This is a genomic window from Rhizobium oryzihabitans (genome assembly GCF_010669145.1).
In the GTDB taxonomy this organism is placed as follows: Bacteria; Pseudomonadota; Alphaproteobacteria; order Rhizobiales; family Rhizobiaceae; genus Agrobacterium; species Agrobacterium oryzihabitans.
In genome coordinates this window covers 3,081,544-3,138,972 of the sequence record NZ_CP048632.1, presented here as the reverse complement: position 1 = coordinate 3,138,972, position 57,429 = coordinate 3,081,544, and the positions used below count along the sequence as shown (strand labels likewise).

The window sequence follows — 57,429 nt, the reverse complement described above, 5'->3', positions numbered from 1 at the left end:
CAGCTGTCCGGCATCCCCTCCGAGGTGGTGAACTCGGTGGTTTCCGTCCTCTGCCGCATGTCCTTCGAGCTCGCAGTATTGGCGCGCGGTTCACTGCATATGCTGGTGGTTTGCGAAGAAGCGCACCGTTATGTTCCGGCGGATCCCGAACGTGGCTTTTTCCCCACCCGTCAATCAATCGCCCAGATCGCCAAGGAAGGCCGTAAATACGGCATCTCCCTCGGCGTCATCAGCCAGCGGCCGAGCGAACTGGACCAGACTATCCTGTCTCAGTGCTCGACCGTTTTCGCCATGCGGCTGTCGAACGAGATCGACCAGAAGATCATTCTGTCCGCCGTACCGAATGCATCGACCTCAACCACCAGCTTTTTGTCGTCCATCGGCAATGGCGAGGCCATCGCCTTTGGCGAAGCGGTGGGTGTGCCAATGCGCATGCGCTTCGACCGCGTCCCCACGGCCAAATTGCCGAAGGCAAGCGGCGCGGTCAGCCACACGCCCCATGAAACGCCCGATACGGTCGACCTGAACAGCATCGTCACCCGCATGCGCGCCACGGCCAAACCGGTCATCACCGGTTTTCAGCAAAGTGTCGAGGCAGCCTTTTCCGATCCGCTGGAGCCCATCGCCGGCCTCAAAGAAACAGACGACATGGATCGCTGGAAACGCGAATTGGGGACGGCTGCAACGGAAGGCTACGAGCCTTATCGTCCCGACATGCTGCCCGGACGTGCACCATCAGCGCCGCAGAATCCGCCGACAGAGGCCGACACCGCCTCCGACGCCGTTAACGACCTGCGCAGGGCCGGTTTCCAGATGCAGACGCAGAATGGGCCGCCTCCCGGCGATACACGCCCGTCGCTGAGGGAAAGCCTGCTGAAGAAGCCGCTCGGCAGCCTCTACCGCAAGGACTGACACCGGCGTTCATGGCTTAAGCCGCGCCCAGTCTTCCCCATCTGATTACGGAACCAGGTCATCTGCCGCTTGGCATATTGGCGGGTGGCAGCCGCCGATTTTTCGATCACCTCCGCCTCACTCATGCGGCCGGCCAGCATATCGGCAATCTGAGAAACGCCGATCGCCTTCATCGCGGTCGCATCGGGCGCAAGATTGAGGGCGAGAAGAGCTTTCACCTCCTCCACCGCGCCGCTCTCCATCATGGTTTCAAACCGCCGGTTGATGCGATCATGCAGCACCGGCCTGTCCGGTAAAACCACGATTTTTTGCGCCCGATCGGGATCGATGATCATCGGACCGCTCGCCTTCTGGAAATACCGGATCGACTTTCCGGTCGCCTCGATGACCTCCAGCGCCCGGACGATCCGCTGGCCGTCCCCCGGCTGAAGCCCTTCAGCCATAGCTGGATCAAGCCGCGACAATTCCGCGTGGAGAACCGCCGGCCCCTCTTCAATCAGACGGGACCGCAGCCTCTCGCGTATACCGTCCGGAATGGCGGGCATGTCGGACAGGCCACCCGTCAGCGCCTTGAAATAAAGCCCCGTGCCACCGACGATGACCGGAAAGCGTCCTTGCTTGCGCAAATCGGGAAGCAGGGCCGAAATCTCACGCAGCCATTCGCCTGTCGAATAGAGGCTGCTTGCCGGTACATGGCCGTAAAGCAGATGCGGCACGCCCTCCATCTCGTCTTCGGATGGCCGGGCTGTCAGCACCCGCAGCGTGTCGTAAACCTGCATGCTATCGGCATTGATGACGACACCGCCCCGCTCCCGCGCCAAACGAAGCGCAAGCGCGGACTTGCCGCTTGCCGTCGGTCCGGTTATCAGGATCGCATCAAAATTCTCATCAAGGTTTTTCATCATGGCTTTCGTTGCCACGCTTATCGCCAATCCGTCAAATCCTGTTCTGACACCGGCCCTCGGCGAAGCCGCCGCAAAGGCCGTCAACGCATCGAGCCTCTACTGGCTGGCTGATGGCATTGCCTGCGATATTGCCCTGCCCTCCGGCACGGATGCGGAAGCGGCCCGCAACGCCATTGCAGGCGCGCTTGCCGGCCAGCCGATCGATATCGTGGTTCAAGAACAGGACAAGCGACGCAAGAAGCTTCTGATCGCCGATATGGATTCGACCATGATCGGCCAGGAATGCATCGACGAGTTGGCTGCAGAAGTGGGACTGAAAGACAAGGTCTCCACCATCACCGCCCGCGCCATGAATGGCGAGATCGCTTTTGAGCCGGCGCTCAGGGAGCGCGTGGCGCTGCTGAAAGGCCTGCCGGTCTCCGTGATCGACGACGTCATCGAAAAGCGTATCACGCTCACCCCCGGCGGCAAGGAACTGATCGCCACGATGAAGGCCAAGGGCTATTATACTGCCCTCGTTTCCGGCGGTTTCACCGTCTTTACCGGCCGTGTGGCCGCCATGCTGGGTTTTGACGAGAACCGTGCCAATCTGCTCGGCGAAGCCAATGGTGAGCTCGACGGCACCGTTGCCGAACCGATCCTCGGCAAACAGGCCAAGGTGGATGCGCTGAACGATATCGCCACAAAACTCGGCATCTCGCCGGATGAGGCAATGGCGGTCGGCGATGGCGCCAACGATCTGGGCATGTTGCATCTGGCCGGCGCGGGTGTCGCCCTGCACGCCAAGCCCGCCGTTGCGGCAGAGGCGCAGATGCGCATCGACCATGGCGATCTCACCGCGCTTCTTTACATTCAGGGTTACCGCAAGACGGATTTTGTCATTCCATGATCATCCGCGAGACACAAAGGCTCATTCTGCGCGAGTGGAAGGAGAGCGACCGCAATTTGTTCCGCGAAATCAATGCCGACGAAAAGGTCATGGAATTCTTCCCCTTCCGCCGCAGCCATGCGGAAGCGGACGCGGTTCTCGAAACCATCAATGGCATGATCCGCGGCAGCGGCTACGGCTTTTATGCCATGGAGCTGCGCGAGACCGGCGAAGTCATGGGCTTCTGTGGTATCTCCCCCGTCATGAACCTCGATCCGCCCTTCCCGGTCGGCACCATGGAAATCGGCTGGCGGCTCGCCACGCGTTTCTGGGGCACGGTTATGTGACGGAAGCCGCGCAATCGCTGCTCGTCATGGCTTTCGATGAAAAGGAAACGCCGGAAATCGTTTCCTTCGCCGTCCGTGACAACCATCGTTCAACGCGGGTGATGGAGCGCATCGGCCTGAAGCGTGACCCTTCGCGCGACTTCGATCATCCGCGCGTGCCGGAAGATACCCATCCGCATCTGCGCCCTCACGTCACCTATGCGCTGACGCTGGAGGAATGGCGGGCACGACAGGCGCAGTAACGCCCTCGCCCGCCAGTTCGGCAATTATTTCACCGCCGCATTGCCGCCATCGGCAAACAGGGCCGATCCGGCAACGAAGCTCGACATCGGGCTGGAGAGGAAAAGGGCGGCCTGCGCCAGCTCCTCCGGCTCCGCAATGCGTTTCATCGCATGCAGCCCCGCCGCCCATTCCTTCTGGGCCGCATCTCCCGCCATCGGCGTATCGACGCCGCCCGGAAGCAGCGCATTGGCGCGAATGCCCTTGACGGCGTAATCGGCAGTAATACCTTTCACCAGCCCCATCAGCGCCGCTTTCGATGTGCCATAGGCTGCCATTCCGGGTATGCCGGCGCTGGTGCCGACGAAGCTGGAGATGAAGACGACCGAGCCGCCTCCCCGCTTCAACATCGCAGGGATCTGGCTGCGCACGCCGAGAAATGCGGAAGTAAGATTGGCGGCGATCACATGATCCCATTCCTCGACCGAAATCTCCGCAAGCGGCTTCATCGCCCCAACCGCACCGGCATTGTTGACGGCGATATCGAGACCGCCAAAGATGGTCATGGCCACCTCCGTCAGGCGGGCATGGGTTTCCTCAATGCCAACGTCACCCACGACGGTGTGAACGCGACCGCCGGCCTGGCGAATGGCGGAAGCCACATCCTCAAGTGCCGCTGCGCCACGCGCGTTGATGATGACGGCCGCACCCTGTTCAGCAAACAGCCTTGCCGTCGCCCGGCCGATGCCGGATGACGCACCGGTGATGATTGCAACCTTGTTTTCGAGTAATTTCATATCCTTGGCCTCCGTTCGATGGAGACCAAGAATTAAAGAGCGACCGGGATCACAACCACCCGATTCCTGACGAACCGGGCGAAAGGCGCTTTATTCCAGCGGCAGCGCCACGACGCGCAGATTGCCCTGAGCATCTGCAACCATCATATGCGCATTCTTGCGGCCTTCGGATTTCAGGCCGTTGATGCGCACCAGCACATCGCCCGGAACCTCCATGAAATCCTGCCCGACCTCGACGATGATATCGCCCGGCTTCATGCCCTTCTGTTCGGCAGGCGAACCCTGATCGACGCTCGCGACAAGCACGCCTTCGACGCTTTCGGCGATACCCTTCTCCGCTCGCAGCTCGTTGCTCAGAACAACGAGGTTCATGCCGAGCACGCTCTGCGGTGCTTCGCGCACCTCGGGGGTCTGGTCCTGCGCCTGATCGTCGCTGCCGCCATCATCAGGTGTCACCACGCCGCCGTCACCGTCCTCGGCCTGCGGATCATCCGTTGATGCCTTTTCATCCGGCGTGTCGAGCAATTGGCCGAGCTTAACCTTGAGGGTCTCTTCCTTGCCGTCGCGCAGCACAACCACGTCGACTTCCTTGCCAACAGGGCTTTCCGCCACGATCCGCAGGAGATCGCGCATCTCGTGAATATCCTTGCCGTCGAATTTCAACACGACATCGCCGGCCACGATCGGGCCGTTTTCAACCGGACCGCCCTTGGCGACACCGGAAATCAACGCACCCTTTGCGCTTTCCATGCCAAGGCTTGCGGCCACGTCATCCGTGACAGGCTGCACGCGAACGCCGAGCCAGCCACGACGCGTCTCGCCGAATTCGATGAGTTGCTGCACGATATTCTGCGCGAGTTCCGTCGGAACGGCGAAACCGATACCGATCGATCCACCGCTCGGCGAAATGATCGCCGTATTGATGCCGATTACCTCACCCTTCATGTTGAAGAGCGGACCCCCGGAATTGCCCTTGTTGATCGCCGCATCCGTCTGGATGAAATTGTCATAGGGACCGGCATTGATGTTGCGGCCACGCGCCGAGATGACGCCGACCGTCAGCGATCCGCCGAGGCCGAAGGGATTGCCGATGGCCATCACCCAGTCCCCGATGCGCATGCTGCGCGAATCACCGAACTTGACGGCCTTCAGCGGCGTTTTCGGCTCCACCTTCAATACGGAAAGATCGGTCTTCGTATCGGTGCCGACAAGCGTCGCCTTGAGCTTCGACCCGTTCGGGAAAATCACCTCGATGGCATCAGCGCCCTCGATGACGTGGTTGTTGGTGACGACGTAGCCGGCCGGATCGATGACAAAGCCGGATCCCAGCGAACTGACCTTGTCGCCACCTTCCGGTTTCTGGTTGTCGAAATAATCCTTGAAGAACTCCTGGAAGGGAGACCCTTCCGGCAGCTTCGGCGGAACGGGGCCCTTGCCTTCGGTCCTGACGTTCTGCGACGTCGAAATATTCACCACCGCATCCAGAAGCGGCTCGGCGAGATCGGCCACCGATGCCGGCCCGTGGCTCTGCGCCCATGCCGCAACCGGGGCCGAAAGGCTACCCGCCACAAGCGCGATGCCCGCGACTGCGGCAATGCTGCTGCGAAAAGGCGAAAGAAGGGTCACGGCCATAAGCGTCCTCGCGTTTCAAATAGTCTTGCCCTGCATATATCGTCAAAGCATAAGGCGGAATGATGAAGTGTAAAAATACCTTTTCGTGAACAGGCGGATGACGCCCTGCCCCGACCTACAGCTTTGCCACGAAAACCGACCCAAAGGAAAGGGCCGGCCAAAACCCGTCCTAAAATTACCAACACGGCTGCTCAACCCTCTCCTCCGTCATCCTCGGGTCAGGCCCAAGGATGACGTCGTGCGCGGGGGGCCGTCAAAAAGAAAGGGGCCGGTAAAAACCGGCCCCTCCACTAGTATTTGATCCGTTATCAGTTCGCCGGTGCCGGCGCAGGCGCGGCGGGCGGCGTGGACGGAGCACCGTCGATGTTGTTGAAATAACGGAAGAAGGTCGAGTCCGGGGAGAGGACCAGCGTCGTGCCGGTTCCGCTGAGCGAGCTGGAATAGGCCGCCATCGAACGATAGAACTCGAAGAAGCTCGGATCGCGCTGGAAAGCTTCGCCGAACACCTTGTTGCGCTCCGCATCGCCCTCACCCCGAAGCACTTCGGACTGGCGACGTGCGTCGGATTCGAACTCCACCACCTGACGATCGGCGATAGCGCGGCGGCGCTGCGCTTCTTCGTTACCACGGGCGCGGATCAGTTCGGCTTCAGCCAGACGTTCCGACTTCATGCGCTCAAAGGTCTGCTGGGACACTTCCTGCGTCAGATCGGTACGGCGGATGCGGACATCCACGATGCTGATGCCGAGCGATTCCGCGTCGGGACGCAGGTCGTCACGCACTTCCTGCATCATCGATGCACGCGCATCCGAGAGCGCGGATTCAAAGCCGCGCAGACCGTAGACCCGGCGTAGCGACGCGTCGAGACGGGTGCGAAGCCGCGATTCCGCCGACATCTGGTCACCGGAGACCGTCTGCCGGAAGCGGCGTGCATCCGTGATGCGATAGACGACGAAGGCATCAACCTCGTAGAACTTGCCGCCGGACACCTGAACACGGATATTGTCGTGATCGAAGCGCAGGGCCCGGTTCTCGACATATTGGACCCGGTCGGCATCCATGAAGGCGAAGGGCAGCTTGAAATAGAGGCCCGGCGCGGTTTTCACATCCTGGATCTGACCGAAGCGCACGACGATGGCCTGCTGGCGCTCGTTGACGACGAAGATCGAGGAATAGCCGAAGAAAAGCAGAACGGCGAGACCGACGAGAACGGCCGTAAGACGGTTGCTCATATCAGTTGCCTCCCTGCTGTGCTGCGCCGGTATTGCCGCGCATGATCTCATTCAGAGGCAGATAAGGCACCACGCCCTGTTTCTCGTCGATGATGACCTTGTTGGAGCCCTTCAGGACCTGTTCCATGGTTTCCAGGAACATACGCTGACGGGTCACATCCGGCGCTGTGCGATACTGATCGTAAATGGAGATGAAGCGCTGCGCCTCACCCTGCGCCTCGTTGACGACACGCGACTTGTAAGCATTCGCCTCTTCGACGATCTGTGCGGCCTGACCACGTGCGGCACCCAGCTTCTGGTTGGCGTACTGGTTGGCTTCCTGAACGAAACGATCCTCGTCCTGCTCGGCACGCTGCACTTCATCGAACGCATCAGCCACTTCGCGCGGCGGCGCCGCATCTTCGATAGCCACGGCATTGATGGAAATGCCGGCGCCGTAACCGTCCATGGTGGACTGGATGATGGTGCGCACATCTGCCGCGATCGCCTGACGGTTATCACGGAAAATGTCCTGTGCCGGACGGCGGCCGACGACTTCGCGCATGGCGCTTTCGGATACCTGCTGCAGCGTCTCAGCCGGGCTGTCGACGTTGAAGAGGTAGGATTTCGGATCGGAAACCGTATAGAGCACCGAGAACTGCACGTTGACGATATTTTGGTCGCCGGTCAGCATCACGCCGCTCGACGAGGAAGACGAGGCGCGCGAACCGATGTTCTGCTGCTGCTCGGTCACCTTGACGATTTCAACCGTCTCGATCGGCCACAGATGGAAATGCAGGCCCGGCATCGAGATTTCGTCCTTCGGACGCCCGAAACGCAGTTCAACGCCGCGCTCGTCCGGCTGGACGGTGTAGATGGACTGGATGCCAAGGAATACCAGAACGACGAGAACGAGGATCGCAACCGCGCCGCCGTTGAAGCCGCCTGGCAGGACATTCCTGAAACGGTCCTGACTGCGCCGGATGATCTCTTCCAGATCGGGCGGGCCGCCATTGCCGCCGCCGCCACCGCCGCGAGGCCGGTTAGGCCCCTGCCCCCATGGGCCGCCACCGCCGCCCTGGTTGTTTCCTCCACCGCCGCCGCCCCAAGGGCCGCCGCCGCCATTCTGATTGCTCCAGGGCATCAATACCTCTTTATAAAAGCCTCTCCCGGTTCCGTTCGAAAGCGATTGCTCGCGTGCGGCGGGAATATCGACCCGTTATAAGAAGGAGAAGCGTCCGTTTCAACGCAGAGGTGGTAACTAAATACCCAATCAGGGTAAATAGTTCACTTTGACGCGGCTCTTCGCAAATAAGTGGTGAACAGAACGGGATAATTGTCCCTTTCCCCTGCGGGAGCGGCATTTTCCTCGACTTTTTCAAACACGGCCGGATCTATTTCCGGAAAAAAAGTGTCGCCATCGAGCTTTACCGCCACATGGGTGACGGAAAGTTGATCGGCAAACGGCATGGCCTGACGGTAAATTTCCCCGCCGCCGGCCACGAAAACCTCATCCACCCCAAGTTCCGCAGCCTTTGTCTTGGCAAGCTTCAGGGCGTCTTCCAGCGATGAAACGACATCCACACCCGCCGGTCTGTAGTCTGCATTGCGGCTGACGATGATGTGCGGCCGACCCGGCAGGGGGCGCTCGCCAACGGACAGAAACGTCTTGCGGCCCATGATGAGCGGCTTGCCCATCGTCATCGCCTTGAAGCGCTTGAGGTCGGTGGAAAGCTTCCACGGCATGTCGAGGTCGCGGCCGATAACGCCGTTTTCCGAGACCGCGACGATGAGGGTGACGCGCGGCTCGCTCATACCGCGATCGGCGCCTTGATGCTTGAATCGGCCTCGTAATTCTCAAGCGTAAAGTCTTCGAATTTAAAGGCGAAAAGGTCCTTGACGTCAGGATTGAGACGCATCGTCGGCAGGGCCTTGGGCGTGCGCGTCATCTGCAGCTTCGCCTGTTCGAAATGGTTGGCGTAGATATGCGCATCGCCGAGCGTATGGACGAAATCGCCCGGCTTCAGGCCCGTGACCTGCGCCACCATCAGCGTCAGAAGCGCATAGGATGCGATGTTGAAGGGAACGCCGAGGAAGATATCGGCCGAGCGCTGGTAGAGCTGGCAGGACAGCTTTCCGTCAGAAACGTAGAACTGGAACAGGCAATGGCAGGGCGGCAGCGCCATCTCATCCACCAGCGCCGGGTTCCACGCCGAAACGATGTGACGGCGGGAATTGGGATTGGTTTTAAGGGCCTCGATCAAAAGCGCGATCTGGTCGATATGGCGGCCGTCAGGTGCCGGCCAGGAGCGCCATTGCGCGCCATAGACGGGCCGAGATCGCCGTTCTCGTCGGCCCACTCGTCCCAGATGGAAACGCCGTTTTCCTTGAGATAGGCGATATTGGTGTCACCCTTCAGGAACCACAGCAGTTCATGGATGATCGAGCGCAGATGCAGTTTCTTGGTGGTCAGAACCGGAAAACCTTCGGAAAGGTCAAAACGCATCTGGTAACCGAAGACCGAGCGCGTGCCGGTGCCGGTGCGGTCTCCACGGTCGGAGCCGGTTTCCATCACATGCCGAAGAAGATCGAGATATTGTTTCATGCGTTCTGCCGCCGATTCCCTGATATCAGTGGAATATAATAGCACAGGGCGGCAGAACCAATCACCTATTCAGGGCTATCCCCGGCTCAAATCAGAGCGACTGGAGTTTGCCCAGTTCCTTGGCGACAAGGTAATAGAAAGTGACGCGCGACTTGGAGCGATCAGCAGCCATGGCCTTGGCGGTGGCATCAATCGCCTTGTCGGCGCTGTCATCGGTCACGCCGAGCTTCTTGCCGCACCAGCTCGCCTTCACACGCGCAAGCTCTTCCGGATCGGAAGCGGACACCAGCGATGAATCCCGGTTGCGCAAGGCAATGCCGAGATGCTTGACGATCTTGCCGACAATGGCTTCGTCGGCTGCTGCATCGTATTTCTTCACATCTGCGAGATAGTCAGTCATGTCCACTCCTTCGTGTGTCCCCGGCCCGGTGTTGTTTCTGGTGACCGGTTGCACGGAGAATGTGTCAGCAATCCCTCGTCGTCAAGAATAGTCTAAATTGCCGGGCGCAAACACGAAACCTTTTCATGGAATTGTCATCGCCCCCCTTTTCTCGGCCACGGGAAACGCCTATATGAGCCTTGCCGGGGCAACCCGGCTATGGCGATAAACGGTCGGTGTAATAAACCTATTGGACCCGGGGGCGGTACCCGGCGCCTCCACCAAAAACCGGCGGCTTTCTTGAACAAGGCCGGCTTTTGATGGGGGCGAAATAGGATCGACAAGGGCGTAAAGATCGAACTTTTGCTCGGCATGATACCGCCGTTATCGGGTCACAAGTGTAGTTGCAAACGACAACAACGCTAAGGAATACGCTCTCGCTGCCTAATGGCGGTGCGGGAATTCCGCTCTAAGTCCTCACGGTTAGCCCCGTGAGGCGGGGTTCGGAGGTACCTGGCAACAGAAACCTCCACCTTCTCCATTTTGCCTGAATTGGTTATATGATAGCTGACTTGCGATCGGCATCGGCTTTTCCGTTGCTGCCGTTCAGGACATTGCGTATACTTGGGCAACGCGTAGCCGTCAGGACCGAATAGATACTGGCTCAAGGATTACGCAAAGATTCAAAGTGTTACAGCGTCCTTGGCGCGCATGACGCGCCGCGCTTTAAAAGACGTTCGAATAAGGGAAAGACAGGACCGCATGGGGCAGGATCATATCCGTTACGACATTCTCGCACAGGATGCCCTTCGCGGCGTTATTCGTAAAGTTTTGGGTGAAGTGGCCGCAACCGGCCGCCTGCCCGGCGACCACCATTTCTTCATCACCTTCCTGACCGGCGCGCCCGGGGTGCGGATTTCCCAGCACCTCAAGGCAAAATATGCCGAGCAGATGACCATCGTCATCCAGCACCAGTTCTGGGACCTGAAGGTGACCGAAACCGGCTTCGAAATCGGCCTGTCCTTCTCGGACACCCCGGAAAAGCTGGTCATTCCCTATAACGCCATTCGCGGTTTCTACGATCCTTCGGTCAATTTCGAACTTGAGTTCGATGTGCCCCTGGCCGACGAGGAAGAGATGGAAGACGCCGAAATCACCGCCTACCCCGTTTCCAACGAGGCAAAACCGGCTTCCACCGCCGAAGCCCCAAGGCCGGTGAGGAAAAGAAGGAAGGCTCCGTCGTTTCACTGGATGCTTTCCGCAAGAAGCAATAACAGCTTCCTGTCTGACCGCGCGAAACTCAAGGAGACATATCCGCATGGCCGCCGATATCGTCAATCTGCGTCAGTTTCGAAAGCAGAAAGCCCGCAGCGAAAAAGAAAAACAGGCGGAGCAAAACCGCCTGTCCTTCGGCCGGACAAAGGCGGAAAAAAATCTGACATCGGCCCTTAACGAGAAAGCCGAAAAGGCACTCGATCAGAGGCGGCTCGAAAAAGACGACGACAGGACTGACAGGGACTGATCATCCGGCTTTGAAGGCCCGGAAAATCCTCCCGGGAAATCATCACAGAATAGCGAAACAGAGGCTTACCGGCGAAATATGATTGAGATTTCCAGCCGGGGAGCGATCTGATGATCCGCAAGCATTCCGCGACATTGCACGGCCACCGCACCAGCATTTCGCTCGAGGATGCCTTCTGGGACGAGCTGAAAATCATCGCCGAAAAGCGCAAGATCAGCTTCGCCGCCCTGCTTGCCGAAATAGACGACAACCGGCCAGCCGACAGCAATCTGTCCTCATCCTTGCGGGTCTATGTGCTGAACTGGCTCAAGACCCGCTGAACATTTTCGGTAGCGTGAGCGATTGAAACCCGAGCCCGGTTTCCGCGCCGGGTGACTACTAATATTCCCGCCGAAAACTCGTAACGCGGTGAAAGCATTCATTAAACATTAGCTGATTAATCTGCGCTCCAAGGCATCCCCGTATTGCGTAGCCTTGCTTTAAATTTCTGTTTCAGACCTTTCAAATCCACACTTCCGCCACGAGGCGCCCCATGGCTTCCGCCGTTTCGGGAACGAGCATCGCTGTTTCCGTCCTCTCCTCCTCAACCTCGTCTTCAACCGTTTCCGAATTAAAAGCGCAGATTGCCGAAAAGCAGTCGGAGCTTTCCCAGGCCACCGAAGCGAAAGCCCAGGAAGAGCTGAAGAGCGCAATCGCATCTATGAAGGCTGAGCTCGAAGCGCTCGAAAACAGCGCCGACAGATCGGCCTCCCCAGGCGAAAGCGCGGACAAGCCCATCCTGTCCGGAGAAAGCAGCAGGATCGGCACCAAAAATTTCGACGCCAATACGCCTTTCGGCGAGCGCGAAAGCTGGATTTGACGGGCTATCGGATAATTTTGGCAAAGCAGTTGAAGCGTCACGTATCCGGACCGCTCCAAAATTCATCCTGAGACAAAGTCTCTAACCTCTCGCCAAACGCCTTGTCATCCTCGGGTCAGGCCCGAGGATGACGAGGTGTTTGGGGAAGGGTTTCATAACTTCTGCAACCGGCAGAACGATTGCTGCCCATCGCGAAAAACTTACGGATTAGCCGGCGCGTTTTCCGGCGAAAGTTCCCTGATGGCGTTCTCCGTCGGCGGCACAATCAAAACAGGTGCGGACTGTCGCTCGGGAGCGGGCTGTTGCTGTTGCTGTTGCTGTTGCTGTTGCTGTTGCTGTTGCTGCTGCAACCGCTCCTGCTGTTCCTTTTCCTGTCGAAGCCGCTCCTCGGCCGCGGCCTTCAGCCGCGCCTCCTCTTCCGCCTTGGCCCTGGCTTCCGCCTCCACCCGCTCCTTCTCCGCCTGACGTTCGGCCGCCTCGAAACGGTAGAGAGCCACCTCGCGGCGCAGGCGCTGTTTTTCAAGAACGCTTGCCTGCATGGCTTCGACGCGGCGGCGTTCCTTTTCGAAAGCCCGAAGCGACAGATAGTTGCTGAGTGCCGAAACATCGGTCGTCAAAGCCGGTGCGGCAAGCGGGCCGTTGTAGTTGAGGCGTACCGACGGTTCGGCCCCGGCGACCGTCTCCGTGCCGGGATTGAAGAGAAGATCAAGGTCGCCATTCACGGTCGAAGCGGCAATATCGACCGTCGCATCGGCAGTCAGCGTCACCGGATCGATCCCGGCGCGCAAATTCTGGAAGTGAAGCGCGCCGCCATTCAGCGAGAAAGGCAGGGCCACATCGCCGAGCGCAACTTCACCCTGCCAGAGGCTCTGGTCGACCAGCGGCCGCACCTTGGGCGCGTCGATCGGTTGCTGCAGACCATCCGCCCCTTGCAGGATCGGCGGAAAGGCGCCGGGATTGAGACCCTTGAGAACCAGTCCACTGGCACGGATTTCACCCGAGCCACCTGCCGATTTCAGGATCTCGGCAACACTTTTGCCAGTCGATTCAGCGGTCAGGTCAATCGCCACCCGGCCGGTCGCGACCGGGCCATTGGCGTTCGCCCATAATATCGGCTCCGGATTGGCGTCGGCCACCGCGATCTTGGTGCGAAAGATGCCCGCCCCCTGCCCCGTGGACATGGCGAGCCGCCCGCTCAGCTTGCCGCCCATGAAGGTGCCGGCAACTTCGTCAAGCGCCAGACTGCCCTCATCATGCGTGACCTTGGCCGAAAGGCCGGTGACAGTGCCGAAGGGACCAGCCTCGAAGCTCTCCGCCTTCAGCGATAGCGACGCCTTGAGCTGCGGGAAAGCCGGCATGGCAAGAGGCTTGGCATCGAGCGCGCCGGTTTCCGGATCGATCACCGGTCCGTAAATCGCGTCTCCCAACCAGGCGAGATCGGCAGTTCTGACGGCAAGGTCGCCGGTAACGGGATAGGGCGCGGCACGTTCAACCGTCAGATTGCCCGAGAACGGGTTGCCGCCAGCCTGCCCGCCGATCCCGGAAAGAGCAATCTTCTCTCCATCCACCGCCACTTTGCCATTGGCCTTCAACGCCATGCCGCCGCCAAGCTGCGGCAGGCCCACGGCGTTCATGATGAGATATGGCTCGATATCGGCGCTTTCGAGCGCCACATCCGCACTGCCCTCACCGAAATTGGCGGCCGCAACGGCAAAGGAGCCATTCATCGAAAAATGCGTGCGCTCCGTCGAGAAGCGGATATCGGTCTGGGCGGGCGAACCGAGCGTGCCATTGAGCTTGATGGAAAGAAGCCCCTCCCCATCCGCATCAAACGGCAATGGATCAAGCCCGGCCTGCCCGAACAGGATGGCCGTCGACTGGTTTTTCAGGACCGCTTCAAGAGACATCGCGGTGTCGTCGGTGATCGACAGGAAATCCGGCATCTTGGCGACGGCCGACAGGCGGCTGCCATTGACGGTGCCAGAAACCGCGACATTGGCGCCGCCGTTCTCGCTGTTGACCGAAACATCCATGGCAAGGTCGGAATTGGCGTACCAGGGCGCACTCGCCGCCAGACGGCTGAGGAATGGATGATCTGGCAATTTCTGCTGCAGCATGGTGAAGAACGGCTGCATGTCCGTCGCATGCAGGTTCACCGTGCCCTTGCCCGCATATTTCAGCAGCGAGCCCTGCAACTGCCCCTTCGCCTTGACTTCAGCACCGGCAATATCGCCCGCCGTCATCTTTTCAAGCGAGAGAACGCCGCCCGCCATGGTGAAGGCGGTTTCGACGTGATTTGCGGTTACGCCGGCCATATTGAACCGGTCGGCCTTGAACTTGGCATCGATACGATGGTCGAGAACCGAACTGCCGACCTGGTCGCCAAGCGCCAGGCTGCCGAGGGCCTTCAGGGCATCGAGGTCGATCTCGTTGCCAGCAAGATCGATCGAAAGATTGGAGGTCTTGCCGTCCGAGCGCCGTTCCAGCTGCCCCTTCAGCGAAGCGTCGCCAATCGCAAGCTCGAGATTGTCGAAACGCTGGTTGAGCGTCGTCAGAGAGACATCGGCTGAAAAACCGGCGGCATTGAGCTGGCGGATCGCCGGATCGACGGAACCGGAAAGCCAGTTTGCCAGACCCGAAGGCTGGTTGGAGGCGAGGAGAAGATTGCCGTTGAAAGCGGGGCCGCCGAGCAGCGTCAGCGATCCCTTGGCCTCCAGCTGCGTCCTGCCGGGCAGCGTCGCCACGGCGTTCACCACCTGCCAGCCGCTACCGTCGGGGCGCACATCCAGCCGGATGTCGCGAATGGTCGTGTCGTCGGAAACGAGCGCCGGAAGGCTGATGCTGGCCTTGCCCGGAACCGGCGGAACCGGAATGCGGGCAACCATCGCGGCAAAAGCCTCGATACGCTGGCGCACGGAGGCGGTTGGCTGGCGCGAGGTCTTGCCCGTCTGCACGACGGGCGGCGCGAAACGGGCGACATCGATCTGCTGGCCATCCGCCGTCAGCAGGAATTCCGGCTTGGCCCCGGTATCGAGCGTCGCCTCGCCGGTCACGACATAAGGATTTTCGCTGCCGCCGAGTTCCATGCGGTAGCTCGGTATGCGCACGCTTTCATTCGTCAGCTCGAAACTGCCGCGGGTGCGCGGCGAGGAAAAGAGCGATTGTCCAGCCTGCTGCTTCTGCTTTTCGTCTTCGCGGAAACTGAACGAGAAAGAACCGCTATAGGCGGGTTTTCCAGCTGTCGCGGCAATCGCACCATCCAGATCAACCTCGACCGGATGCTCGTCCGGCACCACACGGACCCGCAGGCCCATGCGCCCGGCTGCATAATCCGGCTCGCTGCTGGAGAGCGAGAACGAGCCGGGATGCCCGTCAACCGCGGCACGCCCCTCCGCCTTCCATGGCCCGGCCAGCGAATTGGCGGACATGTCGGCATTGAGACCGGTCACCACGCGGTTGCGGCCGGATTGCTCGTCGATGAATTCGATCTGCCCGCCTTCGATCTGCACGCTTTCCAGAACCACGGTGCGGGCTGGAATTTCCGCCCGGCTGCCGCGCATCCAGTCCAGAGTGCCATCTTTCAGCAACCTGATCTTGGCCTTGGGCTCCTCGATGCGCATATCGAAGATGCGCGCTTCACCGGAAAGGAAAGGTGCCAGTTCGGCATCCATGGAAAAACGGGCGACCTGAATGAGCGGCGATCCATCTGCATCCGTTCCGGCGCGCACATCATGCAGCGTCACAGAAGGGAACGGAAGAAGTCGGGCCTCGACACGGCCATGCACCACCACCTTCTTGCCCAGAATGCGGCTTGCCTGATCCTCGAAATCACGGCGGAAATCCGTCCAGTCAACGAAATAGGGAATAAGCAGCGCCGAAAACAGCACCACGGCCAGCAGTCCGCCCAGAAAAACCAGAATACGCCCGAGCACTGACCTGCATCTCCCTTCGCGAACGCTGCAAACCTATTCTTATTTGCCTTAACGGCAAGCAGCCTTTTGTACCAATCAATTGTGAGAATGATCAGAGAAGACGGAACAACTTGCCCGGATTGAAGATATTATCGGGATCGAGCGACGTTTTGATGGCACGCATCACATCGAGCGCATTTCCCGCCTCTTCGGCCAGAAAACTCATCTTACCCTGGCCGATGCCGTGTTCACCGGTGCAGGTGCCGTCCATGGCGATGGCCCGGCGGTTGAGGCGGGCGACGAAGGCTTCGGTTTTCGAAACGCTTTCGGCATCCTTGCCATCGAACAGGATGAGCACATGGAAATTGCCGTCGCCCGCATGGCCGACGATCGGTGCCAGAAAGCCGTTTTCCGCAATATCCTGCTGGGTTTCCACCACGCAGTCCGCCAGCCGCGAAATCGGCACGCAGACATCGGTGGAAAGTCCGTCGAGGTGGGGGGCAAGCGCCCGCGATGCCCAATAGGCGTCATGACGCGCTTTCCAGAGCTTGTTGCGTTCTGCCGCATCGCTGGTCCAGCGGAAATCGACACTGCCGCATTCGGCAGCGATCTCGGCAAACTGCTGCGATTGCAGCGCCGCTGTCTCCTCGGTGCCGTGGAACTCCACAAACAGCGTCGGCTTTTCAGCGTAATTCAGGCCGGAATAGACGTTGCAGGCGCGCACCTGCACCTCATCAAGCAATTCGATGCGGGCAACCGGAACACCCATCTGGATCGTCATGATGACGGCATCGCAGGCCGCCTTGATGCTGTCGAAGGTGCAGACGCCACCGGCGATCTTTTCCGGAATTCCCTGCAGCCGCAGCGTGACCGAGGTCAAAACCCCGAGCGTGCCCTCAGCGCCGACGAATAGCCGCGTCAGATCGTAACCGGCGGACGACTTGCGGGCACGGCGCGCAGTGCGGATTTCCTCGCCATTGGCGACAACAGCGGTGACGGCCAGAACATTGTCCTTCATCGTGCCATAACGCACGGCATTGGTGCCGGAAGCACGCGTGGAAGCCATGCCGCCGATGGACGCGTTAGCGCCCGGATCGATCGGAAAGAACAGGCCGGTATCGCGCAGATAGACGTTGAGGTCTTCGCGTGTGACACCCGGTTCCACCGTCACATCCAGATCTTCGGCATTCACCTGAAGGATACGATTCATCCGGCTGAAATCGATGCAGATTCCGCCACTGGGCGCATTGACCTGCCCTTCCAGCGATGAGCCCGTACCGAAGGGAATGACCGGCACCTTATAGTGCGCGCAGGCCTTCACCACGGCTTTCACATCGTCTGAGCTTTCGGCAAAGACGACGCCGTCAGGCGCCTGCAAGGTGAGATAGGTGGTGGTGTGGCCATGCTGCTCACGAAAAGCCTGGCCGGTCTGGAGCTTGTCGCCCAGCTGCTGCTTCAGCACCGCCAGCGCAGAGGCGATGCCCTCTTCGTTGCGTTTTCCCGCCACCACATCTTTCAGCGCCATCGTCCATCTCCACCGCAAGATACCGCCGTAACGGACTCGACCCGTTACGAAATTCCGTTGCGTGGTATGGGATAAGGTTAACGCTTTGTCCAGCATCGCGGGCGCGCCAAACAGCGTTTGGCGCAGCAGTTTTTATTCCGCCGCCAGCAGCTGCTTGTCCTCTTCCAACGCCTTGCGGCGCGCGGCAAGCTCCAGTTCACGGTGGAGGCGGATTTCCTCATCCGCCTGCGGCTTGGCGAAACGGGCGATCAGGAGATAGGAGACCGGGGTGATGTAGAGCGTCACCAGCGTCGCAAAGCCGAGACCGCCGACAATGACCCAGCCGAGTGCGATGCGTGCTTCCGCGCCAGCACCCTGCGCCAATACCAGCGGAACGCCGCCGAGAATGGTCGCGATCATCGTCATCATCACGGGGCGCAGGCGAATGCTCGTCGCCTTTTCGATGGCTTCGCGCACGGTAGCACCCTGATCGCGCAGATGATTGGCGAATTCGACGATGAGAATGCCGTTCTTCGCCATCACGCCGACGAGAAGCACAAGGCCGATCTGGCTGTAGACGTTGAGGCTCGATCCGGTGACAAGCAGCGCGATGACGGCGCAGGCAAGACCAAGCGGCACCGTCGACATGATGATGACCGAGCTCAGCACGCTTTCGAACTGCGCGGCCAGCACGAGGAAGATGATGGCGATGGCGAAACCGAAGGTCAGCAGCATGCCGCTCGAATTTTCCTCGAGCGTCGCCGCCTCGCCGAGCGGCAGCAGGCGGGCGCCGGCCGGCAGCACGGATTGCGAAAGCTCATTCACCTTCTGCAGCGCCTCGCCGAGCGAAACGCCCTCCTTGAGATTAGCGGTAAAGCCGACAGAGGGAAGCTGCTGTTCGCGGTTCAACTGCGGCGCAACCGCATTCTCCTTGAGCGTGGCGATAACGGACATCGGCACGATCTTGCCGTCGCCCGTTTTCAGGAAGACGTTCTCAAGATCGGTCGGATCGTTGATCGGCCGAGTGGAGGACAGCAACCGGACGGGGATCGCATCACCATCCACGAAGACGTCGACAATCGAGCGCCCTTCCAGAAGCGATTGCATGGCGCGCGACAGACCGGTGATATCGATGCCGAGATCGGAAGCGCGCTCGCGGTCTATGGAAACAGACAGCTGCGCCTGGTTGGGCTCATTGTCGAAACGCGGCGTGTCGAACAGGCCGCTTTCCTCCATGGAAAGCAGCAATTTCTGCGTCGCGGCAGTCAGTGCCTGATAGTTGCTGCCGACCATCGCCATCTGCAGCCCGTTGCCGGCACCGCGAATGCGCAGACTGTTCGGCTGCATCGCATTGCCCCGCAGCGCCGGCACCTTGTTGGCGGCGGAGGTGACATCGGCGGCAATCTGGTTCTGCGTGCGTTCGCGATCGGCCCAGGGGGCGAGCGTCAGCACCATGAAACCGGTATTGGAAGAGCCGTTCATGCCGGTGATGGAGTAGATATTGCGGATTTCACCGCTGTCACGCAGCGGCTGGAGGTTTTCCTCGATCCGCTGCAGCTGGTCGCGGGTATATTCGAGGCTGACGCCTTGCGGCGCGGTGACCCGCATCATGATCGAAGCGCGGTCCTCGCGCGGCGTCAGCTCGTTCTGGATCATGCCGAAGGCGATCCACGACAGGCCTGAGAAAATCAGCGCCACGACGATGACGATCAGAGGATTATTGAGGCAGGCGGAAAGGGTCGACTTGTAGGTGGAGGCAAAGACATTGCCGAACCATGCGAGCGGCCCCGTCGGCTCTTTCAGCCCCTCCTTCAGCATGCGCGAGGCAAGCATCGGGCAGAGCGTCAGCGCCACGACGGAGGACAGGCCAACGGCGAAGGCGAGCACGAAACCGAACTCGCGGAACAGGCCGCCAAGCTGGCCCGGCAGGAAGGAGAGCGGAATGAACACGGCGGCAAGCGTCGCCGTCGTTGCGATAACGGCGAAGAACACTTCCTGTGTGCCGAGAACGGCGGCGGCGCGCGGCCCCATGCCTTCCGCGCGGCGGCGCACGATGTTTTCCAGCACCACGATCGCATCATCGACCACGAGACCCGTGGCGAGAACAATGGCGAGCAGCGTCAGGATATTGACCGAGAAGCCCACCATATAGATTGCGACGATGGTGCCGATAAGCGCCACCGGCATGGTGATCGCGGGAATGAGGGTCGCCCGCCAGTCGCGCAGGAACAGATAAAGCACCACGACGACGATGATCGCCGAGAGACCGAGCGCCAGCTCGACCTCGTGTAGCGCGCCTTCGATGAAGACGGCATCGTCACTGGTCACGACGATGCGCGTGCCTTCCGGCAGGTTGGCCGACATGGCGGCCACAGCGGCCTTCACGCCGGTGGAGATGTTGAGCGTGTTCGACTGCGCCTGCCGGATGACACCGAGACCGACACCCTGCACGCCGTTGGAGCGCAGCGAGGTGGATTCGTCGTCCGCGCCCAGCATGACGGTTGCAACGTCACGCAGGCGGATATTGTCCTTGATGAGAAGGTTGGAAAAATCCTCCGGCTTCGTCAGGCTGGCGGTGGCGCGCACGACGATATCCTGCGTAGCACTTTTCAGCGATCCCGCCGGCACGTCGAGGGCAGCGCTTGCAAGCGCATTGGAAACATCGGTCACGGTCAGGCCACGGCTGGCGAGCGCGGCCTGGTTGAGATCGACGCGGAAAACCTTTTCCTGGTCGCCGTAAAGCTCAACGTCGGCCACGCCATCGACGGCGGCCAGACGGTCGATCACCTCGTCATCCACGAGCTTGGTCAGATCTTCCATGCTGAGCGTGGAGGATGTGACGGCAAGACGCATGATCGGCTGGCTGTCGGAATCCGCCTTGATGATCTGCGGCTCGTCGGCGTCATCGGGCAGCTGGTTGGTGACGCGGCCAATGGCATCGCGCACATCGTTTGCGGCAACGGCCAGATCGACATTGTCGCCGAATTCCAGCGTTACGCGGCTGGTGCCGAACTGCGAGTTGGAGGAGATGGATTTGACGCCGCTGACGCGCGCCACCGCACCCTCAATCGTCTGCGTCACTTCCTGATCGATGGTTTCCGGCGCCGCCCCCTCATAGGTCGTCCTGACGCTGATGGTCGGCCTGTCCACGTCAGGCAACTCGCGCACTTCCACGCCGACCAGCGCGGCAAGGCCGGCAACGACGAGCAGCGTATTGATAACCGCCGCCAGAATGGGGCGGCGAACGAACAATGCGGTAAAGGCGAGCTTGGAATCCTTAGGCGGAGGCGACTGCGTCGTCATTGGCTGGCGACCTCCTCGGGCTTCGGCTGGTTGGCAACGCGCACCGCGCCGCCTTCACGCACCCGCTGCAGTCCCTCGGTCACGACGAGGTCGCCTTCCGCCAGCTCTGCTTTCAAGAGAACGGCGTCGGGATTGCGCTGCACGATCTGCACGCGCACCTTGCCGGATTTCTTGTCGGTCACGCGCCAGACATAGGAGCCCTCGGCATCCCATTGCACGGCAAGCGGATCGACGGAAGCATAGGTCTCACCGGCAAAACGCATGGTGACGCCGAAGGACATGCCGGCGCGCAACTCATCCTTGTCGTTGCCGAGCCGCGCCCGGATGCGGATCGTGCGGCTCGCCTGATCAACGCGGTTGTCGACAGCCTCGACCTCGCCGTGGAACGTCTCGCCGGGCGGGAAATCGAGGTGGCTTCCACCGGCATTCCAACCGTGATCGCGGTTGCGAACCGTTCCGGCGCCCAGAAGTTGACCAGAATTTCCGAACGGTCGTCAATGCTGACGATGGTTGATTGCGTGGTGACATTGTCACCGATATTGGCAGCGACGATACCGGCCACACCCTCGATCGGGGCAACGATATCGCGGCGCTTGAGGTTCAGCTCGGCGGTGCTCAGCGCAAGCTTTGCCGCTTCCTCGGCAATCTCCGCATCCAGCACATCAAGGCGGGAAACGGATTTCAGGTTCTTGTAGGAACTGGATTTTTCAACGGCGCTGCGCAGCGCGACCTGCGCCTTGTCCCGCTCGATCACCTGCTCCTCGTCGTCGAGCCTTGCGAGCACCTGCCCCTTCACGACGCGCGCGCCGGAGGAAATACGGATTTCCGAAAGCGTGCCTGATGTCTGCGGCATGACGACGACGGACTGGATCGCCTCACCATTACCGATGGCGTTCAGCCTGTCATTAACCGTGCCCTTCTTGACGGGAGCGGTCACGATCAGCGTCGCATTGTCGTTACGACGTCCGCCGCCGGCATTCTGGCCGGAACCGGGCGTCGCGGCGGCAACCTCAACGGCGCCGGCAGGCGTTTTGCCGATCCCGATGCTGGCCAGCACATTGCGGGCTTCGGGCGAATAAAAGCCCCAGAGACAGAGCCCTGTTCCCACCACGGCAAGACTGACACCCACCTGTTTCCAGACCCGCATATATTTCTCCGGTTGATCCGCGCAGCAAAATGCATTCCCGAAAACGGCACGTTCCGGGACAGGTGCAGTATTCCCGCTTGGCAGGGGCAAGGCAACGCACAAATCCGTTCCTTACGTAATTGTAATTTGAGCGCAATTGCCGCCCGGCAGCGCTTAACGGCAATCGGCCCGCGCATTCCTGTCGTAAATATCCGTCGTTGGGCTAATCTCTCGTGAAACCATGACCGGAGTAAAACCATGAGCACCGTGACGAAAACCGAAAACCCTGAAGCCAGCCCACGCGTCAAAGCGGTGTTCGATGATATCCGCACCACCCGTAAATCGGATTTCATCAACAATATGTGGCTCTATCTCGCCTTCGACCCTGATCTCCTGGAAAAGACCTGGGCTGAGGTCAAGGCGGTCATGGCAACACCCTCAGCACTCGATCCGCTCGTGAAGGAAATGCTCTATATCGCCGTCTCCGTCACCAACGGCTGCTCCTATTGCGCCCACTCCCACACCGCGGCTGCAAAGGCCAAGGGCATGACAGGCGAACAGCATGCAGATCTGATGCGGGTGATCGCCCTTGCCGCCAAGACCAACCAGCTGGCCGTGGCGCTGCAATTGCCCGTGGATGCGGCTTTTGATGCCGACAGGCAGTCTTGAGACGAAGAAAATGCCTTGGAATAGGCGTTTTGACTGATGATACCGGAATAAAAGCAGAACACGGTTCTGGCCTTTATATCTCGAATCACTACATTGGGCCGCATGAGCAACAGTTTTGACGATATGCCGTTCTTCGACGAAGAACCCGTGGCGCCACGCAGGGCGACGAAAAATGAAGGCGCGGCGGACGGCGGCGGCCTCGGCATTGCCGCGCGTGCCATGGCGGCGCGCGATCAGACCCGCGCGGCTCCCGACTATCTTGCCGGTCTCAACCCGGAGCAGCGCGAGGCCGTGGAAACGCTGGATGGCCCGGTTCTGGTGCTTGCGGGTGCCGGCACCGGCAAGACCCGCGTTCTGACCACCCGCATCGCCCATATTCTGGCCACCGGCCGTGCCTACCCCAGCCAGATCCTTGCCGTGACCTTCACCAACAAGGCGGCGCGCGAGATGAAGGAACGTATCGGCGTTCTGGTCGGCGGCGCGGTTGAAGGCATGCCCTGGCTCGGCACCTTCCACTCCATCGGCGTCAAGCTTCTGCGTCGCCATGCCGAACTCATCGGCCTGAAGTCTGATTTCACCATTCTCGATACCGACGATGTGGTGCGGCTAATCAAGCAGCTCATCCAGGCCGAAGGTCTGGATGACAAGCGCTGGCCCGCAAAGCAGTTCGCCGGCATGATCGACGGTTGGAAGAACAAGGGGCTGACGCCGCCGGATATTCCGGAGGGCGACAGCCGCGCCTTCGCCAATGGCAAGGGCCGCGAGCTTTACACCGCCTATCAGAACCGGCTGAAGACGCTGAACGCCTGTGACTTCGGCGATCTTCTGCTGCACCCGATCAGCATCTTCCGCCGCCACACCGATATTCTGAAGGAGTATCACCAGAAGTTCCGTTACATCCTGGTGGATGAATATCAGGACACCAACACGGCGCAATATATGTGGCTGCGGCTTCTCGCACAGCGCGCCAAGGGCGAGCCGCAGAACGTCTGTTGTGTTGGTGACGACGACCAGTCGATCTATGGCTGGCGTGGAGCCGAAGTGGACAATATCCTCCGCTTCGACAAGGATTTCCCCGGCGCCAAGGTCATCAAGCTCGAACGCAACTACCGCTCCACCGAGCATATTCTCGGCACCGCCGGCCATCTGATCGCCCATAATGAGGGGCGTCTCGGCAAAACGCTGTTCACCGAACGCAGCAGCCCCGACGATGAAAAGGTGGTCGTGCATGCGGCATGGGATTCCGAAGAGGAAGCCCGCGCCGTCGGCGAGGAAATAGAGCAGCTCCAGCGCAAGAACCACAAGCTGAACGACATGGCCATTCTCGTTCGCGCCTCCTTCCAGATGCGCGAATTCGAAGACCGCTTCGTCACGCTTGGCCTCAACTATCGCGTCATCGGCGGGCCCCGCTTCTACGAGCGTCTCGAAATCCGCGATGCGATGGCCTATTTCCGGCTCGTGTGCCAGCCGGCCGACGATCTGGCCTTCGAGCGTATCGTCAATACGCCGAAGCGCGGCCTTGGCGATACGACCATCCGCAATCTGCATGATTACGCCCGCGCCCGCGATATTCCGATGCTGGCTGCGGCAACCGACATCATCGAAACCGACGAGCTGAAACCCAAGGCGCGCAAAGCGCTGTTCGATGTGGTACAGGATTTCCGCCGCTGGCAGGGTCTTCTTGAAAACACCGAGCACACCACACTTGCCGAGCAGATCCTTGACGAAAGCGGCTATACCGCCATGTGGCAGGCCGACAAGACGGCCGAAGCGCCCGGACGGCTGGAAAACCTGAAGGAACTCATCCGCTCGATGGAAGCCTTCGAAAGCATGCGCGGCTTCCTCGAGCACGTCGCCCTCGTCATGGATGCCGAGCAGAACGAAAATCTCGATGCCGTGTCCATCATGACGCTGCATTCCGCCAAGGGTCTGGAATTCGATACCGTCTTCCTTCCCGGCTGGGAAGAAGGCCTGTTTCCGCACCAGCGGGCGCTGGACGAAGGTGGCCGCTCCGGTCTGGAGGAAGAACGCCGCCTCGCTTATGTCGGCATCACGCGCGCCAAGAAGCTCTGCCATATCTGGTTCGTGTCGAACCGCCGCATTCATGGCCTGTGGCAATCCACCCTGCCCTCCCGTTTCCTCGACGAATTGCCGCCCGCCCATGTGGATGTTGCGGCATCCGACAGCAATTACGGCGGTTATGGCGGACGCGGCGGCTACGGCCAGTCCCGTTTCGACAAAGCCGAACCCTTCGCCAATAATTATTCCACCCCCGGCTGGAAACGCGCGCAGCAGAACCGCTCCGACGCGACCCGCGACAATTGGGGCACGCGCTCCGGCCATGCGGTGGAGCGGATCGGTTATGGCGAAAGCGGCCCGCGCACCCGCACGATCGACGGCGAACTGGTAGCGAAATCCGTCGCCGATACACCGTCGAAATTTGTGGTCGGCGACCGCGTTTTTCACATCAAGTTCGGCAATGGCAACATCTCCGCCATCGAAGGCAACAAGCTGACCATCGATTTTGACCGCGCCGGACAAAAGCGCGTGCTGGATGGATTTGTGGAAAAGGTTTGATTCAACAACTATGAGTGCCCGAAACCAGCTTTTTCCGTAGCCCGCGTCGCGCCGTTGCAATAAAGGAGTTGCAACAGGGTGCAGAAACCGGGCGAGGACTGCTTTGCATATCTTACCGAAAAGCCAGCGCAGGCTTGCCGTTTTCCTGATCAATATGGATAGCGCCACCAAGCGCCTCGAGGACATGAACGCACGCCTCGACGCCATCGGGCTGAAGGCGGAGCGCGTTCCGGGCGTCAATGGCCGCGAACTGAATTATCCGATCCCGGAATTCAGCGAGCTGTCCTACATGCTCATGCATGGCCGCCGCACCTCGCCGCCGGAAATCGGCTGCTATCTCAGCCATGTCGCCTGCGCCAACCGGTTCATGGACGGCGATGCCGACATCGCGCTCATCCTTGAAGACGATGTCGTCTTCGACAATGATTTTATCAACGCTATCGATGAGGCGGTGCTGAATGGCGGCGACTGGGATCTGCTGCGGCTGACGACGGTCAGCAACGGCCGCAAATTTCCGTTCCGTCCGCTTTCCAATGGCCGCTCGCTCGCGATCGCATTGACGCGGGAAAAGGGTTCGGGCGCCTATCTCGTCAACCGCCGCGCCGGCAAGTGGATATCGAAGCTCATCCCCATGCGGTTGGCCTACGATATCGCGTTCGATCTGGAATATCTCGCCGGCCTGAAGGGCGCCTTCATCTATCCGCTCTGCGCCACGCAGGATGCGGACGGGGAAAGCCAGATCCAGAACAATCTGCGCATATACCGTTTGCCCCGCTGGCGTTATTTCACCGTGCTGCCCTATCGCGCCTATCTGGAAACCAGCCGTTTCCTCCTGCGCGGCCTCCGCTTCGCCATCGCCAGGCTGAGCGTTGCGCTGGAGCGCGGCAAGGGCAAGACCGTTCCCGCCAACAATTGACGGCCCCGGCTTAAACTTCGCCTGGCGTGAAGCCGACGAGATAGACCGCCGCAATCACGGCTGCGAGAATGAAAATCGAAATGACGAAAATCGTCATCCGGTTCAATGGTTTGCGCGTCGTTTTCTTCATGGTGGGATAATGCGTGGCCGGATCGCTTGTTCCGCAGCGCACAGGATAATGTCGCCTGAGGCAGTGAAACGGCGCAATTCGATTCCGCTTCAGGCCCATATCGGCTAAAGCTCGTTTCCATCTTCAGCTTTCCCCGGCCCACCATGACAGAAACGACGCATTCCCGCCTCAACCCGCTGCATCTTGCCGCCGCCTTCACCAGCGGCTGCCTTCTGACGCTGATGGTGCATTTCAACGGACAGCTTGCCCATTACGGCAATGCGCTTTTTTCCTCATGGACGGCGCATGGCACCGGCACGGTGGCGGCGCTGCTCTATCTGGCGATCAGGCGCCCGAAGAAAGATGCGAGCGTGGCAGAAAAGCCGAGGGCACCGCTCTGGGCCTATTGCGGGGGTGTCGTCGGCGCTGCCATCGTCGTCCTCACCTCCACCGCCGTCAATTCGCCGCTGGCGCTCTCCGGCACCATCGCGCTGGGTCTCGGCGGACAGGTGATCTTCAGCCTGTTGGCCGATCTTTTCGGCCTTTTCGGCCTGCCGAAACGGCGGCCGGATCTACGTGACATAGCAGCAGTGGCGCTGATCCTCTGCGGCAGCGCGCTCATCATTCTGGTCGGGAGAACGGCATGATCGTCTGGATCGCCATGGCTTTCACCGGCGGCGTCTTCGTTGCGCTCAGCCGACAGATCAACGGCCGCCTCAGCCTGTCCAACTCGCCGCTGATTGCTTCCTTCTGGAACCATGCCGTCGGGTTTGCGGTGCTGACAGTCATCGGCCTCATCGTCGGCGGTCTCATTCCGCCAGGTGCGGCAGACGCACCCTGGCTCGCCTTTATCGGCGGCCCGATCGGTGTTGTCTTCATCGCTTCGGGAAGCTGGTTGATCCCCCGCATCGGCGCGGTCAATACGGCGCTTCTGGTCATCAGCGGCCAGATGGTGTCAGGCGTCGTCCTTGATCTCTTCAGCGATCATCCACCGGAAATCTGGGCAAGCGCGCTCGGTATTCTGCTGATCCTCGGCGGCATGGTGCTGACGCAGCGGCGCGGCCGCTAGCCCACTTCCAGCAAGACGCGCAAATCAGGAACTCAGGAATCGCTGCCGCGCGAGAACATGCCGAGCAGGGTCTTGCCACCGCTTTTTCCGCCGCTGCTGGCGAGTGTCGGACGATTGCCGTTTAGCTTCGGCACTACCACCATGCGCTTCACTTCGCCGCGCTTGAAGGCCGCAAGGAAGCGGGAATAATCCCTGAACACCACGCAGCCATTCGATTCGCCGCGTTTCGCCAGCATGTAGGTATGGGCAAGAAGACCATCGCGGCCATGCGGATTGACACCGTTTTCCGGCGTCAGCCGAATGGCCTCGACGCCATGGAACCGCGCCTCACGCATTGTCAGCCTGTAGCTGGAAGGCGGCGTCGAGCCGCGCATTCTGACGTGAACATAGTCGGGATTGTCGCGCATCTTGCCGATGCCGGAATGCGCTTCCAGCTTCTCGCCGTTCGGCATGTGAACGACGCCGGAGGAGATATCGTAGATCGCCGTGCCGTTACCGCGATCCGGCCACGGAACCGCATCCATCTTGCTCGGCTCGCGCATCGGATTATCAGGCTTTGCAAAGGCGAGCATGGCGCCGGTGCTCTGTTTCGGCGGCTGCGGCGCACGCAGGGGAACAGGCGCATCGAAAGCAGGTGCGGAAGCAACTGCGGCCTTGGAGAGAGCGGGACGCGGCGATGGCTCCACGGTCTCGGCAGCCGCCACATCGGGCCTGAAGCTTGGAAGCGGCACGTCGTCCGGAAGCAGGCTGCTCGCCTCTTCCTCGATCTGCGGACGCGCCAGCGCCACTTCGAATGCCGGATGGGAAGCTGCACTCTGATAGGCAACCTCGGTGGTACGCCCAAGCGCGGAATCGACAATTGCCGAAGGCCTGAGTGCAGCAAGCTCCTTGACCGTCGCCTGCCCTTTCGCATTTGCAGCCGCACCGAAACGCTCGCCGAATTCCTTCGCGCCGATCTCGGGCATCATGCCGGCAAGGCGGACAGCCTTCTGCTGGCCATGGCTGTGGTCGCTCAGACGGGAAAACTTGCGGACGTGAATATCCCGCGCAACAGCCCGGTCGATCGCCGTCTCCGCGGAATCGAGCCTGGCCACCAGCGTCTTTTCAAACTGTCCGACGCCATGCGAAGCAGCCGCCATGCCGTGAAGCGAGGCGAAGGCAGCAAAGGCGAAAAGACCCGCAAAGGCACCACCGCCAAGCAGCGCCGACATTCGGCCAGGCGAAAAGGATTTGCTCTTCTTGGGGCAGGACGACCGGGCAGGACCGGCGCCATTATAGGCCGCAGCAGAAAACGCCATGATACTCGTTACTCGAACCGTTCACGCACAACCGGACAACGCCGGAGGGATTTTGGGGCATCCGAACAGCGGGCGGACACCACGCCTGTTTCGGAACTGACTGGTTCGAAGCATGACGAATTATGGTAACCAAAGTGTTTACGAGTCCCTGCAAAAATAATTCGTTAAGGTCTGCGCATTATCGGGCGAAGGCAAAACAATGACTTGCGTGGATAAGGCGTGCATCTGCACCGCCTCGTCCCGGAAAAATGCCCTCAAGGGCGTCATCGGCCTTTAAAGTTTCCGTCGCCGCATCGTCAGGTAAATTCCGACTTGGCCGGAAATTTGCTGCAAATGCGGCAGGAAAGCGACGGATATCGCTTTGCTGCAACGCCGTCATGCCTGCACAAAGGTTGAAAGAGCACTTGATCCGCCAGTGCCGGCTTGGCATCCTGCCCGCAAATAAGGGAGGAAAATCATGAAGGCGCTGCTGCTCATCGATATCCAGAACGGCTTTTGCCCAGGCGGCAATCTGGCCGTTGCCGAGGGTGACAGGGTCGTACCCGTTGCCAACGCCCTGATCGATAATGGCGGTTATGACCTGATCGTCGCCTCGCAGGACTGGCACCCGGAAAATCACGGCAGTTTCGCCTCGCAGCATCCCGGCAAGAAACCGTTCGACATGGGCGAACTCTCCGGCAAACCGCAGATGATGTGGCCGGACCATTGCGTGCAGGGCACGCCGGATGCGGAATTCCACCCCGATCTGAAGACAGACGCCTTCGACTACATCCAGCAGAAGGGCGAAAACCCCGCCGTCGACAGCTATTCCGCCTTTCGCGACAATGATCAGGGGGCAACCACCGGCCTTGCCGATTATCTGACCCGCCAGGGCGTGACGCAGCTTGATGTCTGCGGCCTCGCCACCGATTATTGCGTCAGTTTCTCGGTGTTCGATGCGCTCGACATGCTACCCGATGTCAAGGTGCGCTTCATCGAGGATGCAAGCCGCGGCATCGATCCACAGGGCATAAAGGCGTCGATCACCGCCATGCGGGAAAAAGGCGTGGCCATTCTCAGAAGTCGCGACATATTGCGCGACTGAAGCCCGTCACGTTTAATCGAATTCCACCTACACGATCCAAGAATTTCTTGTGACGGCGCATCCCCTCAACCTCATTCCTGTGCCTGTCACAGGAATCCAGCCGACGCACGTCTGCGCGGCGAAGAGACTCTTTTCAGCCCAAGGACTTGGTCTGGCTGAATCCCGTGACGGGCACAGGGATGAGGAAGGGAAGCGCCGTCAGCGCAGCCTCGGCTTCTCCAGCACGTCGATATCGCCCGCCGCGTCCTCCAAACGCCTCAGGATCGCGGCATGCGCATCCTTGAGGCCCTGATTGTAAAAGACATATCCAACTTCCTCGGCCAGAAATTCCACGAAGATTTCCGCCTGCAGCAGACCCATCTCGGTTTCCGTTTCCCGGGCAAGATAGTCCTTGATACGCGCGGCCAGGACCGCCTTTTCCTGCTTCTCAAGCATTCATCATCCGTCAATTCGTGAGTTGGGCGCCGATGCGCCGGGATGCAGCTAACGTAACGGATGCTTCAAGGGAATCAATCGATCCATTCATGCAATTTGTTTGCCAGCCAGACGGGACGGCGATAGAGCGGCGGCAAGGAGTTCCCAAAAATGTCCAATACAGATTTTCGCGAGGGCTTGAAGACCGGCTTTCCGATCGCCCTTTCCGCCGCCCCCTTCGGCGCCTTGTTCGGTGCAGTTGCAGTTGATAACGGCCTAAGCATCGTCGAGGCCACGATCATGAGCGGCACCGTCTATGCTGGCGCCAGCCAGCTTGTCGGCATCGAATTGTTCGGCCAGAAGGTTGCGCCCTGGCTGATCGTCCTGTCGGTCTTCGCCGTCAATTTCCGCCATATCCTCTATTCGGCCGCCATCGCCAGAATGATCACAAACTGGTCTTTCCTGCAGAAGGCGGCGGGCTTCTTCGTGCTGGTGGATCCGCAATTCGCCGAATCGGTCAGAAAATATGAAAATACCGGCACGGTCGGTTTTGCCTGGTATATGGGCTTTGCCACACCGGTCTATGTCCTGTGGCTGGCCATGACGATTGTCGGCGCGTCGCTCGGCAACATGGTCGGCGATCCGAAAGCCATCGGTCTCGATGTGCTGCTGCCGATCTATTTCATGGGTATGGTCCTGAGTTTTCGCCAGCGGGAAAATTTCTACCCGGTGATGCTGGCAAGCGCGATTGGCGCAACGGTCGCCTATCACATCGTCGGTTCGCCCTGGCATGTCAGCTTCGGCGCGGTTGCCGGCATTCTAGTTGCAGTCCTCTATCCGCCCAAACCGGCCGGCGAGACCAATCCTGAAAGCAAGGTGGAAAAGCCATGAGCGATTTTCTGCACGCCGATACACTGATCCTGATCGCGCTCGCCGCCATCGCCACCTATCTTACCCGCATCGGCGGTTATGTTCTGATGACGCGGATGAAATCCATCCCGCCGCGCATGGAGGCGGGACTGAACGCCGTTCCCGTTGCCGTTCTGACCACGCTGGTCGCACCCGCCTTTTTCGAAGGCGGATACGAGGTCAAGATCAGCATGGTGGCGGCACTTCTGGTCTGCCTGCGTTTCCCCGGCCTGACGATGCTGGCGGTCGGCTGGGCAATCGTCATTGCGATAAGGCACTCGTCGCTGTTTTAAGCCACCCGCGTCAAAGGAAGCGTGGCGGCGACGAGCCACGCCTTCACATCCTCGTCTGCGATCAAGGGCGACAGCTTTTCCAGAACGCCGGCGTGATAGGCGTTGAGCCAGTCAAGCTCATCGTCGGTCAGCAGCCCCACCACCATCAGCCTGCGATCAATGGGGCACCAGGTCAGCGTCTCGAAAGAGAACATCGGCTGGTCGCCGCCCGCCACCGCTTCCGCCTCGCGCACATAGATCAAGTTTTCGATGCGAATGCCAAAGGCACCGGGTCGGTAATAACCCGGCTCATTCGACAGGATCATGCCGGGCAGCAGCTCCTGCGTCGAAAGCCTTGCGATACGCTGCGGCCCCTCATGCACCGAAAGATAGGAACCGACACCGTGGCCCGTGCCATGGGCATAATCCGCCCCGGCCTTCCACAATGCGATGCGCGCCAGCGGATCGAGATCGCAGCCACGCGTTCCCTTCGGAAACCGTGCGGCACTGATGGCGATAACGCCTTTCAGCACCAGCGTGAAGAACCGCCGCTGCTCTTCCGGAACATTGCCAATCGCCACGGTACGGGTGATATCCGTGGTGCCGTTGACATATTGCGCGCCGGAATCGACGAGGAACATCTCGCCATCGGCAAGCGTACGGTCCGTGTCGGTGGTGACGCGGTAGTGGATGATGGCGGCATGGTCGCCAGCACCCGAAATCGTGTCGAAAGACACGTCCTTCAGCGGGTTTTGCAGCCCCTGCCCCACCTTGGCCCGCGCCGCCTCCAAGGCCTTCACAGCCGCGATTTCGGTGACGCTGCCCGGCTGCTGCTGATCCAGCCAGCAGAGATATTCAACCATGGCCGCACCGTCCTGCACATGGGCGGCAGCGGAGCCGGCAAGCTCCGCTTCGTTCTTGCAGGCACGCGGCAGGCGAACGGGATCCGCCTCCTCGATCAACGTGCCGCCCGCCGCCGTGATCGCCCCTGTCAGCGCCACGGGCGCCAGATCGGCATCCACCATGACGCGGCCCTTGGCACTGGCAATGGCGTGCAGACGATCAGCGATCTTCGACGGCGGCAATTGTGTTGCCAGCTGCGCCAGATAAGCCTCTGCCTCGATACCGGTCTTGCGCTTGTCGAGAAAAATATCCGCCTTGCCATCCGCATAGATGATGGCGCGGGCAAGCGGATGTGGGGTGTGCGGCACATCATTGCCGCGAATATTGAAAATCCATGCAATGGATGAAGGATCGGTCACCAGCAGGGCATCCGCACCCTTGGCCGATACCGTCTCCGCCAGCGAGGTGATCTTGTCCTTCGCCAGCTTGCCGGTGAAGGCCTCCGGCTGGATGACGACGGGTTCCAGCGGTTCGGAAGGGCGATCCTGCCACAGGGCGTCGAGAGGGTTGCTTTCGAGCAGGACGACCGAGCCGCCCTTGGCCGCAACAGCCTTTTCCAGCCGCTTCAATTCAGCTCCGGTATGCAGCCAGGGATCGATGCCCAGCCGAAAGCCCCCGGTCGCGTATTCGGACAACCAGACGGAGGGCGGCGCACCGACCAGATCACCGCCGCTGAACACCGATTGGTCAACCTGCGACTTGAGCTGCGTGGTATACCGGCCATCGACGAACACCACCGCCTCTGCGCGCGTTATCAGCGCGATACCGGCAGAACCGGTAAATCCGGTCAGCCATGACAGGCGCTCGGAGGATTCCGGCACATATTCTCCCTGATATTCATCGGCGCGCGGCACCAGGAAACCGTCGATGCCGAGGGCGTCGAAACCGGCGCGCAGCGCCTCGACGCGGGCCTTGCCGAATTGCGGCGCGGATTTGTTTTCGAAGGTCTGGAACATGGGCGTCTTTCGGGAACTGTCATGAGGAAAGCTGTTCGGTCACGCCGGCAAATCATTGGCGCGCAAGGACAATGCCATGCGGGCAAACCCGGTTTCAAGCCATATATGACAGAACCGATTGCGGTGATAAATTGTGCATATTTTGCAAATTAAGTAATACTGAAAACGGACAGCAATGCGTTAAGCGCATATCTCCCCTGAGACATTCCCTCTAACTAAACAAAAACACATCGCTTATCTTCAGATCAACACAGCGAGAGAGACAATCTCCTGGCAAACAAGGATTTGAAGCAATGGCAAAGTCTTTCCTCCGCAACGCCTTCGATCGCGTCGTTGAAGCACGCGAGCGTCAGGTCAGCCGTCACGTCAACGCCGCACTTTTGAACCTCGACGACAAGTCGCTCGAAGCGCTCGGCATGAACCGCGCCGATCTTCGCCGCAAGGCAAAGTCCAGCTACGTATTCTGATCACGTCGGGCGCGGCGATCCTCCCTCCACCGCGCCCAACAGGAATACGTCGACCCGCTTGAGCAAGCTCCTCCCATGCTCGCGGGTTTCCAGGCGGCGCGAAAGCGCCGCCTTTTCTTTTGCCTGAAAGGAATATTGCCGCTGGTTCAGTCTTTGCGCAGATGCAGCGTGACCCAGCCGTTGCGCCAGATGGTGCGGACATGGGAAAGCCGGGCGCCATTATAGGCGGAAAGCACCTTCCAGCGCTGTGACGCCAAAATGCCGGACAGGATGACGGTGCCGCCGGGTGCCAGATGCGTGACGAGCTGCGGCGCCATCTTGATGAGCGGCCGCGCCAGAATATTGGCGATGATGAGGTCGAACGGGCCGTGCTTGCGGAAGGCGTCCGAGTGGAAGCCCGGCGCGGTCTCCAGCGCCATCCCGGAGACGATGCCGTTCAGCCGCACATTCTCCTTCGCCACCTTGACGGCGATCGGGTCGATATCCGTCGCAAGCACGGGGATGGGACGCATCTTGCGCACCGCAATCGCCAGAACGCCGCTGCCGGTACCGAGATCAAGCGCATTGCGCACGGTCCGCGCCCGCAGAACCTCCTCGATCATCTCAAGGCAGCCGGCCGTCGTGCCGTGATGGCCGGTGCCGAAAGCCTGTCCCGCCTCGATCTCGATTGCCAGATCGTTCGCCCGCACCTTGTCCCGATCATGGGCGCCATGCACGATGAAACGCCCTGCCCTGACCGGCTTCAGCCCTTCAAGCGACTTGGCGATCCAGTCGACATCAGGAACGATCTCCTTCTCGATGACCAGACCGGGAAAGGCGGGAGCGAGCAAGGCTTCGACACGCTCGCGAAACTCCTCTTCCTGCTCGGCCATCAGATAGACGGAGGCTTCCCAGATGTCGCGCTTCTCATCCACCTCGGTGGTAGCAATCGCGACATCCTCCTCGCCGAAATAGTCCGACATGAGATCGAGGATTTCACCGGCCTTGATTTCGGTCGTGGTGACGTAAAGTCGGATTTCGCTCACGGCGGGCTGCTTTCTCTGGATGAGGTTATTGTTCTTGCCTTTGCCACAAAACCTCGGCCAGTCCAATAAGCCCGGCGCAATTATGCCGCCTCTATCAGCCCTTCAGAAGATTCTGAAGCTTCTGCTCGGCGACTTCAGGGTTTTCGCCATAAGCGATGGTGCCGGAAAAACGGCCATTGGCGTCGAGCAGGATGACGGACGCGGTGTGATCCATGGTGTAGTCGCCATTCGGATCCTTCTCGTCCACCGGCACCTTCTTGGCATAGATACGGTAGCCCTTCAGCGTTTCGGCGATCTTATCGGCCGGGCCGGTGATGCCGGTGATGCGCTTCGAGACGTTGGAGACATATTGCTGCATGATTTCAGGCGTATCGCGCTCGGGATCGACGGAGACGAAATAGGCCTGCAGCTTGTCACCGGCCGGGTCAACCTTCTCCATCCAGCCGTTCAGCTCGAAAAGGGTTGTCGGGCAGACTTCCGGGCAATGGGTGAAACCGAAGAAAAGCGCTGTCGGCTTGCCCTGAAAGGCCTTTTCGGTGATCGGCTGGCCGTTTTGCGCCGTGAGTTGGAAGGGCACACCATAGGCGGTCTCCACCATCTCCTCACGCGTCTTCGTCATTTCGATCGTTAGCCAGCTGACGACGCCGGCGAGAACGACCACCACGGCCCACAATACGATACGAATATTTCTCATTGTCCAATCCTACCCCGAAGGCCGGCCTGATAGCGCGGGCTTTGGCCGACAGATAGCGAACGGCGACGGGGACGGCAAATCAACTGGGCGGTATTTGCGGGAACCGCGCTGATTTGTCACAAATCCGCAGCCGGAAAACACGTCACAGGCACCAGGCGATGCCACTCTGTACCGTGGACAGGAAAATATCCGTGCCGTGCCGCACCCAGCCGTCAAAGGCAAGAAGCACAATGGCAAGCGAAGCCATGGCTGCAAGACTTGCCAGAATAAATTTCAGCGGATTGGAGACGAGCCCGTTCATATCGCCATCATAACCTGTTTGCGCGAGCGCGAAAACCGCCAAAACACTGGGTTTTGCGGTTGGAACAGCGCAATTGTTAGGGAAAGTTTAAAATCTTGCTGTGCATTATGACCATAGCGGTTTTTAAAGCCTCGACATGATGTCTCCCGGTCCATTCTCCGGCCACCGCATAAAGCTCAATCCTGCGCGGGCCTGTTAGAGAGCCATCAGAGGAAACCTGCCGTCATGTCCAACGCCATCAAGCAATCCGGCGCATATCTCGAAATCGTTTCCTTCCATCTGGGCGATCAGGAATTCTGCATCGACATCATGGCGATCCGCGAAATCCGCGGTTGGGCGCCGGTTACCCCGATGCCGCACACCCCGCCTTATGTTCTCGGCCTCATCAACCTGCGCGGCGCCGTCATTCCCGTCATCGACATGGCCGGCCGCCTCGGCATGAAAATGACCGAGCCTTCCGAACGCTCCGCCATCATCGTCACCGATATCGGCGGCAAGCTGGTCGGACTTCTGGTGGAACAGGTCTCCGACATGATGACCATCCGCTCCGAGGACTTGCAGCCCGCGCCGGATATAATTCCGGAAGAGCAGCGCAGCTTCTGCCGCGGCATCGTTGCGCTGGAAAAGAGCATGGTCTGCTTCCTCAACCTCGATACGGTCATCGCCGACGAGCTGACGCGCGAAGCGGCCTGATCGGGCCGGGCTACCGTTTACGTCAGCGCAGTATAAGCGGCGGGATGTTCAATTTGGCAGTCCCGTTTCAGTAAAGCTCCGTCACCCCGGACTTGATCCGGGGTCCAGTGCGATCAAGTCCTTGATCGCGTAAGACTTTTCACGGCGCAGGCGCGCCGTGACTGGATGCCGGATCAAGTCCGGCATGACGGTTGAGGGTCGGCAACCTCATGGCTTGCCCTTCTCCCACGTCACTTGCTGGTTATAGAGCGGCACCGTCGAGATCGCCATCTTGGCCGAACCATCGGTGAGTTCCCGCGCATGGACGAGATAGATCAGCGTGTCATTCGCCTTGTCGTAAACGCGGCTGACGACGAGCTTCTTCCAGACCAGCGACATACCCTGCCGGAAAACCTCTTCCCCGCCCTTCGACAGATCGATGTTGCCGATTTCGACCGGTCCCGTCTGGCTGCAGGAAATGGCATTGTTCGAAGGGTCTTCGAACCAGTTGCCGTTCTTCAGCCGATCAATGACGCCGCGCGAAAAATAGGTGACATGGCAGGTCACGCCCTTGATCTTGGGATCGGCGATCGCCTCGATGACGATATCATTGCCGATCCAGTCGACGCCAACCTCACCGACGACCTGCGAATGCGCCGCTGTCACCGGAAGCAACGCCAGAAAGCCCGCAAACAAGCCCGAGAGAGTTTTCATCGTCATCGCATCTTCTCCGTTACGCTGCTTCAAACATAAGTGCGGGGAAGAGTTACGCAACCCGGGAGACGACGCGTTTTTTCATGCTGCAGGGCTGATAGCCGCTGGATGTGAGACGGCCGGCGACCATGCCGATCTTTTCCGGCAGGTCGCGGATATGGGAAACACGCAGCGCCTTGGCCGCCGCAATCGAAGCCGCCGCGCAGACGACGGCATCTTCGGCGGCATTGTGGTGCACGAAACGCAACTGGAGATGATGGGCGATCACATTCAGCTTGTGCGATTCCAGATGCGGCCAGACATGGCGGGCGATCTTGACGCTGCACAGATAGGAAAGATCAGGATAGGACTGCCGGTATTTGTCGAAGGAGGCGCGCATGACGCTGAAATCGAAGGCGGCATTGTGGGCGATCATCGTGGCGCCCTGAAAATCGTCGATGAACTCCTCCATCACATCAGGAAATTCCGGCGCGTCCTCGACATCGGCAGGCCGAATCCCATGCACGGCGATGTTGAAGGGCGAAAACCGCATATCCTTCGGCCGGATGAGCCGTTCCTCGACACGAACGATCTCACCGTCTTCTATCCACGCAAGCCCCACGGAGCAGGCGCTGCCCCGTTCCTCATTGGCGGTCTCGAAATCGATGGCGATGGTTTTCAAAAGTGATTCCCGTTGTTTCATTCCGGCATAAACCGGATTGGCGTCAAAGAGAACCGACTTCGCCCGAACCTGCTTCCGAAAGCATCCAGTCAATGAGCGTCACGAGATCGGGATTATCCAGCATTCGCCGTGGGTAGACGAGGAAGTAGGCAAGCGTGCTGGCAATATCCGTGCCGAAGGGCGCAATCAGCGCGCCCTCGGCAAGCTCACGGGAAACAAGCGAGCGCCGTGTCAGGGCAACACCATGTCCGGCTTTGGCCGCATCCAGCGCGCCATTGCTGTCGATAAACACGGTGCCACCGGAAGCGTCGACCTCTCTCGCCCCCGCCGTTTCGAGCCAGCGCCGCCATTCGTTACGGTTTTCGTCGTGCAGCAGGGGAACGGATTGCAGATCGCCCGCCACCCGAAGCGGCCCGTATTTTTCAAAAAGCTGCGGCGAGCAGACGGGCAAGGTGCTGTCATCTATGAAGCGGATGCTCTCCAGCCCTTCATACCGGCCGAAACCATGCCGCACGGCCAGATCGACATCGTCCCTTGAAAAATCCACCAGCCGGTTGGTGACGCTGATGCGGACATCCACATGCGGGTGTCGCTGCTGGAAACCGGGCAGCCTCGGCATCAGCCATTGCACGGCAAATGTCGGCGTGCAGCTCAGCGTCAACACCGTAATCTCCGATCGCGCCGTCAGCTCCGCCGTCGCCTCGCGCATCATCCGGAATGCGGTGCGAAGGGAGCCATAATAACGCTCACCCTCACGCGTCAGCTGGATGCTGCGTGGTTTGCGGACAAACAGCTGTACGCCAAGCCGGGCTTCGAGCTCCCTGATCTGCAGGCTAACCGCGCCGGGCGTGACATTCAACTCGTTGGAAGCAAGCGTGACGCTGCGATATCGCGCGGCAGCTTCGAAGGCCTGCAATCCTTTCAGGGACGGAAGCTCCATTGCCATGATTTAGCTCAGCTCAATTATCTGACGAGAAACTATCGTTTGAAAACACCATAAAACGGGGAGTAAATAGAAGCAACAGGACGCGAAGCGACCGGAAACCGCGAATATCCAATTGAGGTGAACTCAACCCATATCGGGTGGATGCCGGCGATCCGATCTGCAAAAATGTCAGAATTCATGCCCTTGGGAGACGAAGATGGCGATACAGAAACAGATGGATGCCGGCGAATGGGGGATGCTCGTCGCGCTCTCGCTCCTGTGGGGCGGATCGTTCTTTTTCATCGGCATCGCCGTCAAGGAACTGCCGCCCGTCACCATCGTCACGCTGCGGGTCAGCATGGCAGCCGTGGCGCTTCTCATCGTCTGCCGCATCATGGGTCTTCACCTGCCGCGCCAATGGGCCGTATGGCGCGCTTTTTTCGGCATGGGACTGCTCAACAACATCATTCCCTTCTGCCTGATCGTCTGGGGCCAGACCCATATTGCCAGCGGGCTGGCCTCGATCCTCAATGCGACGACGCCGCTCTTTACCGTCATCGTCGCCCATTTTCTGACCGCCGACGAGAAGATGACCGGTAACAAGCTGGCCGGCGTTCTCATCGGGTTTGTCGGTGTGGCCACCATGATCGGCCCGGCAGCCTTCGGCGGCGCGGCCTCCAGCCTCTGGGGTCAGATCGCCATTCTCGGCGCGGCCATCTCCTATTCCTTCGCGGGCATATTCGGCCGCCGCTTCAAGGCCATGGGCGTGCCGCCGCTGATGACCGCCACCGGCCAGATATCCTCATCGACGCTGATGCTGATCCCGGCTGCTCTCCTCATCGACAAGCCATGGACGCTTGCCATGCCGAGCCTTGGCACCTGGGGGGCGCTCATCGGCATCGCCCTGCTGTCGACGGCGCTCGCCTATCTCATCTTCTTCCGCATTCTCGCCACAGCCGGCGCCACCAACCTCGCGCTCGTCACTTTCCTCATCCCCGTCAGCGCCATCCTGCTCGGTTCGCTCATTCTCGGAGAGCAGCTGGAAATCAAGCATTTCGCAGGCATGGCGATGATCGCGGCCGGCCTTGCGGCAATCGACGGCAGGCTGCCGGTAAAACTAAGGAATTTCCTGCGCAAGGCACCCGCTTGACAGTGACAGATCGTAAAAGCATTCTCCCCTTCATGATCGCTATCAAGACGACAACCACCCGCCACATGACAATTACCGGTCAACCGGCAGGGAGAGGCATGTCCGCGCACTGAGCGATCAACATCCACCCCTGCCGATAAGAGCAGGGGTGTCACGCCTGCTCCGAACGCGCCACAAGGAGACAGGCATGAACATGAAACCAGCAGATATTACAAACAAGCCATTTGATCTGAAGGACGTTGTCCTGCGCGCGACCCGGCTTGAAGACGTCGAAGCCTTGACCGAAATGCTCAACCTTCCCGGCGTCCGGCACGGTACCCTTCGGCAACCTTTTCAGACGGTTGAAAAGACGAGAAAATCAATAGAGAACCGAGCTCCCACCGATATTGCCATCGTCGCGGACTGGCATGGGAAACTCATCGGAAACGCCGGATTATACCGCAGAGCGGGTCGACAGTACCATGTCGCCGATCTTGCGATGTCCGTTCACGACGATTTCGCCGGAAAGGGTGTTGGTTCAAGGCTTCTGGCGGCGCTCATCGATGCGGCCGACAATTGGCACGACATCCGCCGCATCGAACTGAACGTCTTCACCGACAATCTCGCCGCCATACGGCTTTATGAGAAATTCGGTTTCGAACGTGAAGGCACCTTGCGCAACGATGCGTATCGCGACGGCAAATATGTCGACGCCTATGTGATGGCGCGTCTGCGTTGATGTTTCAGGCAGATAGATGATCCGCAAACACCTCCCGAATGGTCCGGCGCGACCATTCGGCCATTTGTTCGTTGCGGCCGCGCTGCGCTTCAAGCGTGATCAGCGCCTTCCACAACGCCCAGCCACGTCCGCGCTGCCAGGTGGCATCATCCAGATCCAGCGCCCGGCGAAACACGGCTCGGCTTTCCGTATCGAGCACATTCCATGCGAGAATGAGATCGGAAGACGGGTCGCCAACGCCGGAGCTGCCGAAATCGATGACCGCTGAAAGGCGGCCATCTTTGACCAGCAGATTGCCCTCGGCAATATCGCCATGCACCCACACACCCGGCCTCTGCCGGCGGCTGGAAAGGGCAAGCTGCCATATCTCCATGGCCAGCGCGTGATCGATCTCATCGTCAAGACGCACCGCCGCCGCCCTCGCCTCGCCGTCATAGACTGCAAGCGACCCGCCGCGGTGGAAATTGTGCTCACCCGCAAGCGGACCATCGGAGGCATCGATGCCGTGCAGGACTTTCAAAAACGCCGCCACATCGACGGCTATGGTTGGAAGATCGATATGCCCGAGATGCCGGGCGAGAGGCTCGCCCTCAAGCCAACCGTAGACGGACCAGCAGAACGGATAATCCTCTCCGGGCTTGCCGAGCGCCAACGGCTCCGGGATCGGAAGAGGCAGAAAAGACGCAAGTACCGGCAGCCACCGGTGCTCCTTCTCCACCTGCGCCACATAACGCTCAGCGCTTGGCAGGCGAACGAGCATATCCGCACCGAGGCGGAAGCTGCGATTATCCCAGCCGCTCAGTTCTACCGGCCTGACATCGAGCGCCGCCCATTGCGGAAACTGGCCTGCGATCAGCGCTCGAACCTGTTGCGTAGAGATGACGATGCGATCATCCATGTCCCGTTCCCCGTTTCAGGATGAGACCAGTAGCGGTGCAGAACAACGCGGCGATGACGGTGCCTCAGCCGCCGATCAGCGCCAGCCACTCGTCCTCATCCATGGTCTGCACGCCCAGCTCCGCCGCCTTGGCAAGCTTGGAGCCAGCCCCCGGTCCGGCCACCAGAATGTCCGTCTTCTTCGATACGGAACCGGCCACCTTGGCGCCCAGACTTTCCGCGCGAGCCTTCGCCTCGTCACGCGTGAATTTTTCGAGCGAGCCGGTGAAGACCACCGTCTTGCCAGCCACCGGGCTGCCTTCCGTCGAGGGCTTCTCGGCCTCCTTCGGCTGCAACTCCCGTATCAACCGGTCGATGACATCGAGATTGCGCGGCTCCTTGTAGAATTCGATGATGGCGCGGGCCACGACCTCGCCAATACCATCGATGCTGTTGAGCTCGGCCCAGGCATCGCTCGCCGGATCGGCGGCCGCCTTCATGGCCTCCTCGAAATGCTCATAGGTGCCGTAGGAGCGCGCCAGAAGCTTCGCCGTGGTTTCGCCCACATGACGAATGCCGAGCGCGAAGATCAGCCGGTGAAGATCGATCTCGCGGCGGGCATCGATGGCATCGAACAGCTTCTTGACGCTGACCTTGCCGAAACCGTCGATATTTTCAAGCTTGGTAAGATGCGATGCCTCCTGCCGCACCTTCAGCGTGAAGATATCAGGCGCAGTCTTGATCGACAGGGAAGGATCGTCACTTTCGAAGAAGAAGTCGATCTGCTTGGTGCCCAGTCCCTCGATATCAAAGGCATTGCGCGAGACGAAATGTTTCAGATGCTCCACCGCCTGCGCCCGGCAGACGAAACCGCCGGTGCAGCGCGTGACCGAATCGAGTTTGCCGGTCTTCTCATTGCGCTCCCGCACCGCATGGCTGCCACAAACCGGACATTTCTCCGGAAACGCATACTTCACCGCCTCGGCCGGGCGCTTCTCCAGAAGCACATCCAGCACCTGCGGAATGACATCACCTGCACGCTGCACGATGACGGTATCGCCGATGCGGATGTCATGATCTTCAGGACGGATGCGCTCGCCGCTATTGCCGATACCCTCGATGTAATCGGCATTATGCAACGTCGCATTGGTGACGACGACACCGCCGACGGTGATCGGCGTCAGACGCGCAACCGGCGTCAGCGCGCCGGTGCGTCCTACCTGGATTTCAATGTTCTCGACCGTGGTGAAGGCCTGTTCGGCCGGAAACTTGTGCGCGGTAGCCCAGCGCGGGCTGCGCGAACGGAAGCCAAGCCGTTCCTGAAGGTCGAGCCGGTCGACCTTGTAGACCACACCGTCGATATCGTAATCGAGGTCGGGTCGCGCAACGCCGATTTCATTATAATGTTCAAGCAATTGCTCGGCCGAAGTGAATCGCTTCATCAGCGGATTGACCGGAAAACCCCAGTCCCGGAACTTCTCGACGATGCCATATTGCGTGTCGGCAATCCGCGCCGGCTGGCCGCCATTCGAGACTTCGCCAAGCGCATAGGCGAAGAACCGCAGCTTGCGTTTCGCCGTCACATTGGCGTCAAGCTGGCGTAGCGAACCGGAGGCCGTGTTGCGCGGGTTCACATAGGTCTGCTTGCCGTCGGCCTCCATCTGCGCATTGAGCGCCATGAAGTCGCTCTTGGCCATATAGACCTCACCGCGCACCTCCACCACATCGGGCGCATCGGCAGGCAGTTCGTTCGGAATTTCCTTGATGGTCTTGATATTGGCGGTGACATTCTCGCCCGTCGTGCCGTCGCCACGCGTCGCGGCCGTCTTCAGCTTGCCCTTCTCGTAGCGGATGGACATGGAAAGGCCGTCGATCTTCGGCTCGGCGGTAAAAGCGATGGAATCATCCGGCAGATGTCCGAGGAAGCGATAGACGGAGCTAACGAAATCCCGCAGATCTTCTTCGGAAAACGTATTGTCGAGCGAGAGCATCGGCCGCGCATGCACGATCGGCGCAAAGGTCGGAAGCGGCGTGAAGCCGACTTTCTTCGACGGGCTGTCGGCCCGCACCAGCGCCGGAAACGCCGCCTCGATGGCATCGTTGCGCCGCTTCAGCGCATCATATTCCGCGTCCGAAATCTCCGGCGCATCCTTGCCATGGTAGAGCGCATCATGGCGGGCAAGCTCGGCCGCCAGAAACGCAAGTTCGGAAGAGGCCTCAAGCTCGGTCAGGTTTTCGACGGGTGTCTGGTCTTTCGACATGGAAGAAGCCTCACGGATGAATCTGCAATGCTTTTAGCGAATTATTGGCAAACACAAAACCATCCTCGCTTTTCAACAGGCGGGAATCCGCTATTCTGAACATCCGGATGAAACGGATGCCAGAGCCCCCCTATGGAACTCACCACTCTCATTGCCTTTGCAGCAGCCTTCTTCGTGTTCGCGGCCAGCCCCGGACCAGACAATATGACGATCGTCGCCCGCACCATCACCCATGGCGCCGCCTCCGGCCTCGCCTATGGTGCCGGGACTGTCGCTGGGATCTTGATTTTCCTCACACTTGCAGCCTTCGGCCTGTCGATCCTCGCCGCCGAAATGGGGACGGTTATGGCGGTGCTACGCTATGGCGGCGCGGCCTATCTGATCTGGATGGGCTTTAAGCTCTGGACAGCGGAACCTGTCGTTCCCGATCTGCAGCCCTTGAATGGCGGCCGTAGCCTCATCTCGATATTCGCGACCGGAACCGCACTTAACCTCGGCAATCCAAAGATGCCGCTCTTTTACGTGGCATTGCTGCCAAACGTCGTCGGCGCTTCGCTGACCGTCGATCACCTTCTGGCGCTGGCGTCCGTCATCGTCGCGGTGGAGGCGATTGTTATCGGCGGTCATGTTGTTCTTGCCGTGCGGGCAAGAAAGCTGCTGCGGGAGCCGAGAATCGTCCGCAGGGTGAACCGGGCAGCTGGCGGTGTCATGATCGGCTCCGGCGTGGCGGTGGCCGTCAGCCGTTAGTCCTTGGCGGCAAGCAGGCGGGCGGCCGCAGCCCTCGCCTCATCGGTCACCGAAGCGCCGGCAAGCATGCGGGCGATTTCTTCCGTGCGGTGGTTTGGCTCCATCGTCGCCACGCGTGTGGCGATACGCTCGCTTCCGTCGCCAGAAGGACCCTTGGAAATGAGAAGATGCGTCGCCGCCCGCGCGGCCACCTGCGGCGCGTGGGTGACTGACAGAACCTGCACGGTTTTCGACAGACGGCGCAGCCGCTGGCCGATGGCATCCGCCACAGCCCCGCCGACGCCCGTGTCGATTTCGTCGAAAACCAGCGTCGGTGCGGAACCGCGATCCGCCAGCGCCACTTTCAGCGCCAAGAGGAAACGGGACAGTTCGCCGCCCGAGGCAACCTTCATAATCGGGCCGGGACGCGTTCCCGGATTGGTCTGGACGTGGAATTCGACAATGTCGATACCATCAGCCGTCGCCTGCTCCGGATCGGAGCTGACTTCGACGGTGAAGCGTGCCCGCTCCAGCTTAAGTGCCGGAAGCTCGGCCATGACAGCCTCGGAAAGTGCATTTGCCGCATGGCGTCGCTTTTCGGAAAGCGACTTCGCCTCACGGTCAAAATCGGCTTTCACGACGCCGAGATTGGCTTCGAGTTTGCCGAGCTTTTCCTCGCCCGCATCGAGATCTGCAAGATCCGCGACCATTTTTTCCGCAAGCGCCGGCAGATCAGGCACCGGGACATTATATTTGCGTCCGGCGGCGCGCAGCGCAAACAGCCGCTCCTCCACCCGTTCCAGCTCACGCGGATCGAACTCGGTGCGGCGCAGCGCCGCCTCCACTTCCATCTGCGCGTTGGAAAGACTGTCGAGCGCGGCATCCAGCAATTGCACGGTGTCTTCCAGCAATCCCGGTGCCTCGTGGCTCTTGCGCTCCAGACGCCGCATCATCGAAGCAATCATCGGCACAGGCGAAGCGTTGCCGTTCAGGAACTCGCTTGCTTCGGCGATATCGCCAGCAATACGTTCGGATTTCTGCATGATCGCCCGGCGGTCGGCAAGCTCGTCCTCCTCGCCGTCACGTGGCGAAAGCACTTCAAGCTCTTCGACGGAGGAACGCAGATAATCAGCCTCGCGGGCAGCAGCCTCCACCTTGGCGCGGTGGGTCTTCAACGCCCGCTCGGCGTCCTTCCATGTCCGGTAGAAACCCTGCACGGCACGGGCATCGTCGCTGAGCCCGGCAAAGGCATCCAGCAGCGTGCGGTGGGCATCGGTATCGACAAGGGCGCGATCATCATGCTGGCCGTGAATTTCGACCAGCAATTGCCCGAGCTGGCGCATCATCTGCACGCTGATGGCCTGATCGTTGATATAGGCCTTGGTCCGCCCGTCGGCGGATTGCACGCGGCGGAAGATCAGGTCGCCATCATCATCGAGACCGTTTTCACGCAGGAGAAGCCGTGTGGGATGACTGTTCGGGACTTCGAAAGTGGCGGTAACCTGCCCCTTCTCCTCCCCGTGACGCACCAGGCCGCCATCACCACGTCCGCCGAGAGCCAGCGACAGGCTGTCGAGCAGAATGGATTTGCCCGCGCCCGTCTCACCCGTCAACACGGAAAGGCCCGCCTCAAAGCCGAGGTCGAGCCTTTCAATCAGAACGATATCGCGTATCGAGAGCTGGACCAGCATGGCCTATGCCCTGTCTCAGGCGCCGATAAGCTTCTTGCCGGCACGCGAAATCCAGGACCCCTTGTTTTCACGCGGCTCCAGCCCGCCGCCCTTCAGCAGCTTGTAGGAATCCGCATACCATTGGCTGTCGGGATAGTTGTTACCGAGAACGGCGGCAGCAGTCTGCGCCTCGTCGGAAAGACCCATTGCGTAATAGGCTTCCGTCAGACGCGCCAGCGCTTCTTCGATCTGGTTGGTGTTCTGGTACTGCTCGACGACGATGCGGAAACGCGAGACGGCGGCGAGATATTCCTTGCGCTCAAGATAATAACGACCGACCTGCATTTCGCGGCCGGCGAGCTGGTCGCGCGCGAAACGGATCTTGGCCTGCGCGTCGGCGACATATTCCGAATCGGGATAGTCGTTGACCACCTTGTTCATCGCCTCGACCGTACGCTGCGCGGCGCGCTGGTCCTGCGTTACGTCGGAAATCTGCTTCGAATAGGCAAGACCGATCATGTACTGAACGTAGGCAGCATCCTTGGAGCGCGGATATTGGCGCAGGAAGCGGCTGCCCGATGCGATGGCCACGTCGTTCTTGTTGGTGCGCGTGGCGATGAAGGTCTGCATCACCAGAGCCTTCTGGCCCCATTCGGTAAAGGGATATTGCTTGTCGATCGCCTCGAACTTGCGTGAGGCTTCGGTCATGTTGCCGGCGTTCATGTTGGCAAGCCCCTGCTTGTACAGAACGTCAGGCGGATCGGTCTCAACGCCGAGCTTGGTAATGTCGATATCCGGATCGGACTGGCAGGCCGTGACGGCGACACTCGCACCGACCAACATCAACGAAACGGCGATCCTCCGCATCGTACCCTTCATTGCACCAGACCCTACATGCTTCATTCGACAGTTCCCACTTCCCGCGCAAATACATAAGCATCGGCTTTGCACTGGCGTTTCTAGCCATAAAAGCATCCGCAGGGCAACGCAATGATGACGCATTAACGCATTTTTATGGCATCCGCCCGCGCAATCGCATGAATATCAGGCGATATTAGGAAACATCTCGCCCGCATTACGAAAAAGCCGCCCCGAAGCGGAGCGGCTTTTCCTGTCAATCAATAGCCTGCAAACAAACTCAAGCCGACCAGGGGGCGAATTCCGGCATGTTGACCGGAACGAATTCGCGGGCACGTACCTGATTGCGGGCGGCAGGAGCCTCGACGATCTCATAGGCCGTGCGGTCGCTCAGGAGAGCCTTCAGCGCGTTCGCATTGACCTTGTGGCCGCCGCGATAGGAGCGGTAGGAGCCGATGAACTGTGCGCCGGCAAGCGCCAGGTCGCCCACGGCGTCCAGCGTCTTGTGGCGGACGAATTCATCCTTGGCGTAACGCAGGCCTTCCATGTTGATGACGCTGTTGTCGTCGGAGATGACAACCGAATTTTCAAGCGAGGAGCCGAGTGCATAACCGGCGGCCCACAGGCGTTCCACGTCACGCATGAAACCGAAGGTACGGGCGCGCGAAAGCTCGTTCTTGAACGTATCCGCCGTCAGGTCGCCCTTCCAGGACTGCTTGCCGATCAGCGGCGTGTCGAAATCGATATCGACTTCGAACCGCGTGCCGTCATAGGGACGGAACTCTGCCCAGGATGCACCCGAATCAATGCGGACCGGCTTGATGACGCGAATATAGCGGCGCTTTGCACCGAGATTCTTGATGCCGGCCGATTCGATCGCCTCGATGAAAGGTGCGGAGCTGCCATCCATGATCGGCGCTTCCGGACCGTCAACTTCAACGACGAGGTTATCGAGGCCCATGGCGTAGATGGCGGCCATGACGTGCTCGATCGTTGCCACTGACTGGGATAGCGAACGGCCGAGCACGGTGCACAGGTCGGTATTGCCGACATTGGCAGACACCGCCTTCAACTCGGTTACACTGCCATTCTCGTGAAGGCGATGGAACACGATGCCCGTTCCGGCTTCTGCAGGCTGGAACGTCATCGAAACCGGATTGCCGGAATGCACGCCAATGCCCTTGAGCTGAACAGCATTTGCGATAGTCGTTTGAAATCCGAGCAGTCCGATAGTCATGCGTATGTGCCTTGTTTTGCAAACCGCGCCGCTTCATGAAGCGCCGTTCAAGTTTTTCAAGCCGGTTTTTAAGGACCGGCAAAGTCAATGTTTTCCTCTACCCAGCCTCATACATACGCACATGTACGTGCCACGACAAATCACTGTTCGTTTCGGATTGTTACACGCGTAAATCATTGAAAACGTGAATTAATTTACTGTTAATAACGCAAAATAAACAAAACGCCCGGATCGTGTGATCCGGGCGTTTCAAGAGGCGTATGGAATCGCTCTCAGTTGGACTGGCGGCGCAGGAAGGCCGGGATTTCCAGCTGGTCGTCGTCGTGGTGGCTGGCCGAAGAAGGCGTCGCGCGACCGTGATCGTCAAGCTGGCCACGACGCGGTGCGTAGAGGCTGGCTTCCGGCGAAAGCGGGGCGCGGCGCTGCTGCGGTGCCATGCTCGGCGCATCCATCATGTCGGAGGGAACTTCTTCCTCTTCGCGGCGGCCAAGCGAGTTGGTGATGCGCTTCAGAAGACCCATCGGGCCACGCTCTTCCTGGGCGGCAGGAGCGGCGTGGGTGCGGTGGTCCAGCTCGGCCTTGACGACCGGTGGGAAGTCTTCGACCTTCGGCATGCGCACCGGCTCGGGCTGGCGGGCAACCGGGGCGGGTTCCTGGTAGACAGGAGCCTGCGGCTGTTGCAGGCGCGGAGCCGGAGCGGCAACCTGTTCCGGGGCATGGTAGACCGGTGCCTGGGCAACCGGAGCCGGAGCGGCCTGCTGAACCGGCTGGGCCGGACGGAGAACCGGTGCTTCAGCCGGGGACGATGCGAACAGCTTGCTCTGCGGACGGAAATCCTGAGCCGGCTGCTGGTGTGCCGCGAAACCGAGTTCACGTTCCATTTCGGCTTCCGCCGAACGGATGGTCTGGGCGATCTGGTCTACGGTCTTGGGTGCCTGCGATGCTGTCTGGGCAGGCTGAACTGCGGCCGGAGCCGAAGCAACGGCCGCGGAAGGACGGATAAGCGGCTTGGCGGCAGCAGCGCGCATTTCGGCAACGTTCTGTTCGCCGATACCCGCAACGCGGTCGATGCCGGTGGCAACGACGGAGACGCGGATGAGACCTTCCAGAGCCTCGTCGAAGGTTGCGCCGAGGATGATGTTCGCATCCGGATCGACTTCTTCGCGGATACGGGTTGCAGCCTCGTCGACTTCGAACAGGGTAAGGTCGCGACCACCGGTGATGGAGATCAGCAGGCCCTGTGCGCCCTTCATCGAGGTTTCGTCGAGCAGCGGGTTGGCGATGGCCGCTTCCGCAGCCTGCATCGCACGGCCCGGACCGGAAGCTTCGCCGGTACCCATCATTGCACGGCCCATTTCACGCATGACCGAGCGAACGTCGGCGAAGTCGAGGTTGATGAGACCTTCCTTCACCATCAGATCGGTAATGCAGGCAACGCCGGAATAGAGAACCTGGTCAGCCATGGCGAAGGCGTCGGCAAAGGTCGTCTTGTCATTGGCAATGCGGAAGAGGTTCTGGTTCGGAATGACGATCAGCGTATCGACGGATTTCTGCAGTTCCTCGATGCCCTGTTCGGCAAGACGCATGCGGCGGCCGCCTTCGAAGTGGAAAGGCTTGGTGACGACGCCGACCGTCAGGATGCCCTTGTTGCGGGCCGCCTGTGCGACAACGGGTGCTGCACCCGTGCCGGTGCCGCCGCCCATGCCGGCGGTGACGAAGCACATGTGGGTGCCGTTCAGGTGATCGATGATCTCATCGATGCATTCTTCAGCGGCGGCGCGTCCGACTTCCGGCTGGGAACCGGCACCGAGACCCTCGGTGACGTTGACGCCGAGCTGGATGACCCGGTCTGCCTTCGTCATGGTCAGTGCCTGCGCATCCGTGTTGGCGACGACGAAGTCGACGCCCTGGAGGCCGGCCGTGATCATGTTGTTGACAGCGTTACCACCACCACCGCCGACACCGAAAACGGTGATGCGTGGCTTCAACTCGGTGATATCAGGCTTTTGCAGCTGTATCGTCATTTTACCATTCCTTCTTTCTCTGGCCGCATCGCCCCGCTGGCCGATTCTTGAAAACTCAACTCTGAAACCTCCGGCTTACGCCACAAGGCCACTCAAAAACTCTCTTTCAGCCATTGCCCTACCCGGGCTATCCGGCCGCTACCCGTACCAAACGGCGAGAACATTCCGCCTTGCGCCGCATGAATTTCGATATCCGCCACCTGCGGATAGATCATCAGTCCGCAGGCGGTTGAAAATGCCGGTCCCTTCGCCGCAACCGGAAGACCCGCAACCCCCATGGGGCGGCCGATACGAACGTTGCGGGCAAGAATGCGCCGTGCCGTTTCCGGCAGACCCGTCAGCTGGCTTGCGCCGCCGGTCAGGACAACACGCTTGCCGACGATGGGGCTGAAGCCGGACTTCTGGATACGATCACGGATCAATTCCAGCGTCTCTTCGATACGCGCCCGCACGATGCGGGTTACAAGTGCTCTTGAAACTTGCGATGGTTGATCGCGATCATCTTCGCCAATCGGCGGGATCGAAATCATGTCGCGCTCATCCGCGCCATTCAGCAAAGCCGAACCATGCACCACCTTCAGTCTCTCCGCATCTTCGATTCGTGTCGAGAGGCCACGTGCAAGATCTGTCGTAACGTGATGGCCGCCAAGGCCGATCGCGTCGGTGTGAATGAGACGGCCTTCGGCGAAAACCGAAATCGTCGTGGTGCCGCCGCCCATGTCGATGGCCGCACAGCCAAGTTCGACCTCGTCATCCACCAGCGCCGCAAGGCCGCTGGCATAGGGCGTCGCCACCATGCCTTCGACCGAAAGATGCGCGCGGTTGACGCAAAGTTCGAGGTTCTTCAGCGCCGTGCGCTCGACCGTCACGACATGCATGTCGACGCCGAGAAGGTCGCCATACATCGACAGCGGATCGCGGATACCGCGTTCGCCATCCAGCGAATAGCCTGTCGGCAGCGAATGCAGGATCGCCCGATCCTGACGCATGGACTGCTGGCTTGCCGCCACCAGAACCTTGCGCAGATCGCTTGCTTCCACTTCCTGGCCGCCGAGATCGATGCTCGCGGTATAGATATCGCTCGCCAGTCTTCCTGCCGAAACATTGACAATCAGGCTGTCGACGGTAAGCCCCGCCATGCGCTCGGCCGCATCGACCGAAAGACGGATAACGCCTTCCAGCGCGTCCAGATCGGCGATCACACCGGATTTCACGCCGCGTGAACGCTGGTGGCCAATACCGATGATTTCGACCTTGTGGGTGCGGCCGGGCAGGATTTCGCTTTCTTGGCGCGGCGTCAGCCGTCCGATCATGCACACGACCTTGGTCGAGCCGATGTCGAGCACCGAGACGATATGGCTGCGCTTGGAGGAAAGCGGCTTCAGACGAGGCAGGCCGAAATGGGAAGAACCAAAAAAGCTCATGTGTTCTTCTCCGCTTTCTTGAGTGCCTTCGTGCGTGCATCCACCGCGGTCTGGCGACGGGCTGTCGCGCCTTCGGTCAACTGGATCGTCGTGCGATCCGCCAGCCGCAGATCGACGGCGGCGACATCACGGGACAGGACTTTTTCCTCGAGATCGAGCCGCGCCAGCAATTGCAGCGCCTGCGGCAGGTTTTCTTCCGGCAGCTTGACGACGATGCCGTTATCGAGATGCAGATCCCAGCGGCGCCCGGCAATGCGCACATAGGCGCGGACACGGGTGCGGATTTCCGGCCAGTCGGCCAGCTGCTGGACAAAGCCGGCAGCGCCCGTTTCCGCATCACGTCCGACGAAAAGCGGCAGGGCGGCGAATTTATTGTCGCGCAGCGGCGCAATCACGCTGCCGCTTTTTTCAATCAGCGACAGTTCCGAGCCATGCTGCCAGATACCGAAGGCCTCACGCTCCTTCAGCCGGACTTCCACGGTCTTGGGGTACACCTTGCGGATATCGACATCTTCCACCCAGGGAAGCTGGACGAGCTTGCGACGCGCGGCATCGATGTCGAGCGCAATCAGCGAGGTGCTGCCGTCGAGGCCGAGAAGCTGGAAGACTTCGATTTCGGAAGTCTGCAAATTGCCGGAAACCTTGACGTCTTCAACGGCAAAACCAGCGGCCGATGTTGTGGTCTGGGTAACGATATTGGTGTGTCCACCGAGCGACATACCGTAAAGCCCGGTCACCGCGTAGAAGGCGACGGCAGAAATGGTGCCGGTATGGGCCGGAATGTGAATGCGCCCGGTCGCGAGGCTGACGCAGAAGCGCACGACGCGACGCATCGGACGCGGCAGCACCCTGCGATCGTCGGCATTGGCCGCCGCCGCATATTGCTCGCGCTTTTTTGCCGTCGACTTTTTGCCGATCACCGCAAACACGAAGCGTCCTCCACCATCCAGCTGACAAGGTTACCAAAGGAGCGGCCAGCATGAGCCGCCATTTCCGGCACCAGGGAGGTCGGCGTCATGCCCGGCTGCGTATTCACTTCAAGCCAGATAACTTCGCCATCTTCTGAGAAGCGGTCGTCGTAACGAAAGTCTGAACGGCTTACGCCACGGCACCCGATCGCCTGATGTGCCATAACCGCCAGTGTTTGAATTTTTTGGTAAATTTTCGGTGAAATTTCTGCCGGAATGACATGCTTTGAGCCACCGGCAGCGTATTTAGCGTCATAATCATAGAAATTGTGACCGAGCGGCACCACTTCCGTGACGCCAAGCGCCTCGCCGTCAAGCACACCGCAGGTCAGTTCGCGGCCATGAATATAGCGCTCGACCATCACCTGATCGCCGTAACGCCATTCCGACGAGGTAAGAATCTGCGGCGGATGCGACTGGTCTTCCTTGACGATGACAACACCGAAGCTCGAACCTTCGCGCACCGGCTTCACCACATAGGGAGGCGAAAGCGGATGCTCGCTGGTGAAATCGAAGCGGTTCATGACGCGCTCGACTGCAACCGGAACACCGGCAGCCGCGGCCACTTTCTTAGCCTGCGCCTTGTCCATGGCGAGCGCCGAAGCAAGCACGCCGGAATGGGTATAGGGAATGACAAGATATTCGAGAATGCCCTGAATGGTGCCATCTTCACCGAAAGGCCCGTGCAGGGCATTGAAGGCGACGTCGGGACGCAATTCATCGAGCACGGCGGCGACATCGCGGCCCACGTCGACACGGGTAACCTTGTACCCCTCACCCTCAAGGGCGAGCGCGCAAGCGTTCCCCGACGACAGGCTAACCGGCCGCTCCGAAGAAAACCCACCCATAAGAACAGCTACGTGCTTGCCGCTCATCGATACCTCTGACACCAACTCTCCGTTACAAACCACGCCCAGACCGACCGAATTTACGAACGGTGATTCTGGCACATGATCCTTGAGATCAGTTAAACGCCATTAAGGTTAATGAATCGTTTACTTTCGTTAACCGCCGCGCCCAACATGCCGAGTTCCGTTAAAGAATCAGCATCGATCCGGATTCCCTCCTTGGAATCAGAGAGTTGCACGGATTGCAACATGCAGCTTTTCAATGATCGGAAATAAAATGGCAGCGCTGCGCCCGCTTTTACCCGATGAAGGCAAGACCGAAACGTTAACGGGAGGCGCTTTCCCCAGCGAAAATAATCTGCCGTTTCAGCGTTTTAAAACGATGGCCTGAATCAGTCTCTCAATCGCCGGATCGCGCTTCAGGAAGGCACAACAGCAACTGTCGCATTCATAGATCACATTATTTGCAATATTTCTTTTTTAGCATTCCATAGGAACAAAAATTGCGTTAACGCAGTCATCGCCTCCCAAGGCACTACATTCCACTCCTCTGAAATGGAACCAAACCATGACTGACGCGATATCTTCGGTATCGTCGACAGCTGGCAATTCGAACGCTGTAAAGACAAATTCGCCTGCACGAGTTCTCACTGCCAGCCTGGTCGGCACGACCATCGAGTTTTTCGATTTCTACGTTTATGCCACGGCCGCAGTGCTCGTGTTCCCGGCATTGTTCTTCCCGAACAACGATCCGATGACGGCGCTTCTGGCATCCTTCGCCACCTTCTCCATCGCCTTTTTTGCCCGTCCGCTCGGCGCGGTCGTCTTTGGCCATTATGGCGACCGTGTCGGCCGCAAGACCACGCTTGTCGCAGCCCTTCTGACGATGGGCGTGTCGACGGTCGTGATCGGCCTTCTGCCGACCTATGAGACGGCAGGCGTTCTGGCGCCGCTGTTCCTGGCGCTTTGCCGCTTCGGTCAGGGCTTCGGCCTTGGCGGCGAATGGGGCGGTGCAGTTCTTCTCGCTACGGAAAACGCTCCTCCCGGCAAACGCAGCTGGTACGGCATGTTCCCGCAGCTCGGCGCACCTGTCGGCCTGTTCCTCTCCTCGGGCGTCTTCTGGATCCTCCTGCACTTCATGTCGCAGGAGGCCCTTTTGAGCTGGGGCTGGCGCATTCCCTTCGTCGCCTCGATCATCCTGATCGCAGTCGGTATGTGGGTTCGCCTGTCGATCACCGAAACGCCCGACTTCCAGAAGGCTATCGAAAAGGAAGAGCGTGTGGCCGTGCCGGTCGCGGAACTGTTCCGCAACCACAAGCGCAGCCTCGTGCTCGGCACCTTCGTGGCGCTGGCCACCTTCGTTCTGTTCTATATCGGCACTGCCTATCTGCTTTCCTACAACGTCAAGGTTCTGAAAATTCCGTTCCTCGACGCACTGGAAGTGCAGATCGTTGGCTCCATCGTCTTCGGTATCTTCATCCCGATCGCCGGCAAGCTCGCCGAGAAATTCGGCCGTCGTGAGATCCTGATCCTGACGACGGTGCTGATCGGCCTGTTCTCCTTCCTGCTGCCCAGCCTGATGACTGGCGGCGAGGGCTCGATCTTCATCTTCGCGGCCCTTGCCATGACGCTGATGGGCATGACCTACGGTCTGATCGGAACGGCGCTCGCCGCTCCCTTCCCGACCCGCGTGCGCTACACCGGCTCGTCCATCACCTTCAACATGGCCGGCATCTTCGGCGCATCGCTGGCGCCTTACATCGCCACGTGGCTGCAGGTGAATTACGGCATGGGATATGTTGGTTATTACCTCTGCGTCTCCGCCATCATCACGCTGGCGTGCATCCTGCTTTCCCGCAAGGACGAAGTCTGAACCACATAAAATCTCGACAGCAAAAGGCCCGCGAAACACCTGTTTCGCGGGCCTTTTGCATTTCGATATCAAAACCTAGGCAACGGTCTGGCGGCTGACTTTATGGCCCGCAAGACAGACGCGATTGCGCCCTGTTCGTTTCGCTTCGTAAAGCGCCGTATCGGCATTGTGCAATACCCTCTCGAAAATCTCCCAGTTTTCCCGGAAAGCCACTCCAATCGAGACCGTGGTATTGATCCGCATGCCCTGGAAATCCACAGCCGAGGCAGCAATCCTTGCACGTACCCTTTCGCACTCTTCCAGAAAGTACTGCGGAGCAAGCGCCTGCACCACGACAAATTCTTCACCACCCAACCGCGCGACATGCGCGGTTTCGTCGAAGCTATCGCGTATGATGGTGGCGACACTGGAAATAACCATGTCGCCGGCCAGATGACCGTACCTGTCATTCACCGACTTGAAATGGTCGATATCGAAGAACGCGACGCAGTATTGCGTATCGAGATTGACGCAATTGGCGTAAAGTCCCAGCCTGTTGTTGAGACCGGTCAGGGCGTCGGTGTGGCTGAGATGCAGAAACCGCTCATGCGACTGGGCAAGGAGCTTCACCTCACGGGCATTGAGCCAGCAGACCAGCAAGGTTATCGAAAATGCGGTCGTCACCGTCAGGGTCACGCCGAGCATCAGCCCGTTCACAAGATCGGTCACCAGCCCGAACTTCGACAGAATGAACAGCCCCGCCATATCGATGATGACAGCAATAGCGGTAACCAGAACGGCGACACGCAGCGCAAAGTCGAGCGGTTCCAGCCGCTGGCGGCCTTCAGGCGTCGCAACCGAAAAACTTATGCTTTGGATCAGTTTATGCCAGAGACCCAACTTAACCCCCAACGGGTTTGGATGTCGCGTGAGTTAAAATCGCCTAAAATACCAAAAAATCTGGAGAATGAACCCAGCTATTCTTGTCGCCTGACAATAAAACATAAGTGTTGACCGGGCGTTACGATAAACACCCGGCCGGAAAAGCAAACATCAGCTCCCTAGAAACGGCTCCACCTCACGGCCCGGCATGAAAAGCCCCAGCCGCTTGATTTCCCATTCCAGCCGGATGCCCGACTTCTCGAACACCCGCTTGCGGATGGTCTCACCAAGATATTCCAGATCATAACCGGTCGCATGGCCAGTATTGATCATGAAATTGCAGTGCAGCGACGACATCTGCGCGCCGCCAATGACCAGACCACGGCCACCGGCCTCGTCGATCAGTTCCCAGGCGGAATGACCTTCGGGGTTCTTGAAGGTCGATCCGCCGGTCTGTTCACGGATCGGCTGAACGGTTTCGCGGTGATGGCGTACGGCGTCCATATCCGCGCGGATCTTCGCACGGTCTTCGGGATAACCCTCAAACAGCGCGCCGGTGAAAATCAGGCCCGCATCCGCGCCGGAATGGCGATAGCTGTAACCCATGTCGGCATTGGAAAGCACATGCTGATTGCCCTGACGGTCGACCGCATAGACCTCCACGACACGCTCGCGCGTCTCGCCACCATTGGCGCCCGCATTCATGCGCAGCGCACCGCCGATGGAGCCGGGAATGCCGTAATAGAAATGGAAGCCGCCGATGCCATTATCCATGGCCATGGCCGCAATATGCTTGTCCGGGCAGATCGCGCCGGCCTTGATGCGGTTTTCACCGGCAAGCTCCACCTGGCCAAAACCCTTGGCGGAGAGGCGAACGACGACGCCGGGAATGCCGCCATCGCGCACCAGAAGGTTCGAGCCGACGCCGACCACGGTCAACGGCACGTCTTCCGGCAGAATTTTCAGGAAGGTAATCAGATCGTCGGCATCGTGCGGCTGGAACATCACCTCCGCAAGACCGCCGGCTCTGAACCACGTCACGCGGTCCATGGGCGCATCCGGTGTCAGACGTCCCCGCAATTCATTTACCCCGTCGCCGAGCCTCCCCAGCAATTTAACCCCATCGACCTGTCTCATTCAGACTTTCCTGATATGCTCTTCAATTCCGAAGGCAGCGCTGCTGCCCATTGCGTGATATTC

General features: G+C 59.9%; 49 protein-coding genes, 1 other RNA gene and 5 pseudogenes (2 of these 55 cut by a window edge). 22 read left to right on the top strand and 33 right to left on the bottom strand.

All coding sequences use genetic code 11. From position 1 onward, the window contains the following. Window positions 1-912 carry the end of an ATP-binding protein gene (locus G3A56_RS15710; protein WP_082182606.1) on the top strand. Its footprint begins 1,101 nt before the window's first position, so 912 of the gene's 2,013 nt are visible here — the last part of the coding sequence; the start codon falls outside the window, past its left edge; the stop codon is at window positions 910-912. Window positions 913-921: 9 nt separating this feature from the next. On the opposite strand, the pseudogene miaA reads toward G3A56_RS15710, so the two are convergent. Beyond that, window positions 922-1,817 (bottom strand): annotated as a pseudogene (gene miaA, locus G3A56_RS15705) (tRNA (adenosine(37)-N6)-dimethylallyltransferase MiaA). Here miaA and serB point away from each other — a divergent pair. Together serB and G3A56_RS15695 are read left to right on the top strand one after the other, a co-directional pair. Then, window positions 1,816-2,706: a phosphoserine phosphatase SerB gene (serB, locus tag G3A56_RS15700; RefSeq protein ID WP_082182608.1), complete on the top strand. Its 891-nt coding sequence runs from the start codon at window positions 1,816-1,818 to the stop codon at window positions 2,704-2,706. The pseudogene miaA and the gene serB overlap by 2 nt on opposite strands. Beyond that, window positions 2,703-3,274: pseudogene (locus G3A56_RS15695) on the top strand (GNAT family N-acetyltransferase). The gene serB and the pseudogene G3A56_RS15695 overlap by 4 nt, the downstream one beginning before the upstream one ends. A gap of 24 nt (window positions 3,275-3,298) precedes the next feature. Here the strand turns inward: G3A56_RS15695 and G3A56_RS15690 are convergent. The 7 genes and pseudogenes from G3A56_RS15690 to G3A56_RS15660 all read right to left on the bottom strand — a co-directional run bounded on the left by G3A56_RS15690 (window position 3,299) and on the right by G3A56_RS15660 (window position 9,896). Continuing rightward, on the bottom strand, window positions 3,299-4,048 hold the full coding sequence (locus G3A56_RS15690) for an SDR family oxidoreductase (protein WP_082182610.1): 750 nt from the start codon (window positions 4,046-4,048) through the stop codon (window positions 3,299-3,301). Between the two features lie 90 nt (window positions 4,049-4,138). Beyond that, entirely contained in the window at window positions 4,139-5,680 is a 1,542-nt protein-coding gene (locus tag G3A56_RS15685; protein ID WP_082182611.1) for a Do family serine endopeptidase, read from the bottom strand. Between the two features lie 308 nt (window positions 5,681-5,988). Then, the gene (gene hflC / locus G3A56_RS15680) at window positions 5,989-6,912 is read right to left on the bottom strand and encodes a protease modulator HflC (RefSeq protein WP_082182612.1); all 924 of its coding nucleotides are present in this window, start codon (window positions 6,910-6,912) and stop codon (window positions 5,989-5,991) included. A 1-nt stretch (window position 6,913) separates the two neighbouring features. Next, window positions 6,914-8,035, bottom strand: a complete 1,122-nt coding sequence (gene hflK / locus G3A56_RS15675; RefSeq protein ID WP_082182613.1) for an FtsH protease activity modulator HflK — start codon at window positions 8,033-8,035, stop codon at window positions 6,914-6,916. A 143-nt stretch (window positions 8,036-8,178) separates the two neighbouring features. Further along, complete coding sequence (locus tag G3A56_RS15670; protein ID WP_082182614.1) at window positions 8,179-8,706, bottom strand: dihydrofolate reductase; 528 nt, start codon at window positions 8,704-8,706, stop codon at window positions 8,179-8,181. Continuing rightward, window positions 8,703-9,496, bottom strand: a pseudogene (locus G3A56_RS15665) (thymidylate synthase). Before G3A56_RS15665 ends, G3A56_RS15670 begins: the two are co-directional and overlap by 4 nt. Window positions 9,497-9,587: 91 nt before the next feature. Beyond that, window positions 9,588-9,896 (bottom strand): DUF2853 family protein, encoded by a 309-nt coding sequence (locus G3A56_RS15660; protein WP_035242256.1) that lies wholly within the window; start codon window positions 9,894-9,896, stop codon window positions 9,588-9,590. 142 nt (window positions 9,897-10,038) lie between these two features. Here G3A56_RS15660 and ssrA point away from each other — a divergent pair. The 5 genes and pseudogenes from ssrA to G3A56_RS15635 all read left to right on the top strand — a co-directional run bounded on the left by ssrA (window position 10,039) and on the right by G3A56_RS15635 (window position 12,256). Further along, window positions 10,039-10,409, top strand: a transfer-messenger RNA (tmRNA) gene (gene ssrA / locus G3A56_RS15655). 228 nt (window positions 10,410-10,637) lie between these two features. Then, a pseudogene (locus G3A56_RS15650) lies at window positions 10,638-11,149 on the top strand (SspB family protein). A 44-nt stretch (window positions 11,150-11,193) separates the two neighbouring features. After that, on the top strand, window positions 11,194-11,397 hold the full coding sequence (locus tag G3A56_RS15645; RefSeq protein ID WP_082182616.1) for a DUF4169 family protein: 204 nt from the start codon (window positions 11,194-11,196) through the stop codon (window positions 11,395-11,397). Window positions 11,398-11,507: 110 nt separating this feature from the next. Next, entirely contained in the window at window positions 11,508-11,717 is a 210-nt protein-coding gene (locus G3A56_RS15640; protein WP_003494959.1) for a ribbon-helix-helix domain-containing protein, read from the top strand. 212 nt (window positions 11,718-11,929) lie between these two features. Beyond that, on the top strand, window positions 11,930-12,256 hold the full coding sequence (locus G3A56_RS15635; protein ID WP_082182617.1) for a hypothetical protein: 327 nt from the start codon (window positions 11,930-11,932) through the stop codon (window positions 12,254-12,256). Window positions 12,257-12,456: 200 nt separating this feature from the next. On the opposite strand, the gene G3A56_RS15630 is transcribed toward G3A56_RS15635, so the two are convergent. The 4 genes and pseudogenes from G3A56_RS15630 to G3A56_RS15615 all read right to left on the bottom strand — a co-directional run bounded on the left by G3A56_RS15630 (window position 12,457) and on the right by G3A56_RS15615 (window position 22,121). Next, complete coding sequence (locus tag G3A56_RS15630) at window positions 12,457-16,188, bottom strand: AsmA family protein (protein ID WP_082182618.1); 3,732 nt, start codon at window positions 16,186-16,188, stop codon at window positions 12,457-12,459. A gap of 91 nt (window positions 16,189-16,279) precedes the next feature. Further along, complete coding sequence (locus G3A56_RS15625; protein WP_082182619.1) at window positions 16,280-17,692, bottom strand: FAD-binding oxidoreductase; 1,413 nt, start codon at window positions 17,690-17,692, stop codon at window positions 16,280-16,282. A gap of 132 nt (window positions 17,693-17,824) precedes the next feature. Further along, a complete protein-coding gene (locus G3A56_RS15620; RefSeq protein ID WP_082182620.1) occupies window positions 17,825-20,974 on the bottom strand; it encodes an efflux RND transporter permease subunit in 3,150 nt (1,049 codons plus the stop codon). Continuing rightward, window positions 20,971-22,121: pseudogene (locus tag G3A56_RS15615) on the bottom strand (efflux RND transporter periplasmic adaptor subunit). Before G3A56_RS15615 ends, G3A56_RS15620 begins: the two are co-directional and overlap by 4 nt. A 237-nt stretch (window positions 22,122-22,358) precedes the next feature. On the opposite strand from G3A56_RS15615, the gene G3A56_RS15610 reads away from it, so the two are divergent. The 5 genes from G3A56_RS15610 (at window position 22,359) to G3A56_RS15590 (ending at window position 27,440) form a co-directional block, all read left to right on the top strand. Continuing rightward, window positions 22,359-22,769 carry a carboxymuconolactone decarboxylase family protein gene (locus G3A56_RS15610; protein WP_082182622.1) on the top strand — a complete coding sequence of 137 codons (411 nt, stop codon included), beginning with the start codon at window positions 22,359-22,361 and terminating at the stop codon, window positions 22,767-22,769. A 102-nt stretch (window positions 22,770-22,871) separates the two neighbouring features. Next, complete coding sequence (locus G3A56_RS15605; RefSeq protein WP_082184471.1) at window positions 22,872-25,346, top strand: ATP-dependent helicase; 2,475 nt, start codon at window positions 22,872-22,874, stop codon at window positions 25,344-25,346. A 103-nt stretch (window positions 25,347-25,449) separates the two neighbouring features. After that, window positions 25,450-26,262, top strand: a complete 813-nt coding sequence (locus tag G3A56_RS15600; RefSeq protein WP_082182623.1) for a glycosyltransferase family 25 protein — start codon at window positions 25,450-25,452, stop codon at window positions 26,260-26,262. Between the two features lie 273 nt (window positions 26,263-26,535). Beyond that, window positions 26,536-27,018, top strand: coding sequence for a DMT family transporter (locus G3A56_RS15595; protein WP_082182625.1), 483 nt, complete (start codon window positions 26,536-26,538; stop codon window positions 27,016-27,018). Beyond that, a complete protein-coding gene (locus G3A56_RS15590; RefSeq protein ID WP_082182626.1) occupies window positions 27,015-27,440 on the top strand; it encodes a DMT family transporter in 426 nt (141 codons plus the stop codon). Before G3A56_RS15595 ends, G3A56_RS15590 begins: the two co-directional genes overlap by 4 nt. A 32-nt stretch (window positions 27,441-27,472) precedes the next feature. Here G3A56_RS15590 and G3A56_RS15585 read toward each other — a convergent pair whose 3' ends face one another. Beyond that, window positions 27,473-28,738, bottom strand: coding sequence for a DUF2778 domain-containing protein (locus G3A56_RS15585; RefSeq protein WP_082182627.1), 1,266 nt, complete (start codon window positions 28,736-28,738; stop codon window positions 27,473-27,475). A gap of 457 nt (window positions 28,739-29,195) precedes the next feature. Between G3A56_RS15585 and pncA the strand changes: the two genes are divergently transcribed. Continuing rightward, a complete protein-coding gene (gene pncA / locus G3A56_RS15580; RefSeq protein ID WP_082182628.1) occupies window positions 29,196-29,822 on the top strand; it encodes a bifunctional nicotinamidase/pyrazinamidase in 627 nt (208 codons plus the stop codon). A gap of 198 nt (window positions 29,823-30,020) precedes the next feature. Here the strand turns inward: pncA and G3A56_RS15575 are convergent, their stop codons facing one another. After that, complete coding sequence (locus G3A56_RS15575) at window positions 30,021-30,257, bottom strand: DUF2164 domain-containing protein (protein WP_035220545.1); 237 nt, start codon at window positions 30,255-30,257, stop codon at window positions 30,021-30,023. Between the two features lie 150 nt (window positions 30,258-30,407). Between G3A56_RS15575 and G3A56_RS15570 the strand changes: the two genes are divergently transcribed. Beyond that, on the top strand, window positions 30,408-31,127 hold the full coding sequence (locus G3A56_RS15570) for an AzlC family ABC transporter permease (protein ID WP_082182629.1): 720 nt from the start codon (window positions 30,408-30,410) through the stop codon (window positions 31,125-31,127). Then, a complete protein-coding gene (locus G3A56_RS15565; protein ID WP_082182630.1) occupies window positions 31,124-31,438 on the top strand; it encodes an AzlD family protein in 315 nt (104 codons plus the stop codon). The genes G3A56_RS15570 and G3A56_RS15565 overlap by 4 nt, the downstream gene beginning before the upstream one ends. On the opposite strand, the gene G3A56_RS15560 is transcribed toward G3A56_RS15565, so the two are convergent. Continuing rightward, window positions 31,435-33,276, bottom strand: coding sequence for an aminopeptidase P family protein (locus G3A56_RS15560; RefSeq protein ID WP_082182631.1), 1,842 nt, complete (start codon window positions 33,274-33,276; stop codon window positions 31,435-31,437). The genes G3A56_RS15565 and G3A56_RS15560 overlap by 4 nt on opposite strands. 293 nt (window positions 33,277-33,569) lie before the next feature. Between G3A56_RS15560 and G3A56_RS28435 the strand changes: the two genes are divergently transcribed. Beyond that, window positions 33,570-33,743 carry a hypothetical protein gene (locus tag G3A56_RS28435; RefSeq protein WP_003494935.1) on the top strand — a complete coding sequence of 58 codons (174 nt, stop codon included), beginning with the start codon at window positions 33,570-33,572 and terminating at the stop codon, window positions 33,741-33,743. Window positions 33,744-33,889: 146 nt separating this feature from the next. On the opposite strand, the gene G3A56_RS15555 is transcribed toward G3A56_RS28435, so the two are convergent. The 3 genes from G3A56_RS15555 to G3A56_RS15545 all read right to left on the bottom strand — a co-directional run bounded on the left by G3A56_RS15555 (window position 33,890) and on the right by G3A56_RS15545 (window position 35,763). After that, window positions 33,890-34,768 (bottom strand): 50S ribosomal protein L11 methyltransferase, encoded by an 879-nt coding sequence (locus tag G3A56_RS15555; protein WP_035220737.1) that lies wholly within the window; start codon window positions 34,766-34,768, stop codon window positions 33,890-33,892. Between the two features lie 94 nt (window positions 34,769-34,862). After that, window positions 34,863-35,462 carry a cytochrome oxidase assembly protein Sco gene (sco, locus tag G3A56_RS15550; RefSeq protein WP_035220536.1) on the bottom strand — a complete coding sequence of 200 codons (600 nt, stop codon included), beginning with the start codon at window positions 35,460-35,462 and terminating at the stop codon, window positions 34,863-34,865. Window positions 35,463-35,604: 142 nt separating this feature from the next. Further along, a complete protein-coding gene (locus tag G3A56_RS15545; protein ID WP_237681008.1) occupies window positions 35,605-35,763 on the bottom strand; it encodes a hypothetical protein in 159 nt (52 codons plus the stop codon). Between the two features lie 225 nt (window positions 35,764-35,988). On the opposite strand from G3A56_RS15545, the gene G3A56_RS15540 reads away from it, so the two are divergent. Next, a complete protein-coding gene (locus G3A56_RS15540; protein WP_082182633.1) occupies window positions 35,989-36,456 on the top strand; it encodes a chemotaxis protein CheW in 468 nt (155 codons plus the stop codon). Window positions 36,457-36,663: 207 nt separating this feature from the next. Here the strand turns inward: G3A56_RS15540 and G3A56_RS15535 are convergent, their stop codons facing one another. Genes G3A56_RS15535 through gcvA form a run of 3 tightly spaced genes read right to left on the bottom strand, consistent with a single transcriptional unit; the run spans window position 36,664 to window position 38,756 of the window. Then, window positions 36,664-37,155 (bottom strand): CreA family protein, encoded by a 492-nt coding sequence (locus tag G3A56_RS15535; RefSeq protein ID WP_035242248.1) that lies wholly within the window; start codon window positions 37,153-37,155, stop codon window positions 36,664-36,666. Between the two features lie 46 nt (window positions 37,156-37,201). Next, window positions 37,202-37,810 carry a 3'-5' exonuclease gene (locus G3A56_RS15530; protein ID WP_082182634.1) on the bottom strand — a complete coding sequence of 203 codons (609 nt, stop codon included), beginning with the start codon at window positions 37,808-37,810 and terminating at the stop codon, window positions 37,202-37,204. 43 nt (window positions 37,811-37,853) lie between these two features. Beyond that, window positions 37,854-38,756, bottom strand: a complete 903-nt coding sequence (gene gcvA, locus G3A56_RS15525; RefSeq protein ID WP_082182635.1) for a transcriptional regulator GcvA — start codon at window positions 38,754-38,756, stop codon at window positions 37,854-37,856. Between the two features lie 196 nt (window positions 38,757-38,952). Between gcvA and G3A56_RS15520 the strand changes: the two genes are divergently transcribed. Both G3A56_RS15520 and G3A56_RS15515 read left to right on the top strand, forming a co-directional pair. After that, window positions 38,953-39,885 (top strand): DMT family transporter, encoded by a 933-nt coding sequence (locus G3A56_RS15520; RefSeq protein ID WP_164056498.1) that lies wholly within the window; start codon window positions 38,953-38,955, stop codon window positions 39,883-39,885. A 187-nt stretch (window positions 39,886-40,072) separates the two neighbouring features. Further along, a complete protein-coding gene (locus G3A56_RS15515) occupies window positions 40,073-40,603 on the top strand; it encodes a GNAT family N-acetyltransferase (protein ID WP_082182636.1) in 531 nt (176 codons plus the stop codon). 4 nt (window positions 40,604-40,607) lie between these two features. On the opposite strand, the gene G3A56_RS15510 is transcribed toward G3A56_RS15515, so the two are convergent. Together G3A56_RS15510 and ligA are read right to left on the bottom strand one after the other, a co-directional pair. After that, entirely contained in the window at window positions 40,608-41,501 is an 894-nt protein-coding gene (locus tag G3A56_RS15510; protein WP_082182637.1) for an aminoglycoside phosphotransferase family protein, read from the bottom strand. A 64-nt stretch (window positions 41,502-41,565) separates the two neighbouring features. Beyond that, window positions 41,566-43,740 (bottom strand): NAD-dependent DNA ligase LigA, encoded by a 2,175-nt coding sequence (gene ligA / locus G3A56_RS15505; RefSeq protein ID WP_082182638.1) that lies wholly within the window; start codon window positions 43,738-43,740, stop codon window positions 41,566-41,568. Between the two features lie 132 nt (window positions 43,741-43,872). Between ligA and G3A56_RS15500 the strand changes: the two genes are divergently transcribed. Beyond that, window positions 43,873-44,487, top strand: coding sequence for a LysE family translocator (locus tag G3A56_RS15500; protein WP_082182639.1), 615 nt, complete (start codon window positions 43,873-43,875; stop codon window positions 44,485-44,487). Here the strand turns inward: G3A56_RS15500 and recN are convergent. The 7 genes from recN to G3A56_RS15465 form a co-directional block, all read right to left on the bottom strand. Further along, window positions 44,484-46,157 carry a DNA repair protein RecN gene (recN, locus tag G3A56_RS15495; protein ID WP_082182640.1) on the bottom strand — a complete coding sequence of 558 codons (1,674 nt, stop codon included), beginning with the start codon at window positions 46,155-46,157 and terminating at the stop codon, window positions 44,484-44,486. The genes G3A56_RS15500 and recN overlap by 4 nt on opposite strands. A 15-nt stretch (window positions 46,158-46,172) precedes the next feature. Continuing rightward, window positions 46,173-47,039, bottom strand: a complete 867-nt coding sequence (locus tag G3A56_RS15490; protein ID WP_082182641.1) for an outer membrane protein assembly factor BamD — start codon at window positions 47,037-47,039, stop codon at window positions 46,173-46,175. Window positions 47,040-47,274: 235 nt separating this feature from the next. Next, window positions 47,275-48,231 (bottom strand): UDP-3-O-acyl-N-acetylglucosamine deacetylase, encoded by a 957-nt coding sequence (lpxC, locus tag G3A56_RS15485; RefSeq protein WP_003494908.1) that lies wholly within the window; start codon window positions 48,229-48,231, stop codon window positions 47,275-47,277. 272 nt (window positions 48,232-48,503) lie between these two features. Then, a complete protein-coding gene (gene ftsZ, locus G3A56_RS15480; RefSeq protein WP_082182642.1) occupies window positions 48,504-50,255 on the bottom strand; it encodes a cell division protein FtsZ in 1,752 nt (583 codons plus the stop codon). Between the two features lie 92 nt (window positions 50,256-50,347). Continuing rightward, window positions 50,348-51,679 (bottom strand): cell division protein FtsA, encoded by a 1,332-nt coding sequence (gene ftsA, locus G3A56_RS15475; protein WP_003513208.1) that lies wholly within the window; start codon window positions 51,677-51,679, stop codon window positions 50,348-50,350. Further along, window positions 51,676-52,608: a cell division protein FtsQ/DivIB gene (locus G3A56_RS15470; RefSeq protein WP_164056496.1), complete on the bottom strand. Its 933-nt coding sequence runs from the start codon at window positions 52,606-52,608 to the stop codon at window positions 51,676-51,678. Before G3A56_RS15470 ends, ftsA begins: the two co-directional genes overlap by 4 nt. After that, window positions 52,596-53,522, bottom strand: coding sequence for a D-alanine--D-alanine ligase (locus G3A56_RS15465; protein ID WP_082182644.1), 927 nt, complete (start codon window positions 53,520-53,522; stop codon window positions 52,596-52,598). Before G3A56_RS15465 ends, G3A56_RS15470 begins: the two co-directional genes overlap by 13 nt. 541 nt (window positions 53,523-54,063) lie before the next feature. Between G3A56_RS15465 and G3A56_RS15460 the strand changes: the two genes are divergently transcribed. Then, window positions 54,064-55,368 carry an MFS transporter gene (locus tag G3A56_RS15460; RefSeq protein WP_082182645.1) on the top strand — a complete coding sequence of 435 codons (1,305 nt, stop codon included), beginning with the start codon at window positions 54,064-54,066 and terminating at the stop codon, window positions 55,366-55,368. Between the two features lie 75 nt (window positions 55,369-55,443). On the opposite strand, the gene G3A56_RS15455 is transcribed toward G3A56_RS15460, so the two are convergent. The 3 genes from G3A56_RS15455 to murC form a co-directional block, all read right to left on the bottom strand. Further along, a complete protein-coding gene (locus tag G3A56_RS15455) occupies window positions 55,444-56,247 on the bottom strand; it encodes a GGDEF domain-containing protein (RefSeq protein WP_082182646.1) in 804 nt (267 codons plus the stop codon). A gap of 153 nt (window positions 56,248-56,400) precedes the next feature. After that, entirely contained in the window at window positions 56,401-57,366 is a 966-nt protein-coding gene (gene murB, locus G3A56_RS15450; protein WP_035242231.1) for a UDP-N-acetylmuramate dehydrogenase, read from the bottom strand. After that, window positions 57,363-57,429: the 3' portion of a UDP-N-acetylmuramate--L-alanine ligase gene (murC, locus tag G3A56_RS15445; RefSeq protein ID WP_003494890.1), read on the bottom strand. It continues 1,349 nt past the right edge of the window; 67 of the gene's 1,416 nt are visible here — the last part of the coding sequence; the start codon falls outside the window, past its right edge; its stop codon occupies window positions 57,363-57,365. Before murC ends, murB begins: the two co-directional genes overlap by 4 nt.

What these genes read in the sequence shown, in the direction of transcription:
- G3A56_RS15570 (WP_082182629.1), top strand. Translation starts at nt 30,408, where the DNA reads ATGTCCAATACAGATTTTCGCGAGGGCTTGAAGACCGGCTTTCCGATC.
- G3A56_RS15610 (WP_082182622.1), top strand. Translation starts at nt 22,359, where the DNA reads ATGAGCACCGTGACGAAAACCGAAAACCCTGAAGCCAGCCCACGCGTC.
- G3A56_RS15510 (WP_082182637.1), bottom strand. Translation starts at nt 41,501, where the DNA reads ATGGATGATCGCATCGTCATCTCTACGCAACAGGTTCGAGCGCTGATC.
- G3A56_RS15670 (WP_082182614.1), bottom strand. Translation starts at nt 8,706, where the DNA reads ATGAGCGAGCCGCGCGTCACCCTCATCGTCGCGGTCTCGGAAAACGGC.
- hflC (WP_082182612.1), bottom strand. Translation starts at nt 6,912, where the DNA reads ATGAGCAACCGTCTTACGGCCGTTCTCGTCGGTCTCGCCGTTCTGCTT.
- ftsA (WP_003513208.1), bottom strand. Translation starts at nt 51,679, where the DNA reads ATGAGCTTTTTTGGTTCTTCCCATTTCGGCCTGCCTCGTCTGAAGCCG.
- G3A56_RS15585 (WP_082182627.1), bottom strand. Translation starts at nt 28,738, where the DNA reads ATGGCGTTTTCTGCTGCGGCCTATAATGGCGCCGGTCCTGCCCGGTCG.
- G3A56_RS15685 (WP_082182611.1), bottom strand. Translation starts at nt 5,680, where the DNA reads ATGGCCGTGACCCTTCTTTCGCCTTTTCGCAGCAGCATTGCCGCAGTC.
- G3A56_RS15560 (WP_082182631.1), bottom strand. Translation starts at nt 33,276, where the DNA reads ATGTTCCAGACCTTCGAAAACAAATCCGCGCCGCAATTCGGCAAGGCC.
- G3A56_RS15605 (WP_082184471.1), top strand. Translation starts at nt 22,872, where the DNA reads ATGAGCAACAGTTTTGACGATATGCCGTTCTTCGACGAAGAACCCGTG.
- G3A56_RS15460 (WP_082182645.1), top strand. Translation starts at nt 54,064, where the DNA reads ATGACTGACGCGATATCTTCGGTATCGTCGACAGCTGGCAATTCGAAC.
- G3A56_RS15645 (WP_082182616.1), top strand. Translation starts at nt 11,194, where the DNA reads ATGGCCGCCGATATCGTCAATCTGCGTCAGTTTCGAAAGCAGAAAGCC.
- G3A56_RS15545 (WP_237681008.1), bottom strand. Translation starts at nt 35,763, where the DNA reads ATGAACGGGCTCGTCTCCAATCCGCTGAAATTTATTCTGGCAAGTCTT.
- G3A56_RS15540 (WP_082182633.1), top strand. Translation starts at nt 35,989, where the DNA reads ATGTCCAACGCCATCAAGCAATCCGGCGCATATCTCGAAATCGTTTCC.
- G3A56_RS15535 (WP_035242248.1), bottom strand. Translation starts at nt 37,155, where the DNA reads ATGACGATGAAAACTCTCTCGGGCTTGTTTGCGGGCTTTCTGGCGTTG.
- pncA (WP_082182628.1), top strand. Translation starts at nt 29,196, where the DNA reads ATGAAGGCGCTGCTGCTCATCGATATCCAGAACGGCTTTTGCCCAGGC.
- G3A56_RS28435 (WP_003494935.1), top strand. Translation starts at nt 33,570, where the DNA reads ATGGCAAAGTCTTTCCTCCGCAACGCCTTCGATCGCGTCGTTGAAGCA.
- G3A56_RS15640 (WP_003494959.1), top strand. Translation starts at nt 11,508, where the DNA reads ATGATCCGCAAGCATTCCGCGACATTGCACGGCCACCGCACCAGCATT.
- G3A56_RS15565 (WP_082182630.1), top strand. Translation starts at nt 31,124, where the DNA reads ATGAGCGATTTTCTGCACGCCGATACACTGATCCTGATCGCGCTCGCC.
- G3A56_RS15660 (WP_035242256.1), bottom strand. Translation starts at nt 9,896, where the DNA reads ATGACTGACTATCTCGCAGATGTGAAGAAATACGATGCAGCAGCCGAC.
- G3A56_RS15520 (WP_164056498.1), top strand. Translation starts at nt 38,953, where the DNA reads ATGGCGATACAGAAACAGATGGATGCCGGCGAATGGGGGATGCTCGTC.
- G3A56_RS15575 (WP_035220545.1), bottom strand. Translation starts at nt 30,257, where the DNA reads ATGCTTGAGAAGCAGGAAAAGGCGGTCCTGGCCGCGCGTATCAAGGAC.
- G3A56_RS15595 (WP_082182625.1), top strand. Translation starts at nt 26,536, where the DNA reads ATGACAGAAACGACGCATTCCCGCCTCAACCCGCTGCATCTTGCCGCC.
- G3A56_RS15465 (WP_082182644.1), bottom strand. Translation starts at nt 53,522, where the DNA reads ATGAGCGGCAAGCACGTAGCTGTTCTTATGGGTGGGTTTTCTTCGGAG.
- G3A56_RS15590 (WP_082182626.1), top strand. Translation starts at nt 27,015, where the DNA reads ATGATCGTCTGGATCGCCATGGCTTTCACCGGCGGCGTCTTCGTTGCG.
- murB (WP_035242231.1), bottom strand. Translation starts at nt 57,366, where the DNA reads ATGAGACAGGTCGATGGGGTTAAATTGCTGGGGAGGCTCGGCGACGGG.
- G3A56_RS15625 (WP_082182619.1), bottom strand. Translation starts at nt 17,692, where the DNA reads ATGGCGCTGAAAGATGTGGTGGCGGGAAAACGCAACGAAGAGGGCATC.
- gcvA (WP_082182635.1), bottom strand. Translation starts at nt 38,756, where the DNA reads ATGGCAATGGAGCTTCCGTCCCTGAAAGGATTGCAGGCCTTCGAAGCT.
- G3A56_RS15500 (WP_082182639.1), top strand. Translation starts at nt 43,873, where the DNA reads ATGGAACTCACCACTCTCATTGCCTTTGCAGCAGCCTTCTTCGTGTTC.
- lpxC (WP_003494908.1), bottom strand. Translation starts at nt 48,231, where the DNA reads ATGACTATCGGACTGCTCGGATTTCAAACGACTATCGCAAATGCTGTT.
- ligA (WP_082182638.1), bottom strand. Translation starts at nt 43,740, where the DNA reads ATGTCGAAAGACCAGACACCCGTCGAAAACCTGACCGAGCTTGAGGCC.
- sco (WP_035220536.1), bottom strand. Translation starts at nt 35,462, where the DNA reads ATGAGAAATATTCGTATCGTATTGTGGGCCGTGGTGGTCGTTCTCGCC.
- G3A56_RS15620 (WP_082182620.1), bottom strand. Translation starts at nt 20,974, where the DNA reads ATGACGACGCAGTCGCCTCCGCCTAAGGATTCCAAGCTCGCCTTTACC.
- recN (WP_082182640.1), bottom strand. Translation starts at nt 46,157, where the DNA reads ATGCTGGTCCAGCTCTCGATACGCGATATCGTTCTGATTGAAAGGCTC.
- G3A56_RS15690 (WP_082182610.1), bottom strand. Translation starts at nt 4,048, where the DNA reads ATGAAATTACTCGAAAACAAGGTTGCAATCATCACCGGTGCGTCATCC.
- G3A56_RS15490 (WP_082182641.1), bottom strand. Translation starts at nt 47,039, where the DNA reads ATGAAGCATGTAGGGTCTGGTGCAATGAAGGGTACGATGCGGAGGATC.
- G3A56_RS15635 (WP_082182617.1), top strand. Translation starts at nt 11,930, where the DNA reads ATGGCTTCCGCCGTTTCGGGAACGAGCATCGCTGTTTCCGTCCTCTCC.
- ftsZ (WP_082182642.1), bottom strand. Translation starts at nt 50,255, where the DNA reads ATGACGATACAGCTGCAAAAGCCTGATATCACCGAGTTGAAGCCACGC.
- hflK (WP_082182613.1), bottom strand. Translation starts at nt 8,035, where the DNA reads ATGCCCTGGAGCAATCAGAATGGCGGCGGCGGCCCTTGGGGCGGCGGC.
- serB (WP_082182608.1), top strand. Translation starts at nt 1,816, where the DNA reads ATGGCTTTCGTTGCCACGCTTATCGCCAATCCGTCAAATCCTGTTCTG.
- G3A56_RS15515 (WP_082182636.1), top strand. Translation starts at nt 40,073, where the DNA reads ATGAACATGAAACCAGCAGATATTACAAACAAGCCATTTGATCTGAAG.